Origin of the sequence: Alteromonas sp. BZK5 (genome assembly GCF_014349115.1) — a bacterium.
In the GTDB taxonomy this organism is placed as follows: Bacteria; Pseudomonadota; Gammaproteobacteria; order Enterobacterales; family Alteromonadaceae; genus Alteromonas; species Alteromonas macleodii.
On sequence record NZ_JACSOE010000039.1, the window covers coordinates 1 to 41,201 of the forward strand.

General features: G+C 45.0%; 34 protein-coding genes. 17 read left to right on the plus strand and 17 right to left on the minus strand.

All coding sequences use genetic code 11. The features are described from left to right. Positions 1–136 precede the first annotated feature (136 nt). Positions 137–979 carry an S-formylglutathione hydrolase gene (gene fghA / locus BIZ39_RS12305; protein WP_187447110.1) on the minus strand — a complete coding sequence of 281 codons (843 nt, stop codon included), beginning with the start codon at positions 977–979 and terminating at the stop codon, positions 137–139. Positions 980–1,092: 113 nt separating this feature from the next. Here fghA and BIZ39_RS12310 point away from each other — a divergent pair, with 113 nt between their 5' ends. Genes BIZ39_RS12310 through BIZ39_RS12320 form a run of 3 tightly spaced genes read left to right on the plus strand, consistent with a single transcriptional unit; the run spans position 1,093 to position 4,238 of the window. Further along, entirely contained in the window at positions 1,093–2,007 is a 915-nt protein-coding gene (locus tag BIZ39_RS12310; RefSeq protein ID WP_039231212.1) for an acyltransferase, read from the plus strand. Beyond that, positions 2,004–2,897: an acyltransferase gene (locus BIZ39_RS12315; RefSeq protein WP_014950733.1), complete on the plus strand. Its 894-nt coding sequence runs from the start codon at positions 2,004–2,006 to the stop codon at positions 2,895–2,897. The genes BIZ39_RS12310 and BIZ39_RS12315 overlap by 4 nt, the downstream gene beginning before the upstream one ends. A 3-nt stretch (positions 2,898–2,900) precedes the next feature. Then, positions 2,901–4,238: a mechanosensitive ion channel family protein gene (locus BIZ39_RS12320; protein WP_187447111.1), complete on the plus strand. Its 1,338-nt coding sequence runs from the start codon at positions 2,901–2,903 to the stop codon at positions 4,236–4,238. 75 nt (positions 4,239–4,313) lie between these two features. On the opposite strand, the gene BIZ39_RS12325 is transcribed toward BIZ39_RS12320, so the two are convergent. Continuing rightward, complete coding sequence (locus BIZ39_RS12325; protein ID WP_014950735.1) at positions 4,314–4,505, minus strand: hypothetical protein; 192 nt, start codon at positions 4,503–4,505, stop codon at positions 4,314–4,316. Positions 4,506–4,851: 346 nt separating this feature from the next. Here BIZ39_RS12325 and BIZ39_RS12330 point away from each other — a divergent pair, with 346 nt between their 5' ends. Next, positions 4,852–5,682: a DUF2884 family protein gene (locus tag BIZ39_RS12330; RefSeq protein WP_049588733.1), complete on the plus strand. Its 831-nt coding sequence runs from the start codon at positions 4,852–4,854 to the stop codon at positions 5,680–5,682. Positions 5,683–5,849: 167 nt separating this feature from the next. Further along, entirely contained in the window at positions 5,850–6,662 is an 813-nt protein-coding gene (locus BIZ39_RS12335) for an NAD-dependent epimerase/dehydratase family protein (RefSeq protein WP_014977425.1), read from the plus strand. A 113-nt stretch (positions 6,663–6,775) separates the two neighbouring features. Here BIZ39_RS12335 and BIZ39_RS12340 read toward each other — a convergent pair whose 3' ends face one another. From BIZ39_RS12340 to BIZ39_RS12350, 3 genes are all read right to left on the minus strand, one after another. Then, positions 6,776–8,197, minus strand: a complete 1,422-nt coding sequence (locus BIZ39_RS12340; RefSeq protein WP_187447112.1) for a sodium-dependent transporter — start codon at positions 8,195–8,197, stop codon at positions 6,776–6,778. Positions 8,198–8,508: 311 nt separating this feature from the next. Continuing rightward, positions 8,509–9,234, minus strand: coding sequence for an SDR family NAD(P)-dependent oxidoreductase (locus BIZ39_RS12345; RefSeq protein WP_187447113.1), 726 nt, complete (start codon positions 9,232–9,234; stop codon positions 8,509–8,511). Next, complete coding sequence (locus tag BIZ39_RS12350) at positions 9,224–9,619, minus strand: thiol-disulfide oxidoreductase DCC family protein (RefSeq protein ID WP_014977428.1); 396 nt, start codon at positions 9,617–9,619, stop codon at positions 9,224–9,226. The genes BIZ39_RS12345 and BIZ39_RS12350 overlap by 11 nt, the downstream gene beginning before the upstream one ends. Positions 9,620–9,843: 224 nt before the next feature. On the opposite strand from BIZ39_RS12350, the gene msrA reads away from it, so the two are divergent. Beyond that, positions 9,844–10,389, plus strand: coding sequence for a peptide-methionine (S)-S-oxide reductase MsrA (gene msrA / locus BIZ39_RS12355; protein WP_014950741.1), 546 nt, complete (start codon positions 9,844–9,846; stop codon positions 10,387–10,389). 101 nt (positions 10,390–10,490) lie between these two features. Here the strand turns inward: msrA and BIZ39_RS12360 are convergent, their stop codons facing one another. After that, on the minus strand, positions 10,491–11,612 hold the full coding sequence (locus BIZ39_RS12360; protein ID WP_049588730.1) for a hypothetical protein: 1,122 nt from the start codon (positions 11,610–11,612) through the stop codon (positions 10,491–10,493). A gap of 271 nt (positions 11,613–11,883) precedes the next feature. On the opposite strand from BIZ39_RS12360, the gene BIZ39_RS12365 reads away from it, so the two are divergent. The 5 genes from BIZ39_RS12365 (at position 11,884) to BIZ39_RS12385 (ending at position 17,264) form a co-directional block, all read left to right on the plus strand. Then, complete coding sequence (locus BIZ39_RS12365) at positions 11,884–13,749, plus strand: isoleucyl-tRNA synthetase (protein ID WP_049588729.1); 1,866 nt, start codon at positions 11,884–11,886, stop codon at positions 13,747–13,749. Between the two features lie 17 nt (positions 13,750–13,766). Then, entirely contained in the window at positions 13,767–14,303 is a 537-nt protein-coding gene (gene fldB / locus BIZ39_RS12370; protein ID WP_014950744.1) for a flavodoxin FldB, read from the plus strand. A 25-nt stretch (positions 14,304–14,328) separates the two neighbouring features. After that, positions 14,329–15,117 carry a CLCA_X family protein gene (locus BIZ39_RS12375; protein WP_014950745.1) on the plus strand — a complete coding sequence of 263 codons (789 nt, stop codon included), beginning with the start codon at positions 14,329–14,331 and terminating at the stop codon, positions 15,115–15,117. A gap of 142 nt (positions 15,118–15,259) precedes the next feature. Beyond that, positions 15,260–15,670: an ExbD/TolR family protein gene (locus tag BIZ39_RS12380; protein WP_049588728.1), complete on the plus strand. Its 411-nt coding sequence runs from the start codon at positions 15,260–15,262 to the stop codon at positions 15,668–15,670. Between the two features lie 181 nt (positions 15,671–15,851). Further along, positions 15,852–17,264: a collagen-binding domain-containing protein gene (locus tag BIZ39_RS12385; RefSeq protein ID WP_049588727.1), complete on the plus strand. Its 1,413-nt coding sequence runs from the start codon at positions 15,852–15,854 to the stop codon at positions 17,262–17,264. A 39-nt stretch (positions 17,265–17,303) separates the two neighbouring features. Here BIZ39_RS12385 and BIZ39_RS12390 read toward each other — a convergent pair whose 3' ends face one another. The 8 genes from BIZ39_RS12390 to BIZ39_RS12425 form a co-directional block, all read right to left on the minus strand. Beyond that, positions 17,304–19,727, minus strand: a complete 2,424-nt coding sequence (locus BIZ39_RS12390; protein ID WP_187447114.1) for a cellulose synthase subunit BcsC-related outer membrane protein — start codon at positions 19,725–19,727, stop codon at positions 17,304–17,306. Continuing rightward, positions 19,724–20,830, minus strand: a complete 1,107-nt coding sequence (locus BIZ39_RS12395) for a glycosyl hydrolase family 8 (RefSeq protein ID WP_168533818.1) — start codon at positions 20,828–20,830, stop codon at positions 19,724–19,726. Before BIZ39_RS12395 ends, BIZ39_RS12390 begins: the two co-directional genes overlap by 4 nt. Then, positions 20,824–23,100 (minus strand): cellulose biosynthesis cyclic di-GMP-binding regulatory protein BcsB, encoded by a 2,277-nt coding sequence (locus BIZ39_RS12400; RefSeq protein ID WP_168533816.1) that lies wholly within the window; start codon positions 23,098–23,100, stop codon positions 20,824–20,826. The genes BIZ39_RS12395 and BIZ39_RS12400 overlap by 7 nt, the downstream gene beginning before the upstream one ends. Continuing rightward, positions 23,097–25,322, minus strand: coding sequence for a UDP-forming cellulose synthase catalytic subunit (gene bcsA / locus BIZ39_RS12405; RefSeq protein WP_168533814.1), 2,226 nt, complete (start codon positions 25,320–25,322; stop codon positions 23,097–23,099). The genes BIZ39_RS12400 and bcsA overlap by 4 nt, the downstream gene beginning before the upstream one ends. Then, on the minus strand, positions 25,300–25,872 hold the full coding sequence (locus tag BIZ39_RS12410; protein ID WP_049588722.1) for a hypothetical protein: 573 nt from the start codon (positions 25,870–25,872) through the stop codon (positions 25,300–25,302). The genes bcsA and BIZ39_RS12410 overlap by 23 nt, the downstream gene beginning before the upstream one ends. 294 nt (positions 25,873–26,166) lie before the next feature. Then, the gene (locus tag BIZ39_RS12415) at positions 26,167–26,655 is read right to left on the minus strand and encodes a YgjV family protein (protein WP_168533812.1); all 489 of its coding nucleotides are present in this window, start codon (positions 26,653–26,655) and stop codon (positions 26,167–26,169) included. Between the two features lie 13 nt (positions 26,656–26,668). Further along, positions 26,669–27,487, minus strand: a complete 819-nt coding sequence (locus BIZ39_RS12420; protein WP_049588720.1) for a tRNA1(Val) (adenine(37)-N6)-methyltransferase — start codon at positions 27,485–27,487, stop codon at positions 26,669–26,671. 140 nt (positions 27,488–27,627) lie between these two features. Further along, positions 27,628–28,251: an NAD(P)H-binding protein gene (locus BIZ39_RS12425; RefSeq protein WP_014950755.1), complete on the minus strand. Its 624-nt coding sequence runs from the start codon at positions 28,249–28,251 to the stop codon at positions 27,628–27,630. 70 nt (positions 28,252–28,321) lie between these two features. Here BIZ39_RS12425 and BIZ39_RS12430 point away from each other — a divergent pair, with 70 nt between their 5' ends. After that, a complete protein-coding gene (locus BIZ39_RS12430) occupies positions 28,322–30,535 on the plus strand; it encodes a S9 family peptidase (protein ID WP_187447115.1) in 2,214 nt (737 codons plus the stop codon). A 230-nt stretch (positions 30,536–30,765) separates the two neighbouring features. On the opposite strand, the gene BIZ39_RS12435 is transcribed toward BIZ39_RS12430, so the two are convergent. Both BIZ39_RS12435 and BIZ39_RS12440 read right to left on the minus strand, forming a co-directional pair. After that, complete coding sequence (locus BIZ39_RS12435) at positions 30,766–31,140, minus strand: PH domain-containing protein (RefSeq protein WP_014950757.1); 375 nt, start codon at positions 31,138–31,140, stop codon at positions 30,766–30,768. A gap of 11 nt (positions 31,141–31,151) precedes the next feature. Then, positions 31,152–34,130 (minus strand): putative bifunctional diguanylate cyclase/phosphodiesterase, encoded by a 2,979-nt coding sequence (locus BIZ39_RS12440; RefSeq protein ID WP_187447116.1) that lies wholly within the window; start codon positions 34,128–34,130, stop codon positions 31,152–31,154. A gap of 195 nt (positions 34,131–34,325) precedes the next feature. On the opposite strand from BIZ39_RS12440, the gene BIZ39_RS12445 reads away from it, so the two are divergent. The 4 genes from BIZ39_RS12445 to BIZ39_RS12460 all read left to right on the plus strand — a co-directional run bounded on the left by BIZ39_RS12445 (position 34,326) and on the right by BIZ39_RS12460 (position 39,217). Further along, positions 34,326–35,366, plus strand: coding sequence for a serine/threonine dehydratase (locus BIZ39_RS12445; RefSeq protein WP_168533806.1), 1,041 nt, complete (start codon positions 34,326–34,328; stop codon positions 35,364–35,366). Between the two features lie 96 nt (positions 35,367–35,462). Continuing rightward, entirely contained in the window at positions 35,463–37,163 is a 1,701-nt protein-coding gene (locus BIZ39_RS12450; RefSeq protein ID WP_168533804.1) for an amidohydrolase, read from the plus strand. Next, positions 37,160–38,572 (plus strand): APC family permease, encoded by a 1,413-nt coding sequence (locus BIZ39_RS12455; RefSeq protein WP_168533802.1) that lies wholly within the window; start codon positions 37,160–37,162, stop codon positions 38,570–38,572. The genes BIZ39_RS12450 and BIZ39_RS12455 overlap by 4 nt, the downstream gene beginning before the upstream one ends. A gap of 3 nt (positions 38,573–38,575) precedes the next feature. After that, positions 38,576–39,217, plus strand: a complete 642-nt coding sequence (locus tag BIZ39_RS12460) for an MBL fold metallo-hydrolase (RefSeq protein WP_187447117.1) — start codon at positions 38,576–38,578, stop codon at positions 39,215–39,217. A 146-nt stretch (positions 39,218–39,363) separates the two neighbouring features. Here the strand turns inward: BIZ39_RS12460 and BIZ39_RS12465 are convergent, their stop codons facing one another. Beyond that, positions 39,364–39,879: a lactoylglutathione lyase family protein gene (locus BIZ39_RS12465; protein ID WP_014950763.1), complete on the minus strand. Its 516-nt coding sequence runs from the start codon at positions 39,877–39,879 to the stop codon at positions 39,364–39,366. A 166-nt stretch (positions 39,880–40,045) separates the two neighbouring features. On the opposite strand from BIZ39_RS12465, the gene BIZ39_RS12470 reads away from it, so the two are divergent. Then, on the plus strand, positions 40,046–41,098 hold the full coding sequence (locus tag BIZ39_RS12470; RefSeq protein ID WP_187447118.1) for a LysR family transcriptional regulator: 1,053 nt from the start codon (positions 40,046–40,048) through the stop codon (positions 41,096–41,098). Positions 41,099–41,201 lie beyond the last annotated feature (103 nt).

Here is a 41,201-nt window from a genome sequence, read left to right on the forward strand (position 1 = left end):
CATTAAAAAATCCGATACCAGAGACTGATATCGGATTTTGAAGCCTTAAAAAGATCGGTCAACCGATCATGAAAATTTTCTTAACTGATCGGCATTAGGAGTACGATCCGGCTTTTTTACAGCTTGTATTTTACGCTTAAATTAGCCCCATGTGTCCTGCATGGAACTCCAGGTGTTCTTCAATAAATGATGCAATAAAGAAGTAACTATGATCGTAACCTTCATGCATGTTAAGCGTAAGTTGCGTATCTGACTGTTGCGCAGCATGAACAAGTGACTGAGGTTTCAGCTGCTCGTGCAAGAACTCATCTTTTGTCCCTTGCTCTACTAGCATAGGTACGCTGTGTGTTTTGCTTGCTAATAGCAACGAGGCGTCGTAATCCTGCCATGCTGCCTTGTCATCGCCTAAGTATCGACCTAAGGCTTTCTCGCCCCACGGACAATCTGAAGGGTTTGAGATAGGGCTAAAGGCCGATACCGATACAAACTTATTAGGATTACGCATGCCAATAACTAAAGCACCGTGTCCGCCCATAGAGTGACCGCTAATAGCGCGCTCTTTGCTTACAGGGAACTCGCTTTCAATAAGCGCAGGTAGCTCGTTCACAATATAGCTATACATTTTGTAATGCTTATCCCACGGCGCCTGCGTAGCGTCAACGTAGAAGCCTGCCCCAAGGCCAAAGTCATAAGATCCTTCTTCGTCGTCTGGAACGTTCTCGCCACGGGGGGATGTATCGGGCGCTACAATAGCCATACCTAGCTCCGCCGCTAGCTTCATTGCACCGGCTTTTTGCATAAAGTTCTGGTCGGTACATGTTAGCCCTGACAGCCAGTAAAGCACGGGCACTGGCTTTTCTTTCGAGGCGAAAGGGGGAAGAAAAATTGCGAAGGTCATATCGCATTGTGTTGTTTCAGCTTTATGGGTATAGCGTAAATGCCGTCCCCCGAATGCTCTATTTTCGCCAATAAGCTCCATTTCAGCTCCTTAAATACGTAAATTTGCACCTTTATTGTGGAATCAGTAAAGGCTCTATCGGATTTTAGATCAAGTTCGTTTACACTAAGCGCCTAATTTTTGAGGTAAGTACAATGGTAAAAGCACTGTTGCATCATATTGTTGGCACTATTTCGGTCATCTGCTATTTCGTCAATACGGTAGTGTGGTCAACGCCTATTTTTATATTGGCTATTTTTAAACTTATACCTATTGCGCCGTGGCGACGATTCATTTCTTATTTACTCGACGCATGCGCGACTGCGTGGATCGGCGTTAATAACCTGAATCAGCGCATCAGCGGACGCACCAAATGGCAAATAAACGGACTAGAAAAACTCACTCGAGATGATTGGTATCTCGTTGTTGCTAACCATCAATCTTGGGTCGATATCTTAGTTCTTCAACGTGTATTTAACCGAAGAATCCCATTTTTGAAATTTTTCCTCAAAAAAGAGCTTATCTATGTTCCCATTTTAGGTCTGGCTTGGTGGGCACTCGATTTTCCATTTATGCGCCGGTATTCCAAATCATTTTTGGCTAAAAACCCGCATTTGAAAGGAAAGGATATGGAAACCACGCGCCAAGCGTGTGAGAAATTTAGAAATAAGCCTGTAAGTATTATGAATTTTGTTGAAGGCACGCGCTTTACGCAAGCCAAGCACGACAAGCAGGCCTCGCCTTTCACTCATTTACTTAAGCCTAAAGCAGGCGGCATAGCATTCGTTTTGTCTGCGATGGGCGATCATTTGCATAAGCTTATTGATGTCACAATTGATTATCCGAACGGCGTACCGTCTTTCTGGGACTTCGTTAGTGGTAAGGTTCGTGATATTCGAGTGAATATCAACGTAATGCCCATCAAAGACATTATGGAAAACGGCATTTTCAGCGACAATTATTTTGATGATCCGCAAGTTCGAGCCCGTTTTCAGACGTGGTTGAATGAACGCTGGCATGCCAAAGATCAACTTTTAGATTCACTAAACGCAACACAGAAACCATTATGATTCGCGCAGTACTCGCTCCTTTTATTTTCGTATTACATACTTCACTACAAATCCTCAATCTTGCGTTGTGGGGAGGCTTAATTATCTTACTGGGCTTGGTAAAACTTATTATGCCCAACGGAAAGATAAGAACAGCATGGAATAAAGTGATGCACGGGCTAATGTTTAGCTTCGGACGGGTCAGCGTTCTCATGATACGCTTGTTCAACCGCGTCGATATTGAGTGTTCGGTACACGGCGAACTGTCAAAAGACCGTTGGTATCTGATTATTGCCAATCATTTAAGCTACCTCGACATTATTCTGCTCATTGAATTCGCAACGAACCGCATTCCTGCACCCAAATTTTTCCTTAAGAAAGAGCTTATTTGGCTGCCATTTGTCGGACTGGGTGCCTGGGCACTTGATATGCCGTTTATGCACAGATACACCCGTGCGTATTTGGAAAAGCACCCAGAGAAAAAAGGAAAGGATCTCGAAACCACCAAAGCGTATTGTGAGAAGTTTAGAACGGTGCCCACCACGGTCATTAACTTCGTAGAGGGGACTCGATTTACTTCATTGAAGCATCTGTCAAAGCAAAGTCCCTATGAAAACCTCCTGCCCCCCAAAGCCGGCGGCGTTTCCTTTACGCTCTCAGCTATGGGCGAATTATTTACCAACGTGTTAGATATCTCGCTGCTTTACCCGGAAAATAAGCGTCATCCTATGATGGCAATGCTTAGCGGTCAGATGACAAAAATCGTGATCGATGTGAACGTTACGCCGGTACCTGAATTACAACAGCATTCAGAACGCACTGAGTCTGAGTTTCGTCTTTATTTCCAAAACTGGTTGAACGGTCTATGGGAAAATAAAGACAACCGTATAAAGAAAATGTTGGAGTCGTAATTAATGGAAGTCAGTGCTTCAGTACGCGATAACTTTATTTACATAGTTAATGATATTTTCCCGAATCTTACTACTGAAGATCCGCTGTATAACGTCATCGCACTAAGTAGTATTTTAGTGGTGTCGGCGGTAATCTATATTATCGCAAGGCTATTGGTGCGCCCCCAGATAGCCAGTTGGGTATACAAATCCAATAACCTCTGGGACAACGCCTTGCAGCAGCACGGATTTTTCCGTCGCTTAATGCACCTGTTTCCTGCCCTGTTTATTTACTTAACCACACCGGTACTTATTAGCGATGAAGCCGTGATGCACGGTATGGTGATAAAGAGCGCTCAGCTATACATGCTATATAGCGGCCTTCTTGCCTTATATGCCATGTTGAGCACAGTGGAAGACGTTTATAACGCCTCAGCGCTTGCTAAACGCGCACCTATCACTGGCTTTATTCAAGTTACCAAATTGGCATTTGCTATTGTCACCATACTATTAAGTATTTCATTAATTGTAGACAGAAGCCCGCTACTTATTGTGTCTGGCTTAACCGCCATTGCCGCTGTTTTACTATTGATATTCAGAGACACCATTCTGGGCTTTGTTGCCGGCATTCAAATAGCCGCTAACCGCATGTTTAATACGGGCGACTGGATTGCCATGCCTAAGTATGAAGTAGATGGTGAGATACTCGAGATAGGTCTTACCAACGTCAAAGTACAAAACTGGGATAAAACCATTTCTACGCTGCCGACTTACAGCCTTACTACAGAAGCAGTTAAGAACTGGCGCGGTATGCAAGAGTCTGGCGGACGCAGAATTAAGCGCGCCATTTATATTGATGTGCACTCTATTAAGCTCTGTGACAACGATATGCTAGAGCGCTTTTCGAAAATTCGCTATATCAACGAATATATCGATAAGAAGAAAAATGAGCTCCGCGCTTATCACCGAGATTACTCCATTGATGAGTCGGATCTGCTAAACAGCCGTCGCCTTACCAACATCGGCACTTTTAGAGCTTATTTAGAGGCATACTTGCGCAAGCACCCGGATATAAACCAAGAACTGACCCTAATGGTTAGGCAGCTACCGCCTAATGAGCTTGGTTTACCTTTAGAAATTTACTGCTTCAGTGCACAAAAGGAATGGGTGAGGTACGAAAAAGTACAGGCGGATATTTTCGACCACGTTATGGCTATGCTGGATTTGTTCGATTTACGCGCTTATCAACGTGATGGACATTTGTCGCTGCTTGCCCATCGCGAACAAAGCGCTTATAGAAATAGTCCCGAAAGCGACAATGCGCCTGAGGATGCTCAGGAGAAGAGCGAAACTAATCGATAAGGCAGTGATGAATAAAGACTTGTTCAAGACGAAAAAAAACCGGCTGAGATAGCCGGTTTTTTTAATGCTTATCGCTTAAGCCAATGCGTAGGCCATCAGTAAGCAAAGTACTAAACCAGTAACGCCAAAAAAACCGTACTCGATTTTTTCCTGCATACCTTCAGCACCTGCTTTAGCAGTCATAAAGCCCATAACGATGCTGCTTAGCCCTAGCGTAAAGGCAATTAGCGCAACACCAAACATAATTGCATTAATCCAATCAGCCATTGTGATAACCCCTTAAAAATATTGGCGGTATTATGCACCAATAAATAAGATTTAACCATGCTTGGATTGGCTTAAATGTACCGCTATCGGTATTAATTGATCTTAGTCAAAACTACTAATTAGTTGGTAATCTCACTAAATAGTGTATTTAGCAGAGCATAAAGAAATCATCAAATATCACTAACCATTTGAAAGATATAGACTTTAAATATTGGCAAGGCCATTGCTCTACCTTAGGTATAACAGCGAGTATCGTTAGCGTCTATTTGACAGTGACACTACAACGCATTGCAGTTTGCTTCGAGCACTTTCGTTAACGCGTCACACGTAAATTAAGGAATGAACAATGTCTAAGAAACTATTACTTTCAGTTGCCCTTACCAGTACTTTAATGAGCGGCCACGCATTGGCGCATGACAGCAGCTTTCAAAACAACAGTTGTGACATGGAGCTTGATGGTCATATTCAATATTACCAAGGTGATCTAACGGTACAGATGGACAATGGCTCAGTGATGACGATTGACTCCCATCACAATATGACCATTAACGGCGAACCAGTATCGCTTGACAGCGAACAACAGCGCTGGGTAAGTGAATATTACAACAACATTGATATCGCCATCCCTATGACCTTGAATATCGCCAGTGAAGGGCTGCAAATTGCCAACGTGGCAGTAACTGAAGTCTTTACTGAACTGTTAGGCGGCGATCAAATGGGTGACGATTTTCGTGAACTGTTCGACTCACTTGAAACCAAACTAAACACTTCATTCTATGATGACGCAGGGAATATTCGCGTTGATTCAACTAAATTCGATGAGCCAGGTTGGTTTGACGAAAGCTGGGAGCAAGAATTCGAAGCGCAAATTGAGTCTTTAATCAGTGAGTCTATGGGTAGAATACTTATTGCCGTAGGAACACAAATGTTGTGGGAAGGCGGTGATATGTCTGAGTTTGAGCAAAAGATGGAGCGCTGGGGTGAAGATTTAGAATATCGCTTAGAAAGCCAAGCGGCTGCGCTGGAAGAAAAAGGCGATGCATTGTGTAAGGTACTGAAGAAAGCGGATTATGCCGAAGGCAAGATGCAGGCATCCATATCGGGGCTAGATGACTTGAACCTGCTAGATATTGATCAAGACAACCACCATGACCACAACGACGAAATGAAAATGTAGTTGGAACATTTAGCGAACTAAACGCGCAAAGCGAAACGACTTGCAACTCTAACCACTCACCTTTGAAAAACCGACTGTAACCCAGTCGGTTTTTCATTTTTACAGTTAACGACAACCGCCCTCCAATTAATGTACTCTTAAGCCCTAAACAAAGGGGTATTTAATCGATGACTCAAAATGTAGTAATTAGTGGCTACGGCTGGTTAGCCAGCTATGTGGGCAACGCACTTTCAGGCAAGGTCAATATTGTTGGCACCACTCGAAGCCAACAGAAACGTCTCGCGTTAAAAGACCAAGGTATCACCGCAATTGAATATGCCCTGGGCGAAGATACATCAGCGCTTTGTAACCACTTGCCAAACGCTACCTTGTTGCTAAATATTCCCCCTGGCAGGAGAAACACAGATCTCTCGTCATACACCAACAATATGCTGCAGTTGATAGACGCAGCCATCAGCGTAAAGGTGGCGCATATCGTGTTTATCAGCACCACGTCGGTTTACGGCGATGCAACAAATGAGGTAGTGTCCGAAGTCAGCACTACACAGCCGCAAACAGCCTCGGCCAAAGCCCACGTGACTATTGAAGACTATTTATTGTCTAAACGAGGTCAGGTTGATATCAGTATTGTTCGCCTAGCCGGTTTAGTAGGCCCAGACCGTCACCCCGCCCGCTCGTTAAGTGGAAAACAGTTAGATGCAGGAAATAAGCGAATAAACCTTGTACATGTGTACGACATTGTATCTGCGCTGACGACCATCATTTGTGGCAAGCCGCTTAACGATGTTATTCACCTTTGCAGCTTGTCTCATCCTAAGCGCGGTATTTATTACGTGGATGCAGCGAAGGCGATGGATATTGATGCTCCTCGCTTTTCTGATACTGAAGCGGAACCTGCTGGCAAAGTGATTGACGCCGCACAAAGCTGGGCAAGGCTAAATATTACACCAGAGTATAGCGACCCCTATCGCATGTTTTAGGCTTTCACTTAGTGAAAATACATACTCTGACACAAACAAAAACGGCAAGCTTTAGGCTTGCCGTTTTTAAGTTGAGCTCACTGCTAGCTCACGTCATTTCTTATAAAACCTGACTATCCGAATAGGCTCAACCCGAAGTATTTTACCGCTACCGTGTTTACAAAAATCACGAGTAAAATAAGCGGAATAAAGGTTTTAAGCGAAATATCCACGTACTTTTCAAACCAGCTGCCTTTGTAACCACTGCTGCCCTCTTCCAAAGAAGCATTGAAGTTTGCACTCTTCCAACGATAAATAACAAACAAACAAATTAGCAAGCCGTTTAAAGGCAAAATCGTGTCGTAGAACACATCGTAAATGACATCAAATAGTGATTTATCTGCGCCAGCGTAGTGCATAAACGACGTAAGCATATCAACTTTACCGAATGACAACGCACTTAGGATGGCTAGCAAAATCATAATGCTTCCTAGCGACCCAAGCGCCCATTTACGGCTTACACCTTTTTCATCCATAAGCGCCGCAACAGGTACTTCAAAAATAGACACTAGCGACGTAATTGCCGCAAAGAACACTAATAAGAAGAACAAGCTAGCGACAATCGATGCGCCCATATATCCAATCGAATCTTGTAACGCTAGAAAGATACTAGGTAGATAAGTAAAAATCATACCCACTGACGATTCACTTAAATCATCAGGGTTAATGTCTGGGTTAAAAGAGAAGATGGCAGGAAGGATCATCAAACCCGCAGTGAACGCCACGGCCGTGTCTGTTAACGCCACCAGCTTGGCAGCGCTCGGTACATCTGCACGCTTATCAATGTAGCTACCATAGGTAATAAGAATACCCATACCCAACGATAGAGAGAAAAAGGCCTGCGATAGCGCACCATTCACCACTTCAGCAGTGATTTTTGAAAACTCAGGAACGATGTAGAACTCAACGCCAGCCATCGCATTTTCGCGGGTTAATACGAAGATAACGAGACCGATAAGCATCACGAAAAGCGCAGGCATGAGCAGCTTTGCCGCTTTTTCTATCCCTTCTTTTACACCGCCTTGAAGGATGAGGTAGACCACACCAACAACGGCCGCCATATATAAAAAGATGGCTTCTGAATTAATAAACAGCCCAAAGGTTTCTGGGTTAGCTAACTTGTCTAGATTTCCGCTTACTGCTTCGAACAAATAGCCGAAAAGCCACACAGTAATAACCATGTAGAAAACGGCAATCATGAACGGCGTAGCAATAGCTAGCCACCCCGCGACTTTCCATTTCTTTTCATTACCGCTTATATCACTGTATGCACCAAGCGGGTCTTTTTTAGCATGGCGACCAACTGACATTTCCGCCAGCATTACCGGTAAACAAATGGCAAAAACGAAAATACCGTACATTAAAAGAAATGCACCACCGCCATTTTTAGCTGCACCGACAGGAAACCCTACCAAATTACCTATGCCTACCGCAGAACCTGCAGCAGCCAAAATAAAACCTATGCGCGATCCGAACTGTTCTCTGGCCCCGCTCATATCCCTTCCTCTTGTTGAGTTATTGTTATAGCAGTTCGCCGTATCACGCCTTGTGATGCACAAACACGTCGTGAGCTCACAATTTATGCTGGTTGTCGGTACTTACTATTCGTAAGAATCAAGCCGAGCGAACTGGTATTATTTATTATCAGGATGGCGTTTGTTGTTATGACTCACGTGTGGCGTCAACGCGTTGTATTGCTACCTCTATGGGCTTATCAATACGCTGCACCATTCCCAAAAATAGCATGGTAACAGCAGTGAAATAAAAAGTCTTGATGTTGGACTTGCTGAAATGATGTTAGACCGTATCACCAAGTTACCACTTCGCCATTCCAGTCGATAAAATGACAAGCTTGGTCTCGATTAAGCGCCGAAAGGTGATGAATAAGCTGTTTAGCGGTAAACTCAGGCGTGAACAGTTTCTTGGCGGCAACGTTCTTTTGAAAAGGCTTAGAAAGCCCCGTATCAACCGTCCCAGGGTGATAACAAACAAGCATCACGTCTTTCAATCTGCGCTTGTATTCTACCGACGCCGTTTTAACCAACATGTTGAGCGCTGCTTTCGACGCGCGGTAGCCGTACCACCCGCCAAGTCCATTATCTGAAATACTCCCTACTCTCGCGCTTAAGCAAACAAGGGTTGAGCCTTCTTTACTCATAATATTCACCAAATGCTTGAGCCACATTGCGGGAATAATGCTGTTAGTCGAAAAATAAGCCGCTAAGGCCTGCTCGCTGACATCTTCCAAACGTTTCTCAGGATGAATGCCATCGCTTTCGCGGTGTAGAAAACCTGTTGTGATAACTACCGTAGTTAACACAACCTGCCGTTCAGCCAGCTGTTCAACAAATTCGCTTATGTGCCTATCGTCCTGTTCGGCCAGCTGATGATAGGTAACATCCCCAGAATGATTGGTGTCAGATATAGGGGCGCGACTAACCGCGAACACCCTAGCACCTTCACTGCTATATTGCTCAATAAGCGCAGACGCAATACCGCCCGACGCGCCCACTATAAGGACGTTATTTTTCACTGGCTTCTCCTGGTATGCAGCGATCGCACTGGCGTTTTTTACCTGTTAACAGGTATGAAATGGTGTATCTATGCTTTGCGAATACATTGTAGAAAGCATCGGCTACATGACGAATAACAGGCCAGCGAAGCGGTGCATATAGCCAACCCATGCCCACGGCTTTCCATGCTTCATGAGTGACATCAAGGCCAGTTATCAACGTCCCGTCTTCACGAAGTCCGTGAATTCTTGCATTGAGTGCATGCCAATCCATGGTTGGATAACGGTTCGAAAAATCGGGGGCCTGAATATCTACCAATGTTAATTTGTTGTGCTTGTCTCTTTTTCTTAAATGACGCATTTCAGCGATACACAACGGACAATACCCGTCATAGAAAATAATCACGACTGAATACCTCTGCCAAATTTTGAACACGTTTATACGCATTCTTACCAGTTGCAAACTGCTTGAAAGAAAGCAGCTAGCCTCACATGTTAAAACCTTTCACTCAGCTCGCACATTATTCTTATTTAATATTCGTTTATACGATAAAAAAACACGCTTGGATGACTTGTGTTGTGACCTACCCGCACCCACACTACAGACAAAGATTAAGAGAGGTTTTTACTATGGCAAATTTACAAGTCGCCACGTTGGCAGGCGGATGCTTTTGGTGTATCGAATCAGCGTTTAATAGCGTTGAAGGCGTGGAAAAAGCAATTTCTGGCTATGCTGGAGGCGAAAAGGCCGATCCAACCTATGAAGAGGTATGCAAAGGAAATACTGGCCATGCTGAAGTGGTACAAGTGACGTTTGATGCCGACAGCATTAGCTACCGAGAGATACTAGAAATTTTCTTTGCGCTGCACAACCCTACACAGCTTAACAGACAGGGCAATGATGTAGGCACACAGTATCGCAGCGCGGTTTTCTATCACGACGATACACAAAAAGCTGAAGCAGAAAAAATTATCGCAGAAATCACAGAAGAAGAGATTTGGCCCGATCCCGTAGTGACTGAAATAGTAGCAGTAAATAACTACTACGACGCCGAAGACTACCACCAAGATTACTTCAAAAATAATCCACAAAACCAATATTGCTCTATGGTGGTGGCGCCTAAACTTGCGAAGTTCAAAAAAACCTTCGCTTCTCGACTTCGCAGCGACGCATAAATAAAACAGCGATATTAAGCGCGCTATCAATAGCGTTAGCCAACAATAAAAAGGGTTGCTTAAAAGCAACCCTTTTGTTTTTCAATCTATTCGTTTTCTTATTATTCAAACCAAACGCTGTTAATTTCTAATGGAAACAATAAAGGCGCTAAGTCTTCATAACGCTTCTTATGAGCTTCGCACGTCGCGTTTTTAAGGTAGTTTTTCTCCCAAGGATCGTTAATGATCCACAAGGTATTTTCAATGGTCACTAGTCCTTCCATCGACGAATTATCCATTGTGTATTGTTCGCAACTCTGATCGCCGGCAACGTCGAAAGTAATAGGGATACGCTTTGTTGGCTTACTGCCACTCACATCAATTACCCACAGTTCATTGTCGTTTCTTGCTGCGCCAAACAAATAGGATGCGCCCGCTGAATGAGTATATAACGCCAGTCCATTGATAGGATGATTACCTGAAGTAAACGAAGGAAGTTGAAGGTTAGGCTCGCTCACTGTGGCAAAATCATTCGACGAGAAAAAGTCTTCATCAACAGCCAATGTAAAAATTCTTGGCTGTCCTGCTTTATCTTTCTCTAGCGCCAGATATAACGTGCCGTCTTCAGCCATCGTCAACCCTTCAATGCCGTCGTTAGGAAAATTACCTACTTCAAAATCGTTGGGAAACTGAAGAGGTCGCACATCCGACATTTCAACCGAGCCATTATCTTTTCGTGTCAATTTTACCAACAAGGTAGGGTAATCTGTTGACCCTGTTTCCTCGTATTTGGTTTCACAGCGAGGGCTTAACGCGCCGGTACGGGTAGCATCTTCGGTAACCGTATAAATTACGTTAGTGTCTCTGGGGTCTACGGCTAGCGCTTCTAAATCAGGTTGCTCGCTCAAATAGCTATAAAAGCAGCTTCGGCGCACGGTATTGGAAAATGAAAAGCGTTCGCTCGATGCGCTCAGCGTTGCGGTATCTGGTGAAATGCTATGAAGTTTCAACTGTTGAGTGGTATCAGCGCTAGCATCTGCGATAGTGACAAGTTGACCGTCTAGCACCACTAACCCTGAGGTTTGAGGATCAAACATAACGTTGCCTTTTTCATCAAGGATCCATTTACCCACAGTGACTTCTGTTAAGTCTTGAGGTTCAGGAGTGATAACAACGTCTTTCGGCTCGCTACAGGCGCTTATCAGTAAAGTGGTTAGCACAGCACTGGTTAAATATTTTAGCATAGTGTGAAGTCCTCTCTCCGTTTATTAAGACGAGAGCAAAAGGTAAAACTGAAAAAATTGTAAGGGAGTATATCGAGCATACCGTTTATTCACAAAAAAGAGTAAGGTTATGCGATAGACATCAGGTTTGCTGAGTACATATATGATTTGGCAACGTTAAATAGTCGTGCTGTCATCATGTTTTCGATTAATGTGCAGCATATTTAGTTAACACGCTTACGTGTATTAATATTGACGAAAATTAAAGGAGAGCGTCATTTCTACGCAGCACTTGCCCCAAGTTATTGCAGGTCCGATAGTAAGAAAGGTGACATCTACAGAATGTCATATTTGGGTAGTAACCAGTAACGCCGATTCACCTACGCTAAATCTATCTGCAAATGAAGTCGTCGTCAGCGGCAATTGTCAACGCGAAACCATACGCGTAGGTAAGTACGCATTTATACACTTGCTCTCTTTCACTTCGTCAGAGCCCTTCGAAGATACTGCGCGGATAGGTTACTCGCTATCTTTTAGCGACGATGCTCAGCAGGCTTCATGGGAAAATGAACAACGCGGGCTTCTTTACGATGGGCAGTCTTCCTTATGTTTCCACTACACCGAGACTCCCGAGACCATATTGCACGGCTCATGCCGTAAGCCTCACTTTCACAGTGATGATGCCCTAGCACAAGTAGATGTACTCCATAAAAATGCGTTCAAAAAGCAAAATGATTTTCCCGATCTCCTGTTGATGACGGGCGATCAAATTTACGCTGATGATGTCGCAGGTCCTATGCTTAAAGCCATACACAGCGTGATTGACCGTTTAGGTCTTTATCATGAAGCACTGGAAGGGGCAGTAGTAACCAACACTAATGAACTTGCCACACATGAACATGGGTATTACGAACGAGAGCAGCTTCTGCCACAAATTGCGACCAATACGGTACTGTCTTCAATATTCTTTGGTGCTAAGAAAAAACCGGTATTCACATCAGTAAACGCGCAAAACCATTTGATTGGCAGTGCGGAGATCATCGCTATGTATTTACTGGTGTGGTCCGACACGCTTTGGGCTGATATCAATATAGATAAAGATGGGATCCCCCCAAAATACCACGCTATTTTCGACAAAGAACACGAATCGCTTAACGGCTTTGTAAAACAGCTACCGCAGGTACGTAGGGCCCTGGCACACATTCCTACCTATATGATCTTTGACGATCACGATGTTACCGACGATTGGAACTTAACCCGGGGCTGGGAACAAGAAGTCTATGGAAACCCTCTATCAAAACGCATGATCGGCAATGCGCTTATCGGCTACTTGCTTTGCCAAGGCTGGGGAAATGCACCAAAAAAAGTAGCGCCATTAATTGCTAAAGTACAAGAATCAATGGGAGAAAGCGGTTTAAACTCGCACGATGAAATCATTGATGAGCTGTTGGATTTTGATCAGTGGCATTACCGTTTAGATACCACACCACCTATTGAGGTTTTAGACACCCGCACGCAGCGTTGGCGCAGTGAATCTAATATGAATAAGCCCTCGGGGCTAATGGACTGGGAAGCACTGTGTGATTTTCAACATTCCATAATCGGCAAAGAATCTGTCATCGTTGTCTCTGCCGCTCCCATTTATGGCGTAAAGGTTATCGAAGCCATTCAAAAGGTGTTTACGTTTTTTGGCAAGGCGCTTACTGTTGATGCTGAGAACTGGATGGCCCACAAAGGCACCGCGAACGTTATATTAAACATATTCAGGCATTACAAAACGCCCCCCGATTTCATCATTCTATCTGGCGATGTGCACTATTCCTTTGTATACGATGTACGCCTGCGCTTTAGGCGCAACAGCCCTCACATCACCCAGTTCACCTGCAGTGGATTAAAAAACGCCTTTCCGGATGGATTGATCAAATGGCTAGATAGATTAAACCGCGTGCTTTATCGCTCTAAATCGCCTCTAAACCTTTTCACAAGACGTCGAAATATGTCAGTAAAAGCGAGAGAGCCAAGTTTGGGCTATGGCGAATTATTCAACGGTTGCGCCATTGGTGTATTAAAAATTTCACAGAAAAACACCGATGTTCAGTGCAAAGCTTTGTTGAGCAACGGTAAAGAGGTAGAATTCCCAGCTTCTAAAGACGATTAGTTCAAAAGAGGTATCTAATGAGTGATAGCGCACTGTCCATCGGATTATTTTACGGCTCAACAACCTGCTATACCGAAATGGCAGCAGAAAAAATCCAAGCGCAGCTCAATAGCCTTTTCGACGAAGATATTGTTGACCTTCACAACATTAAAGACGTTAACCTAACGCGCACGGCCGAATACGACATTATCATTTTTGGTATTTCAACGTGGGACTTTGGCGAGCTCCAGGAAGATTGGGAGTCTCATTGGGAAGAAGTGCACGGTTTGGATTTATCAGGGAAAACCATCGCCTTATTCGGACTTGGCGACCAACTTGGTTACGGTGAATGGTTTCAAGATGCATTAGGCATGCTTCACGATGCAATATTGCCATCAGGCTGTAAGATCGTGGGTTATTGGCCAAACGAAGGCTACGAATTTACCGCCTCAAAAGCGTTAACCGAAGACAAAACTCAGTTTGTTGGCCTGTCTCTTGACGATGAAAACCAATACGACAAAACAGACGCGCGCATCGAAGCATGGTGCGAACAGTTATTGGTCTCGATGGCTTAACGCCTATAAATTTCGGATGTCAGTGTTGGAAAGTAAAGGCCGTATTCATCAGCAGTTTTATCGCAACGGCCCAAGCCACAGGGACGGCGCTGATGTTTCATTTCAAGATATTCGCAAACTGTTTAATTTCGCTACGATCACTGTGGGTAGATGGGTAACAGCAGAAGAACAACAGATCGCTGCCAACCTCTTTTTCGATGCGCTTTACGATCTGGTCGCGATCTTAAATATCAATGAACAGGTGTTATCGTTAAACGGATCCCTGTCACTGGCTTTTGGCAGTGGCGGTCAAAAACACAGCAGTGCCCACTACAACAGTGCGAAAAGACAGCTTGCGCTAGCAAAAAATGCAGGAGCCGGAGCGCTAGCCCACGAATGGTTTCACGCTTTCGATCATTATATTGCGCCGCGCATGTTCGACGGTATTGCCGCCGGCAGCTTTGCTACACAGGCCTGGCTCGACAATGCCCCGATGAATCCTCATCCGTTGAATCAAAAATTGAGCGATTGTTTCTCGCTATTGTTCCTAAATGATCAAAAAAGACCAAATGAGTACTTTGTGCGATCCGTAGAAGCTGATCGCGCGTTAAAAATGTATTATTATGCTATGCCTCAGGAGATGGCTGCCCGCGCATTTGAAGCCTGTATTCAAGATCACGAGATCAAAAACGCATTTTTGGTGCAGGGGACAAAAAAATCAACGGAAGCTAGACTTGGCATTTATCCTCATGGTAACTTGCGTACATCACTCAATCAGGCATTGATGTTGTATTTTTACCAATTAGGTGTCGCTATTTCACATAAACAAACCTAGTTTGTTGTTTTATTACTGTGAAACTGAGTATTTTTTCAACAACAAGTGTTAATGAGCACGCTGTTTTTGTACAAAACCCTGTATATTTTTGTAACAAGCAGTATACTAAAGCGCTCGAACGTAACAGAAGAAAGAAGACGAGATGAAAAGAAAGAAGCATACCTCGGCTGAAGACGAGGCTCAGATTGATATGACCCCCATGTTGGACATCGTGTTCATCATGTTGATTTTCTTCATCGTAACGACCTCGTTCGTGAAAGAGAAAGGTTTGGACGTAAACCGTCCTGAAGATAATCAAGCGAAAAACGATAAGCCTTCAAAAGCGCTTTCTATCCGTATTGATGCTGATGGCACAATTATGATGGGCGGCCGCGAAGTTGATATTCGTCGTGTGGTTGCAAACGCGCAAACATACCTAGCGGAAAACAACACGGATTCAGCTGCTATCCAGGCTCACGAAGACAGTGAGCACGGTACTGTGGTAGAAGTTATGAACCAAGTTAAAATTGCAGGTATTGATAAAGTATCTGTTTTGGTTAAAAAGAGCAGCTAAAACGCCTTTCTGACCACGCAAAATAAAGAAAGCCACCTTCGGGTGGCTTTTTTCGTATAAGACCTTATACCAAAGTATCTCTTGTGCTATCGCATGAATTTTGTTCAGATCGTACCATTCGGTGTGTCTGGAAAATCCATGTTGAAACTCGGTTCCAGACTCTGATGTCACTGGAGCCATTATGCACAAAAAAATACTCTACACTGCTGTACTTGCAGCGGTTATGTCAGCACCACAAGTGTCTGCCGCCAAAATTGAATTGAGTGAAGCGTTTGAATACAACGCATTCATCTTCGATAGCTTTACTGGCCAATCTTCCGATGTTGAAGGAAGACTAGCTGTCGGTGGCGAAATGAACGTAACCGATTTCAATGTTGGCTTACTGTTATCGCCAGATATGTCTGAGTCTGCTCTTGCCGTAGGCGGTAACCTTCATTTCACGCGCGGTGATGTTCACGGTGGTTCAACTACCGTGTCAGGTATGGTGTTTGGATCTGAACTCACATTCGATAAAGCGGTTAACGCTCAGCAGACTGTAAATCTCATTAATTCTACGGTGAAGTCTGGCGGTATCTCATCCAAAGGTGATGTCAAACTAGGTAACTCAAATGTTGTATCAGGTGATGTGCACGCCAATACTGTGAAACTTGGTGGGCCTAATAGTGTTTACGACAGTGTGAGCAACCCTGCTTTATATGGCTCCCAAGTTGAAAACGGAAACGTATTTGCTGAGTCTAGCGTTGAACTTGATAGCAGCGAAGTTAACGGTACCGTAACGCTTAACGACGTTAACAATTACACCGCTATCAATGGTTCGACAGCAACATCTGTTGAACAGGGCAGCGTGAGTAAGGCTAACGTTAACAATATCGACTTTAATGCTATTGCTGCCGAAGTAACAGCGCAGTCTCAGGAGTTTGCGTCAATGTCGGTGAATGGCACAACAACATTGTCGTGCACTGACGCTAACGATTCGGATCAAGCGGTTGCTTGTACCGACGCTAGCAAGGATGTATTAAATACCATTACCTTCTCTGGCTCTGATGATATCAATATCTACAATATTGACGCTAGTTGGTTCAGCGCTGCTGATAAAGGCATTGTTTACGATTTCTCAACCACCAGCTACAACATCATCAATGTCTACGGTGAATCAGTTGAGTTATTTAACACTGGCTTCTTTAATACGGCCTTTACGCAGGAAAATGAATATTTCAGAGAAAATGGCCAGTACAGAGACAATGACAACAATGTAGGTCAGCGTCATGATGGCCTTTATACCAACAACATCTTGTTTAACTTTGTTGATGCTGATTTTCTTACACTACATAGTGTGGGTGTTAAAGGTAGTGTACTGGCGCCATATGCAGAGCTAAGTTTCTACAATGGCCATGTAGACGGTAATGTCATTGCTAATAGTTTGGTCACTCCGTTGGTGCAACTGATTAATGACGACGGCGAAACCTACAATGCGCCGACAGGCCAAGTAAATAACTATCAGTTCGGCGCTATCAACGTAAGTGAACCTGCATCAATCGCCCTTTTATTTGGCGCTGGATGTTTCATGCTAGCTAGACGTAGAAAAGCGAATTAACGCTTTAAAAAGAGAGTGAATCTTCAGGCAAAAGCGGCTTTATAGTGCAAAGCCGCTTAATCTTGGCGAAGACAGCAAAAGCTCATCGCTTGTTACACCAGCACCTCGCCCTTCTCGCCACCTTATCTGAATACCCGCTTCAAATGCTTGGTACTCAACCGCAAATGCTTTTCCTATATACCCAGCCACAATCCAGTTGTGATTGATTCGATACTGACCTTCAGCCATAAAATTTCCGCTTAAACCCGTATCTGAGCTTTCACCAAGGGTCGCGTTCTCGTCTGCCGTAGGAAATGCACCTCCAATCGGAAAGCGCAGATCATCGTCTTGTTCAACACGTGAAAGCGCAAGTGAACTTCGAAGTTTAACTTGCCAGTTTAGCGCCTCAAGCGTTAACAGCTCTGAATAGCCCCCGATGCTGACAAACTGACTGGGGCTAAAGTAGCCACCATTGCCGACCGTAAAGCCGCTTAAATTTTTATCGTAGCTTGTATAGCTCAAGAATGGCCCTACGCGCCAATAATCAAGCATGGGAGATATCATGGTAGCAATATCGTAACTCACATCACCCCGTAGAGAGAGTGCGCTATTATCGTCAACCTGCTCGCCTTCTAAGCGACTAACCTGAGCAGTACCTGCAACAGACCAGTTGTCGGCCACTGCATGCGCTACTAACCCTCTTATGCCACTTTCTATCACGTAGCCCCAAGGTTTCGCGTGATCAGCATTGAAGGTTCCGGTTTGGCTTAATAAGCTGTCTTCTTTTGCCTTTCTAAATAAGGTTGCAGCTACCGTTGTACTGGTAAGAAATTTGGTTGCAGATATCTGCCCCGTTACTTTAGCGCCAACGGGTTGATCGAACATGGCATATTCAAGGTTAGCGTAAAAATTGAAATCAGGTGCCTGATAATGCGCTTCGGCGCGAAGCCCCTTATCTTCAAAGCCGCTTATTCCCGAAAATGCTCCACTCAATTGGTCGTTACCAAACCAGTCACCAACTTGAGGACTACCGCTGTAGAATTGCTTATAGTCGAGTGATACTTGCCACAGCCAGTTTTCATAACCGCTGCCAATACCAATATATTGCGACAGAACATCGAAATTACCGAGTCCCTCGCTCCCGCTTCGACTGCGAGTATTAATACTGTAGACTGCACTTAGGCCATCTTTAGTTTGTGCTGTAACTCCCCGCGCATCGCGATTTTGATAGGCTAGCCAAAACTGTTTTCTGGGCCAGGCGTTACGTGTGGTGCGTTCTTGCAATATGCTTTTTACCGCACTGTATCTCAGCGACAATCGGTTCAGTGTGGCTTCGTCGTCTTGATTAATTGTAACCAATTCATTGGCAATTACCGCATCGGTTGGCGTCTTCGCGAGCACTCGCTCGAACGCCGCGGTGGCGGTTGTGGTGTCTTGTATCTCTTTAGCAGCCCACCCAATTAGTGCTTGCTCATCTACACTTAACGGTCTCAAACGGGCGAGTGCTTCGCCTGACTCAATACTTTGCTTGTAGCGCCGTGTATCGTAAAACTGAGCCTGTCGGCTAGCCAGACCATCAGCACAGCGTCGAATGAAAACCTCAGTATTGACACTACATGCTAGGTCGAACGCGCTTTGCTTGGCCGTGTCGCTGCTTTGCGCGCTAAGTGACAAATACCTGCCTTCATTACCGTTCACCAAACTAAATAGCGCGTCGGCAAAGTCGTAATTTTTCAAGTCGTATTGTTGCCATGCCGCGCCCTGCAGCACTTCTTTCACGTAGCCGCTGTTATCAGATTTGAGAAATTGCTCCAGCGTTGTCGTATCACGCAAAGACAATGCCTGCTGTAGCTTAATACCAGTGACACTGTTAAGGCCTTGTTGAGCGGATTGTTTATCGATATCACGAACTGCCGATTGTTGGGCCTGAGAGAACTGCTGCGTTGCCATTTCTAACATGCCTTTATCAATGGCGGTCCACCCCATAAGCAAGTAAAAATCAGTTCGCTTAATTTGATTGCTCAATGCAATAAGCGTTTCTACTTTTTGCTTCGACGTATTTGCTCTGGCTTTCGGCGTTAACTGAGCAAATTGTTCGAGCGGGAGGGCTTTAGAAGCGGGCTTATCTGGCTGCTTTTTTAAAGCCTGAAGCGATTCTCTTGGCGCTGAAACTACAGGCTTGATAGTACCTTTTAAGCGGCCGTTTATTCTGTTTAGTTCGGTTTCGACTTCTTGTGGCACCTGCCACGTAGGGTAACGAGCTTTTAAGCGCGTAAACTCTTCATTGGCTTGCTGAATCTGTCGCTCATTAATATGGTACCAAAGCCCTGTTAAATCCGGCTGATCTTGTTGTGCAGGTAATATACCCAGATCTTTTTCTTTGTACGTTGTTTTAGCTTGTCCGTATGCCTGCACCGACACAAGTGACGTGGCCAAAGCGCCTAGTGCCAGATACAAAGAGGTGCGAGTAAACCGAGTTTTCACGATGCGTTATCCAAAACTGCTAGCATAGAAAGCAGCGTTAAACTTGCCGAGTAATAATCCATGTTTCGATTTATCTCAGGCCACTCTGGCCTTTGCTTTTCTTCTGATTTCATCAAGCTGTTTACCGCAATCTGCACTGAACGCATTCCCTTAGACATTTCGTACTCAGCTGTTTCCTCGTTTAACAGGTTGATGGTAGCTGGCGTAGGCGTTATCGCCCACCATGCATAGTAGGGAGAAAGTAGCTTCTCAGTTAACCTAGCGTTTTGGCGAAAACGTGGGGACCATGCAAGCTGAAGCGGTATACGGATCGCATTAAAACCAAACTCAGGCGATATCACATTATCTAAACTTAACGCACCAATCTTACTGTTATCGGACTCAGTACTATTAGGGGTGAAACGCACCCAATCACTGGGCAATTGGTAGGTAGAAAACTGCATATTCGACAGCAAGATCAAGCCCGACTCGAACAGGCTTTCCCAACGTGACGGAGTATCCGACAGCGAAGACAGGTCAGTTATGGCGGGAAAAACCCAATAGGACAGATTTAGCTGAAGGCTGCTATTTCCTGTTTGGTCAGATGCAAATCCGTATTCCCCTGGCAAGAGCACTACACTGTTATTATTCACCACCAGAAGTTTCTGCTCTACAGCACGTACAATATTCCTGGCGTCCTCCTCATACTTACTAACGCCCCACTTTTCACTTGCACGCAATAATGCCCAGGCAATAAGAATCTCACCATCAGAGGCATTATTAGGGTCATCAATACAAGAAGATGAATTATCCACACAAGGTCGGTAGCGCCAGCTAAAGAGCCCGTCTTCGCGCATGAGCGTACGTTGGGTCCAGTTCCATAATGCACCAAAGGTGTCTTTGTCGTTGGCGGCCACGGCAAAGAGCATACCGTAGCCTTGCCCTTCGCTGTGAGACACATCATCATTTCCTGTGTCTACCACGCGCCCGCCGTCAACAAACAATGCCTTATATGCTATGTACTGAGACTTGAATTCGCTATCTTCCTTGGTAGAGCACGACGCCAACAGGAACAAAAAGCCTATCACTAGCGTCGCTTTTGTTGCGTAATGCAGCTTTACCATGAGTCTTGCACTTGTTTATTTCTGCGTTTAAGCAACAGGTAAATAAGTAGGCTTACAACAAATACAACCAATATAAAGCCTATTAACCAATACCACGGGTTGTTAGACAGCCATAGTCGTAAATGCAGCCAGCTGTCGTCGGCTTCACCCACTTCATATTTATCGCTTACCTGCATGATGAGTGATGGCGAAAGACCATCTTTCCATGCGAAGAAATCCCCTGCCATCTGCCCCCACATCGACAAACTAACCAGATCCTCGACTCTAGCTTGAAGAAGTTCCGGCGTCTGCGCTGCAACAATGAACAAGGTATCGGTTTGTGATGAAACAGGGTGTGCCTGTGCAGTAAGTACTGCTTGCTCACCTAAGTCACTTTCTTGAACGGTATGACCGTCTATGCGCATTTCTTTGAAAGACTGATCGTCAGTCAGGTTTCTTACGCGATTGTACAGATTGTTCTGTAACCGATAAGACCAGCGTTTCGTTGCCTCAATGGCCGTACTGAATTCAGACTGCTCAATATTCGTTAAGCTTTCAGGGGTACCTAGAACAATCACAGAACCTTCGGTTGTAATGTCGTTTCCAGTTGCTATTTTCACGTTCAATAAAGGCACTTGGGCTACTTGCGCTAATTTCGCTGAAAGAGTTAACGCTGTATCTAAATAGTCATCTGACGGAATAGCAATGGTTGACGATGGTGCTGACTTAAAGCGCGCAAACGGGTAAGCCGTTTCTGAAAGCAAGACGAGATTAGGTTGAACTGCCACGTTTCCTGCATCAGGTAGTTTTATAGCCGAAGAATCATCAAGCTGGAACACGAGGTGGGAACCTGGAATATCATCACAAGGCACACCTGCTAACGGCGCTCTCATGGTTACCGCAAAGTCTAAATTATTCGTCCCGCCTTTGAAGAACCGTGCAGGTATTCTTAGCTGATAGTCTCGGTAGGATTGTCCGTTAATATTATTAAGAGACAAACCGTGTACAAGTTCGTCATTCACGCTTACATTCATAACCGAACCTGGCCCAAAACCTGCGCCATACCCGAAGTCTAAGAGCAAGCTCACGCTCGCGTTTTCAGGTACATAAAAATCTGCAGGCAATCTGAATGACACCCGTTTTGTGAAGTTCCCCTCATCCCTAAACTGCGTGGTCGCCACACCAAAGTCTTGGAATGTGTAGTGATTGTCAGGGTTCAGAATGCGATGACGCTGCAGCGTTTCCGCCTGCATTTGTGACTGTGAAAGTACGGTGACTTGTGAAATAGGGTTAATCGCATCGTCCATTACCGCCAAGGCTTTCGCTGCCTCAAGTACTTCTTCTTGCGTAGTACCGCTGACAATAAGGCGGTAGCTAGCCGGTACAATCACGTTGCTGTCCTTAACGAACGCTGGTGTGCGCTGTGCTTTTAGAAACGCGCCATCAATGTCGTTAATCACTTCGTCAGATAATACCGGTGATAACGCGTCGACTGTACCAACTAGAATATGAACAGGCTGTTTTTGCTTGGCTTTGAGATACCATGCAGCACGCTCGTAGCGAGCAACATTTTGGTCGTTCCAAAAACTATTTTCTGTGTCTTCTAGCTGGGGCAAAACGTAACCATCATCAAAGCTGTCATGCTCGATAATAAGCGGCTGATATTGATTCCTAAGAGACAGTGCTTGAGCAACAATGGGAAGTGTCTGATATTTAATTTGATCATCAGCTTCTCGCGCCGTGTAAAGCTGAACGTTTCGCTGTCCGCCAATTCCTGGACTAAAGAATCCGCTCAGCTCATCTAACGTGAAGCGCTTTTCATTCACCGACGTCGCAATTTTTAGCGTTGAGTTGTATGCATTAATTTCGCTCCACAATTCAGGCGCACTGCCGTCAACACATTGCTCGGCATAGTGCTGACTTACCGCTAGTGTCAGAGAGTTAAACCCGGCTCGCCACAATGAAGTAGGGATCGCAATTTCAGATACAAGAGAAGGTCTGTCTGGGTCGAACGCAATCTGTCCAATGGTCGCATTATTGAATCTCACATACAGCTGAGAACGTTTTTTGATTAACGCCTGCGAGCTGACCACTTCTAATGTAAGTAGCGCGCTGTCCACATCAGTTACTGAACTAAGGGGAATTGGAATATCAATGGAGGCAGATTTTCCCTGCAAGCGCACGGTACTTTCACCGCCAAAAAAGTCGGTTAACCGATACGTGTCAGTTTGCGCCGCTAGGGTAAAAGGCATGCACAAACATATGATGAACATAAGAAATTTTTTTATCATTGATTTTCCTTTGCCGGTTTAGCAAGCAAACCTAATTTCTCGGCGAATTTCCCCATTAATACAAGCATATGCAATAAAACAGGCTTTAACCCAACTTTCAACACATGTTTTGCGCCGAACCAATATGAGATAGCCCTTGTTCTTCTTCGTTGAAACGACATCCAGCGCAAACTATCACACAGTGAATAGGCGACGACTTCGTTTTCTTGTTCTTCGGTTTGAGGCATAAAGCGTACTCGAAGAATTTTTGACCTATTGTCGTAATGCAGAACGCTAATTGGCAAATGAACGTTCTTATTCAGTGCGTGACTCCACGATGTGAGCGTGGCATTTTCAGGTACTAACGCTCCCTCACCTTTCAAGCGTAACCGAGCTCCACCTAGCGAAAGATCGACCAAATCTCCAACCCAAGCTTCATTGCTTGTAGTCTTAATAACGACACTGTTGGTAGCTGGTAGACGTGCCTGGCTACGCACCTGTTTCCGCTCTAATAACACACTAAGAACAGACAACAATAGAATCAAATTAAATACATTCCACAACATGACCACCACAGTAAGTTCGCGTGTAAGAGGCTCTGTTATGAACTTATAGACGCCGCTCCCTAATGCGAATGTGATTACCAATATTAGCCAGTAAAACACGCTCGATAGTGGCGATACAAAGGTTCTGTCAAGACTCTCTCCTTTTGGTGTTACAACAAATGAAGGTGCCCGCGGCTTTAAGAAAACCTTGATTAATGCGTTTAGCGTAAATGCGCACTGTAGTATTTCATATAACTCTGACACTAAGGGCCATCGGGTTCGCCCAAAGAGCATGGTGGATATCATGTATGTGGCAATAACGTGAGGCAGGGTGAAGGCAAAAATTTCCAGCATCGATGCATGGTAAACCTGAAGCCCAAAGACCAAATACGCCAGTGGCATAAGCAAAAAGATGATGCGAGCAAACGGGAACAGCCAAAACATGATTGAACTCATGTAGCCCACTCGCTGATACCATTTTAGTCCTTGCGCTTTAAAAGGCTTTTTGAGTAGTAAAATTTGCGTCATGCCTTGTGCCCAGCGCATACGCTGCTTAATAAACGCATCAAACGTTTCTGGCGCAAGGCCGCTTACCATAGGTCTGTCCACATATACAGACTCGTAGCCCATTTTGTGAAGATCTAACGCGGTTTCTGCATCTTCAGTGATAGAGTCGCCGGAAATGCCCCCCACCAAATCGAGGTGCTTTCTTCTCATCAATGCGGCTGATCCACAGAAGAAGGAACTCCCCCAGTAGTCTAAGCCTTTCTGTATAGTGCCGTAAAACATGTCGTTTTCTGAAGGCATGCGAGTAAACGCAGAGAAGTAGTTACGCTCAACAGGATCTGGGTTAGCCATAAAATGAGGGGTTTGAACGAGAAAGACCTTCTCGTTTTTAAGCATCCACGGCACGGTTCTATCAAGAAAATCCGAAGTAGGAACATGGTCAGCATCCAAGATAACAATCAAATCACCCGTGGTATTTTGTATTGCACTGTTCACATTACCCGCCTTGGCAAACTCATTTTTTGCTCGAGTGTGATAGGTAATATCCAAACGTTTGCACAGTGCTTGCAAATCTTGTCGCCGCTGTTTTGCAGTGGCCGCTGACACAGGGTTTTCAGCGTTAATTTTCTGGTCGGTTCCGCCATCGTCAAGCAAATGAATACGAAGCTTTTCTTTAGGGTAATCGAGCATTTTTGCAGCGCGGATAGTGACTTCTAATATCCCTTCATCTTCGTTATAACTCGGGATCATGACGTCTACGCTGGGCAGAGTTGATTTATCTACCCCTTCTAGGGACAAAAGCGGTCGACTGAGCGGAAACGCGTTAACGATCGCCCCTAACACTGAAGTGATCCCCGCATAAATTTCAGCGCCAAATAATAGCCAGACGGCAATCATTGAAAGAAAATCTGAGTAGGTTAGCGTGTAAATACCACGCCACAGCAAATACCTGACGCTAAGCGCAATGGCTAGCACCAGAGCTAAAATGCGGAATAAATGCTGGTATTTTTGCGTGTGCCGCGCTTCTTTGCTGCACAAGGATATTGCGATGAGGATAACGATTGAAGAGAGAAGCTGCCCCAATGCATCCATGGGTGCCAGCAGTAGCCCCCCAAGAATAAAGGATGCTACTAACAGGACAATAATGAACTGAGAGGTGTAGTGTTGCCTACGAGTCTGCGAATAGTCCAAGTTTGCGATCCAATACGTGTATTTGCGTTACACTTGCATAGTTCGCCCTGTTAATTAACGTAATTTTACCGTCCGACATTTCAATCTCGTGATTACTTTTATAAAACAAACGAGAAATGTCATCTCTCTGCTTTTTATTGCTTTTAGACGCTAACAACCACGCCGGATACGTTGCCATTCCAAATGCAGCTACAACAATAAGGCCATAGAACAATACTGGCGACATTGTTGGCGCTATGTACAGGGAAAATAAAAACATAGCCATACTTGCAACGGTAAATATACCAGTAATTTTGCGAAAACGTATAACTTTCATAAGTTTATTTTCTGCATCAAGCAGCATCGAAAGACGCTTCTTCCACAGCTGCTCTGTCTCTAAACTCGTGCGTTCTTCAACCAGTTGAGGTTTTTTAAAAGCAGGATTGGTATTTTTAAACTGTTGAGCAAGCGCAAACACGTTTACCGCAGCGCCTTCATTAATAGCGCTCTGAAACGATTGTTCAAGCGTAGGTGATTGGTCAAATTGTTGTGAGTTATCTACTAATTTCACTGCGCACACTCCCCTCATTACTACACACTGAGTCTACTTCCGTACATTCAGAGGAAAAATTGCTGAAACCATACTTACTGATTAATAACGATACGCTTACATACGCAAATTGATATTGAACTTTAGCTCATTGAACTTTGGTATAAGTCATGTAGGGCAAGGCCTACAAGGGTGTGAAGACTATATGAAAAGCCATATAGCAGGTAACGTAAGTCGCAGAAAAGCAGCCCGACTAAACGGGATTAACGTGGGCAAATTAGACTAATTGATAAGGTGAGTTTTATTGCTAAAGCGTTAGGGCTTGCGCAGCTTACTTAAAATACTGATCAAGTTACTTACATTAAATACCGTTCCAAAAATACTGCCCACGGAAATGGCATATAACAGCCCCAAAGTTTCAGCAACAAGAAAAACCTTTCTAATAGTGTGCGTATTGCGGATAACCAAAGATCCCACTGTAAAAATAAGTGAAGACGCATAGGCAATGAAGATTATCCAGCTGTGCTCTAGCACAAACCACTCATAAGCGAGGAAGCCTAGATTCAGCGCAACAAAGAAAAATAAAATGGCATTGCTTCTATGTTTAATGGCAATAAAGTTACGAACGCTGGCAAGCAGTGTTCCAATGCCTGCGGCCATGGCATCTAGCATAAAAAAATGCATGCTAAGTGCACTTAAGGCAAACGCAGAAATAAGCAAATACTTGTCTACGTTAGTTTGGCGATACCCAATAAAATTTAAAACAACGGCTATTGCGCCAAAGCCTTCTGCAACTATGTTCATTAATATAAGCTCATTAAAATTTAAGGTAGAAAGGCTGACAAAGGGCTTTGTATTCACTGGTATATTCGCCCTTTTGATCCCTAATTATCAGCTCATTTTTGATTGCATTTTTCGCTATTAAGCTCGGCCATTCCCGATGTGCAGTAACGTTTTTAAGATTATCACTTGCGCCCTCCATTACTTTTTTAAAGTGGAACGCGCAAAGATAAGGCGATTTGTTAGATGTATGCTTTACATAAAGAATATCTGCCAGCGATAGGCCATAACCTTCAGCCGTTTCGATAACCGAGGCTTCCATCGACGCTGGGTACACACAGTACATTTGCCCTTGTTCTATTAACAACTTGCTGCTTGCACTAAAAAGTTCATCTGGGCCCAATGCAGACGTTTGCCTTGCCACCGAGCGAGATTGGCTTTGCTTGCTGTACGCATTTGAAAGTGTAGCTGGCGTGTTAAAGTAAGGTGGATTAGAAATCACTAGGTCATACAAGTGGGGGGAGGTGTAGCCAGTTACATCACAGCAGTAAATAAACAGCTGTTTGGCCCATTTTGCATTTTTAAAGTTGGTAGCGGCCTGCGCTGCGGCTTGCTCATCTATTTCTATCGCGTCAATTCTGGCTGCGCCATTATCGAACGAGCTGATGTCAATTGAACTGCTTTGAACATTCTGCTCTTCACCGTTCGGATTGCAAAAGTGCGCTGCTTTTTGGGCCATCATCAACGCTAAAATGCCACTGCCGGTGCCGATATCCAAGATGCGTGGGGCATGGCTGAGGTTTGCGCGAAACTGTGCCCAACTTCCTAAAATCAGACTGTCGGTATTCACTTTCATCGCGCATTTGTCCTGTGCTACGGTGAATTGTTTACAGCGGAACATAAGGAAGTCGTATTACCTAGTGCGTTAAAAGGCGCGCATTCTATATCAAGTCGGGTTGTGCTTCACGTTAAGGTTGTGACATTTACTGTGAGCGCTTATTTCCAGCGCTGCAGCGACATCATATTTCTGGCAACGTCAACGGCATGAACGGGTCGGTATTTCTTTAACGGGCCTTTCATTATGCTTTGCCATATGGGCGCCGTTTTCTGCGCTATATCTTCTAGCGTCCGCGACTCGTCGCGATTGCCTAACAATAACGAAGGGCGTACGGCAGAGGCATGGGGTAACTGAGGCATTCGCATAATCGCGTTTTCTAGCTCGCCTTTTACTCGTAAATAAAAGTTACTGCTTTTAGCATCAGCGCCTACCGATGATATCCATACAAAACTGTCCGCGCGCTGAGCTCGGGTCAGCTGTGCTGCAACATGAACATATTCAAAATCAACGCGGCGAAACGCTTGTTTCGATCCCGCCTTTTTAAGCGTGGTGCCCAGACAACAGTACACATGATTTACGCTAAAGTAGCCTTGATAGTCCTGTAGATTGTCGAAGTCGATAACCACGGGCTTTAGGCGATTGTGAGGGTCGTTAAACATACTGGAGGAGAGCGGTTTTCTGACTAAGCAGGTTACCTCATTGTACCGTCTATCCTGTAACAGCATATTTACAAGCGTTCGTCCCACTAAACCTGTCGCTCCTAGCACCATTGCGGATTTCATATGTCGCACCTTGTATCATAAATTGATATAACTACAATCAAACCTTCGACAGTCAAATATGCAGATAAAAATGAAAAAAGCCCTTTTAATTGGAGCCGCTATGCTCTCTACTGCTTTAAACGCTGAAACGCTCACTATTGAGCGTATTTTCTCTTCTCCTTCACTCGATGGCAACGCACCCCGTTCGTTAAAAGTATCACCTGACGGTCAACGGGTAACATTTCTTAAAGGTAAGCAAACCGACTACGAGCGCCTAGATCTATGGGAATACCATATTGAAAGTGGCCAAACTCGCATGCTTTTCGACTCAAACGACCTACAAAGCGGCGAAGAAGTGCTTTCTGATGAAGAGAAAGCGCGACGCGAGCGTATGCGTTTATCTGGCAGCGGTATTGTAAGCTACCAGTGGTCGGACGATGGTAAAGCATTACTTTTCCCATTAGGTGGCGATGTGTTTTATCACAAGCTGGGCGAAAAAGGGGCGAAGCAACTTTTAGATACTGACGCTTTTGAAACTGATATTAAATTATCACCAAAAGGTAACTACATTTCCTTCATTCGCGACCAGAACCTTTATGTAAAACACATTGAATCGGGTAAAGAAACGGCAATTACCAAAGAAGGTGGCGACAACATTAAATTTGGTATGGCCGAATTTGTGGCGCAAGAAGAAATGGGCCGTATGACCGGATACTGGTGGTCGCCAGATGAGACTAAAATTGCCTTTACCAAGGTTGATGAAAGCCCGGTAGATGTGATCACGCGTTCTGAAATCTATGCTGACGACATCAAGCTTATCGAACAAAAATACCCGAAAGCGGGCACGCCAAACGTCTTGGTGGAACTTGCTATTCAAGACATCAACTCTGGCGATCGCACTTGGGTTGATTTAGGTGAAGATAAAGACATTTATTTTGCTCGCGGTAAGTGGATGCCAAACAACACCACCTTCACATACCAATGGCAGACACGGGATCAGCAGACGTTAGAGCTGCGTGCGTTCGACCTTAACAGCAAAAAAGAAAACGTGCTGCTTACAGAATCAAGCAACACGTGGGTAAACCTGCACAACGACCTTTACTTCCTAAAAGACAAAGGCCAATTTATTTGGGCGTCTGAGCGCGACGGTTTTAAACACCTTTACCTATTCGACAACAGCGGCAAGCTGGTTAAGCAATTAACCAAAGGTGATTGGGTTGTAGACAGTGTTGAAGCTATTGATACAGCGAACAACCGTTTGTACTTCTCTGGCCGCAAAGACACTCCACTAGAAAGCCATGTTTACAGCGTGCCTTTAGATGGCGGCGAGATTTCACGTATCACTGAACTAGGCGCGTATCACAGCGCGGCATTTAGCAAAGATGCCTCTATCTTTATTGACCGTTTCTCAACGATTAACTCTCCTGCACAAGTTAGCCTAAATAGCGCCACCGGCGAGCGAATTACCTGGCTTGAAGAAAATAAAGTTGAAGAAGGCCACCCTCTGCACGCTTACATGGATAGCTGGACGGCACCTGAGTTTGGTGACATCTCCACAAAAGATGGCGCAACTCTTAAATATCGAATTTACACGCCTGACAGTGCCAAGCAAAACCCTAAACAGAAGCACCCTGTTATTGTTTACCTTTACGGCGGCCCGCACGCACAGGTTGTAACAAACAGCTGGGCGGGTAACCGTGGCTTGCTTTTCCAACACTGGGTTGATCAAGGCTATGTGGTATTTACGCTAGATAACCGTGGTTCTAACTATCGCGGTAAAGGCTTTGAAGATCCTATTTATAAAAAAATGGGCTTTATTGAAGTGGACGATCAGGTTGCAGGCGTAGAGTTCTTGCGTACGCTTGACTACGTTGACGCTGAGCGTATTGGTGTTCATGGCCACAGCTATGGCGGCTACATGACGCTGATGACCATGTTCAAAGCGGGCGATTACTTTGCAGCGGGCGTGTCAGGTGCTCCGGTAACTGACTGGCGCTTATACGATACCCACTACACTGAACGCTACATGGGCAACCCAAATACAGATGATGATGCTTACACTGCGTCTTCAGTATTCCCTTACGCAAAAGATCTGAAGGGTGACCTTTTGATTTACCACGGCATGGCAGATGACAACGTGTTGTTTACCCACTCGACCATGCTATACAAGCATCTTCAAGACTTGGCAATTCCATTTGAAACTATGGATTACCCGGGCAAGAAGCACAGCATCCGTGGTAAGCAAACGGGCATTCATTTATACAAAACTATTACTAACTTCTTTAACCGTAACTTGAAAGACTAATACGGTTAGAGCCTGGAGCATGTTGATCTCTGTACATCTAAGCTCAACAAGCCAAAGAAAGCAGTAAAAAGCAAAAAGCGATGCTTATGAAGCATCGCTTTTTTTTGGTCAGTTTAATTAACGCTTATTTTGTGCATGTTCGCGTTGTAGCGCTTTGTGCACTTGTAGGGTGATTAGACTTTCTTTACTTGCTACTTCAAAGCATCTATCAAGTATTACAAATGCAGAAACTAGCTAAACATCTGGGTTGCTAGGTTTTGCTGTACCGCCTGAGCAGACGATGCACTTAGTTCAATCTCAATAGGATCGGCTTTGCCCGACAGCCAAATTTTAAGCTCGGCGTCAGTATCAAAATGCCCTGCCGTCTCAACGATAAACTGAGTAATAGATTTGTAAGGAATGGAGTGATAGTTGACTTTTCGCCCGGTAAGGCCTTGCTTATCAATTAGAATTAGGCGCTTGTTCGTGAATACACTTAAATCGCGCACTAGCTTAAACGCAGAGGTAACAGTTTCGTTAGCAGCAAGTATAGGCGTAAGCTCTTCTTGAACATCTGAAGCGCTAGTCTCGCTTGCATTACCCATGATGGTATCAAATAAACCCATGACATTTCCTTTTAGGCAGAGGCAAGTTTAACTCGCCATTGAACTCTATGCGCCAGCGGCTTGGGTTTATCTAAAGCAAAACCTTGACCGAAATCTACTTTAAGATCTCGTAAAACCTCGGCGGTCGCGTTATCGACCACAAACTCGGCCACGGTCTGTTTACCCATACTGTGCGCGATATTATTTATCGCAGTTACTGTAGCATGATCGATAGGATCGTGAACGATATTTCGCACAAATGAGCCGTCGATCTTAACGTAATCAACATCTAGGTTTTTCAGGTAGGTGAACGAGGACATACCAGCACCAAAGTCGTCTAAGGCAAAGCTACACCCCAAATCTCGTAGTGTAGAAATGAAATGTTTAGCAGCGCTTAAGTTAGTTACCGCTGTTGTTTCTGTAATCTCAAAACAAATTTTCTCAGCAGGTACAGAAGTACTTTGCATACGCTTGGCAATCTTATGCAGCGCCATTTCATCCCCCAATGTAATACCCGATAAATTAATCGCGACTTTGCCCACGTTATCGATGTGAGCGGGGTTACGTTCAAGGGTTTTAAGGGTGTTATCTACCACCCACATATCCACTTTGTTCATTAAACCGTGACGTTCTGCCAACGGGATGAAAAGCCCTGGGCTTATAAGACCACTGTCTTTTGCATTTAGACGAAGCAAAATCTCGTAATGCTGAAGTTGGGCGGCCTTTTCTTGGTTGGGCACGTTAAGCGGCATGATAGCTTGGCTATACAACTCAAACCCGTCGTTTTGTAATGCGTGATGCAAGGCATGTAACACCTGGTTTTCACTGTCATCAATGGCCATTTGCGAGTCATTATCATGAAACACAAAGTAACGGTTTCGACCCAAGTGTTTGGCTTTGTAACACGCGTTGTCAGCAGCTTTAATTAACGCTTCTGCACTTTGTGTACTCTCGTTTATTTCAATAACGCCAATGCTTGCCCCTACAAAGAACAACTTGTCGTCATAAACAAAACGATAATTTGAAATCGCCAATAAAAGCTTATCTAGGCGCTTGGTCACCTCGTCCAAACTTTGATTGCGAAATATAATGCAGAACTCGTCTCCCCCTATTCGGGCAAGCAGATCTTGCCCATTCACGTATTGCCTAAATATGGTGGAGATTTCTTTTAGTAGCTTATCGCCGGCTGGATGACCACAGCTGTCGTTTACTAACTTGAATCGATCCATATCGATAAAGCACATCACGCTTTGTTTGTGGTAAGCGCGAGGCGAATTGATGCTCGCCACTTTTTCAAAATCAACGTGGTTTAAAGCCTTGCTCTCGCCCTGCTGACCAGCCGCTTTATGCGTTTCATCAAGGATCGCTCGCAGTTTCTCATCAAATGCATAGCGATTAAACAGCCCGGTTAACTGGTCATGGTTAGCTTGAAAATACACTTCTTCCTGCAGCGCCAGCTCTTTCGTCACATCGCGAGCTATGCCTTCGACGGCAACCAGTAATCCTTGCTCGTCGACAATGGGCGTGTCTGAAAATTCAATCGCTAACGGTTCGCCGACCTTGCCTTGATAATGCACAATATAAGGCTCGGGCTTTTCGCCACGGGCAATGGTTTGACGTATCTCAAACGTCTCGTCAGGTACTTGGCGAACGTACTTCGACTCGTTTGCACAGAAGTCTTCTGCGCTAAACCCTAAAATCTTTTCAATACCTGCGCTCACATACATAAAGTTGTGCTCAACGGTCTTGGTATAAACAAAGTGGCGGTGCATGCCGTCAACTAAGCGGCGATACTTTTCTTCGCTACGCTTTAAATCATGCTGGGCGCGAAAACGTTCGGTCACGTCCCTTACGGTCACCGCAATATTGTCACCAGCTTTTACCACCTGAACTTTTATCCATTGAGGCGCAATCTTATCACTATGAATGGCAAGGTGAGCTTCATAAGGCACGCCAAGTTCAGCAACGTTTTTGGCGTTTTTAAATTCATTGCTTAAGCCTAAATATCGCGTTTGCTCGGCTAAGCTCATGGACCGCAATACATCACATGCACCGCGAAATAGATAGCGACTGTATGAGTTTGCTTCTACTAGAGAAAAGTCATCATCTGTTGGCTGATAAATAAGAAGCGCATCAAGGGAGGCTTCGCTAGCGGTGAGGTAACGCTGTTGACTTACTGATAAATTAACTGCACCTTTAAGCTGCTTGTGCAGTACATAGCTCACCAAAGCCGACATCAGTAGCCCAATTATGATTATCAACAAACCCGCATTATAGGGGCTAAGTTGAGACTGCATAGTAAGATAGAACTCTCGCTCTAAAAACGTGAATGGCTCAAGCCTTACTATGGAACCATCGTTCAGTAACTCACCGCTTTGAAATAATATTTCGTTGTCACCCTGAAGCTGAAAGTTAAACTGCGGCCCCACTAACTCGCCTAACATCACGGTTAATATAGTCTGTACGTCGAACCCCGCCACCAAAAATCCGTGCTCAGGCTCTTGAGGGCTTATGGCCCTGCCTACAAGGATAAAGTGATGTTGAGCGGCATCTGAATACAAAAGTGTGCTTTCCAAATCCTCGGACAAACGCGATATGTTTAAGCCCAATGCATCCATAGGATTGCCAATTAAGCTGTTGTCTATACGGGTTTTAATGCCGGAGGATGGCGTTGCCACCCACGCTATCTCACCGCTAGCATCAATAAATACCAGCGATGAAAAGCCTCTCTGCATAGCCATTAATGACAAAGCTTGCGCATTAAACCAGTCTACTTGGTTTGGCTCAAAGGTGGGCCAGTTTCGCATCAGGTTGTGCAGCGCTTGAATACGTTCGCTTGAGAAAACTTCAAGACTAATTTTTACCTGCTCGGCAACCGACTGCGCCTTAGAAATACGTGCTGCGCGTTCATCGTTTTGAATAAAAACACCAGCAGAAACAAATAAAAAGGTGAGAAAAAGAAACAAAACCGTAGGTAAGGCGTAAATACGATGGTTGTGTTTGCTTAACATGTGCCTGTCTCCGGTAACTAGCGCCGGTATACTAAAGTAGAATTATTAAATAAATATGAATTGTCTTATGTGGTATAGGCTCTGGCGTTATCTAATAGTATCTGGCACTGTAAGGCTTTCGATTTCCTTTTAGTGCGTAAAGGCCCTTGTCGGCGCTACCCCACAAAAAAACCAAAATGAAAAGAGCGTTACTTAATGAGTATTTCTCCAAATTTCGAAGATATAAAACAAGCCTATGAACGTATAAAAGGCGACGTAAAGAAAACGCCAATTGTTGAATCTTCGTTGCTCAACAAGTGGATGGGCAACCGCATTTTGTTCAAAGCAGAGTGCTTACAGACCATCGGGGCATTCAAAATTCGTGGTGCGATGAATTTTTTAGCACGGTTAAAAGAGGAAGGAAGATTACCACAACATGTGGTAGCCAATAGCTCTGGAAATCATGCACAAGCGGTTGCTTATGCGGCAGCACATTTCGGCTGTAGCGCCACAATTTTCGCAAGCGAAACTATATCGCCAATTAAAGCTGCCGCTACGCAAAGCTATGGTGCTGAATTAAAACTATTCCCTACCCGTCCAGAAGCAGACGCGGCTGTCGAGCAAGCATCAAAAGCGCCAGACACAGTCTGGATACCGCCGTTTAACCACAAAGATATTGTGGCAGGACAAGGCACGGCAACGTTAGAAGCGCTTAACGAAATTGGTGAGGTAGATGCTGTCTTTGCGCCGTGTGGTGGCGGAGGGTTATTGTCGGGCTCATTACTAGCAACTCGCGCACTACAGCCAAATGCATTGGTCATTGGCGCTGAGCCTGCCGAAGCCAATGATGCCTCTATGTCGTTGCAAGCTGGTGAGATCATTGCTTTAGACTATGCTCCAAATACCTTAGCAGACGGTGCAGCCACGCCTTCTGTTGGCGATGTAACGTTTCCTATACTGCAAGAAATAGATGATTTCTACGAAGTGGATGAGCTGCAAATTGCTTATTGGACCCAATGGCTACATCATTTACTAAAGCTTCATATTGAGCCCACGAGCGCGATGACCATGGCTGCAGTAGCGGCTTGGGCTGCCAACACTCCACCTGGGCAAACCGCTCTTGTTATATTGAGTGGTGGCAACATTAGCCAGTCGAGTATGGCTAAGATTTGGGAGAGAGATTTTTTGCTGCAGCCTCCCATTCTTGAACTTGATGACGAAGACGAATTTGAAGACACCGAGCGTGCCGAGGCATAGCGTTGCGTTAGTGCGCAGCTATTGAAACTTGAGCAGCTCGGTATAAAAACTAAAAAACAAAGAATAAAACAGAAATAAAAAAGGCAGAAACTCACTATGAACTCTACATTGTCGGCACTGACATTTAAAAAGCACTCGCTTTCAAAATTGCTAACCGCAACGTTTGCAACAGCGGCAACGTTAGGCGCTATGACCACCTCGCTTACGGTGGATGCTGCAACGCTAGTCGAGAACGTAAAAGGCTATACCTTAAATGAAAAGGGTGAACTCACTACTTTTAAAAATCTTCTTTTGGACGAAGGTAAGGTAGTAGCACTAGACATAGAGAAAGGCAAAACCTCTGTTGATGACACCATAGACGGCGAAGGCAAAGTCATGCTTCCCGGCCTTATCGACGCTCACGGTCACCTTCTCGGTCTAGGGGCAAACTTACTAGAAGTTGACTTACGTGAAAGTAAAAGTGCGAAAGACGCTGCCAAGATGGTTGCCGAATACGCTTTTGCGAATGGACAACAAGCTTGGATTACCGGGCGCGGTTGGAACCAGGAATTGTGGTCTGACAGAGCGTTTCCAACAGCGGCTGATCTAGATAAAGTCATTTCTGACCGACCTGTGGCGCTAGCTCGTGTAGACAGCCACGCTACCTGGGTGAACAGTAAAGCGATGGAAATCGCGGGTATAACTAAAAACACCCAATCGCCCGCAGGGGGCGAAATCATTAAGGACGCTGACGGTAATCCTACCGGTGTTTTCATTGATAATGCATCTCAATTAATTGAAGCGTATTTGCCTAAAGCAAGCAGCGCTATTTACGAGCAACAATTACATGCAGCAGGTGAGCACTTACTAGCAAATGGCGTTACGTCAATGCACGATGCTGGCGTAGGCAGAGACGTTTACGATTTCTATTTAAAAGAATCGGTAGAAGGTGACTTGCCCGTGCGTATTTATGCCATGGTGAGTGCTACAGATCCTGATCTCAGCACCATGCTGGGCAATGGTACTATTCGCGACCAAGACGACTTTTTATATATTCGTTCGGTAAAAGCCTATGGCGACGGTGCACTAGGTAGCCGAGGCGCAGCATTGCTTGAACCTTATTCAGATGCACCGCATCAACATGGTTTGCTGTTAACTCAACCAGAAGATATGACCCAACTGTTTACTACGGTAATTGGTGCGGGCTTCCAGCTTAACTACCATGCCATTGGTGATAAGGCTAACCATGTTGCACTGAACGAGTTTGAAACCACGTTTAAGAGTATTGGCGGCAGCGAACTGCGCAACCGCATTGAGCATGCACAGGTGATTGCGCCTGACGACCTAGCCCGCTTTGCTTCGCTGAAGGTCTTACCTTCCATGCAGCCTACTCACGCCACCAGCGATAAGAACATGGCGGAAGATCGCCTTGGCAAAGATCGTATGAAAGGCGCTTACGCGTGGAAAACGCTACTCGATTCGGGCATTGCACTGCCCTTAGGCTCTGATTTCCCTGTTGAGCTTGCTAACCCATTTTACGGGCTTCACGCTGCGGTTACGCGACAAGACAGAAACAATCAACCCGTAAAAGGTTGGTATGCCCACGAAGCGTTAACCATTGAACAAGCCTTTAAAGGGTTTACATTAGATGCTGCCTACGCAGGGCACATGGAAGATACCTTGGGCACACTGACGCCAGGAAAATGGGCAGACTTTATCTTGGTCGACCAAGATATTTTTACCATTGATGCCAAAGACATTTGGAAAACCGAAGTACACGCAACTTATGTGGCTGGAGAAGAAGTTTTTTCTAAATGAGTAGCGAAAACAAAAGCCTGTTAACCAAAGGGATTGGCGGCATTGGCGCTGCCCTTTTGGTGTTAAATGGCCTTATTGGGGCGGGCATTTTTGCTCTGCCCGCTAAAATGGCCGCTGAGCTCGGCGCTTTCAGCCCTTACATCTTTTTGATTTTTGGCACGCTAATGCTGGCCATAGTGTGGTGTTTTGGGCAGCTAGCGGCGCTGTACCAAGAAACCGGTGGACCTGTGGTGTACGCCCAGAAAGGCTTCGGCGACGCAGCGGCGTTTCAAACTGGCTTTATTTACTATTTAGCTCGCGCAACCGCGATTGCCGCCAACATGCACGTGTTATTGCTGTACGCCGGCTATGTGTGGCCCGAACTGAATGCGGGAATAGGCAAGTCATTCGCTATTATTGCGCTTACCACAGCACTAATCGTAGTGAATATTGTTGGCCTTAAGGCCGCCATGCGTTCACTTGATACTATCTCGGTGCTAAAACTGCTGCCTTTCGTGGCGCTTATTGCGGTTGGTTACTGGCAGCTCGATTTTTCTACTGCGCTAACACGTTCTTCGGAAACCGTTGTACCTGCGTTTGACACCTTTTCTGCCGGTGCCCTACTTACGCTTTACGCCTTTATTGGTTTTGAAACGGTAGTGGTCACGAGCGGCGAGACCAGTTCACCAAAAAAGACCATACCTCGGGCTTTAATGCTTACAGTTTCAGGTATCGCCATATTTTACTTTTGCGTGCAGTGGCTTTATTGGCACACTGTAGGGCCTGCAAAGCCGGATAGCGCACCACTTATTGCACTCGCCAATATGATATTTGGCGAAACTGGGGCGCTTATAATGACGCTAACCGCCGTGGTGTCGGTTGCCGGTAACTTACTGGCAAATATGATTTCTACGTCTCGGCTGACGTTTTCTATGGCCCAGCAGTCACTTATTCCAGGTAAACTGGGACAGAAGTTAGGCGAGATTCATGCGCCCTTTGCTACCCCAGCAGTTTCCATATTAATACTGGGAATGTTTGCCGGTACTATGGCACTTAGCGGTAGCTTTGTGTGGTTAGCTATTTCCAGTGTGCTTGCCCGGCTTGTGGTTTACGCCGTGTGTGTAGTGGTGTTGATGAAAGCACAGCGGGCTTCATTGCAAGGTGCTACCTTGCAGAGCGCTTCTTCACAAAGCAGCATGCAGCAAGATAATTCTGAGAATGACGCTTATTTTAACGGCTCTGCAGGCGCATTTGCCAGCCCTGTAAACCTGTTTCGACGTCTGATACCCTTTGTCGCACTAGCGGTTTGCGCATGGTCTATTGCACAGTCGTCAACCAACGCGTGGCTATTTTTACTGGGTGAATTAGTGGTTGGCGCACTGCTTTATTTTTTTTATTTCGCTCCAAGCAACAAAGAATCAAAAGGTTAAACCGTGGAAATTCAAGTTATACCCGTTACGCCCTTTGCCCAAAACTGTTCATTAATTTGGGATTCATCCACTAACAAAGGCGCGTTTGTCGACCCAGGCGGCGACGTTGAAAAGTTGATTGTAGCTGCATCGAATAAAGGCGTGAGTATAGAGAAAATTATACTCACTCATGGGCACTTAGATCATGTGGGCGGCACTGTCGCCATTGCTGAACATTACGGTGTCCCCATTGTAGGGCCGCATATTGGCGATAAATTCTGGCTAGATGCACTTATGCAGCAAAGCCAGATGTTTGGCTTTCCACCCGCCCAGCCTTTTGCTCCCAACGAGTGGTTAAACGACAACGATACCATTTCAGTGGGCAATTTAACGCTAGAAGTGCTGCATTGCCCGGGTCATACACCTGGTCATGTGGTGCTGGTAGAACGCTCAAGTAATCGCGTTATTGTGGGTGATGTAATTTTCGCAGGCTCTATTGGCAGAACTGATTTCCCACAAGGTAATCATCAGCAATTAATCGACTCGATTAAACAGAAAATTATGGTGCTGCCGGATAATATGACGATTTACCCGGGTCATGGGCCAACCACTACGGTTGCAACCGAAAAGGCCACGAATCCTTATGTTTCGAGTCAATTCGGATAAAACCTCACGTTTTATAAGCAGTGAAAGAACAAAAAGGCGAGGTGCGTTGAACAAGCTTTTGCTTGTTTCGCCCTCGCCTTTCGCTTATTTAAAGCTTGCTATGCATTCGCTTAGCGCAATGTCTATAAAGCGTTATTAACTAACGCTTATTCGTATGCACCGCTAGCATAATGCAACTCATAGCTGTGGCTATAAATTTCAAGGATGTTGCCAAACGGGTCTTCCATGTAAATCATGCGGTAAGGCTTTTCACCCGGATAGTAATAACGCGGCGCCTTCATTCGCTTTTTACCACCAGCAGCGACAATTTTTTCAGCCAAGCCTTCTACATCTGGGTCTTGAACACAGAAATGAAAGATACCGGTTTTCCAATATTCAAAGTTGTTTTCTGGGTTCTCTTGGTTGCTGAACTCAAAAATTTCAACGCCGACACGATCACCTGTTGAAAGGTGCGCAATGCGGAATTTCCCCCAACCTGGACCAAATACATCGGTACACATTTCGCCAATGGCCGAGTCATCTTCAACAATCTCGGTTGGCTTCATGATGAGGTACCAGCCAAGTACTTCAGTATAAAATTTCACGGCAGCTTCTAAGTCAGGTACCGAAATTCCAATATGAGAAAACGTACGTGGATATGGTGTTTTTACTGCTTCAGTCATCACTTACTCCTATGTAGTGCAAGTTATCGAAATGGCTTAAGCGGCCGCCTCGTCAAGAAGGCCAACTCGAACACCGCTTAAGTGAATGTGCATACATAGTAGCTAGACAAAGATGAAACATGAAATTATGATATTTTCTAAATTTAATAATTTTAAATTATAGAAAATGATAAACCCTACTTGGCTAGACACCTTCATCACGTTAGTAGAAACGGGGAACTTTACGCGCACCGCAGAGCAACGGTTTATGACGCAGCCGGGCGTAAGTCAGCACCTTAAGAAACTGGAAGAGGCATGTCAGTGTGAACTAGTCATCCGTTTAGGCAAGGGGATTCAGCTAACTGAACAGGGCCAGCGTGTGTACCACTATGCCAAGGAGCAGCAGGAAAAAGAGCAAGATTTTATTGCCAGCTTAAAGTTTGACGCCCCTTTTGAAGGTAAGTGTGTAGTGGCCTGCTCGGGTGCGATTGCTCAGCGTATTTACCCTGCTCTGCTGGCACTGCAAAAACAGCATAGCGCGCTTAATATTCACGTGGAAGTCGCACCTCGTCGTACTATTTTGTCAGGCATTGCGAACAATACGCTGGAGCTTGGCATTGTGACAAACCAGCCAGAGAGCGAAGATATACATAGTGAGTATTTAGGCGAAGAAGCATTGGGGCTTATTCTACCGCGTAGCCTACCTGACGCGCTTGCTGCGCAGATTCCTGAGTTATCTGATAATACGCAGGGTTGTATCTCTAATTCGGGTTCGGGTTCGGGTTCGGGTTCGGGTTCGGGTTCGGGTTCGGGTTCGGGTTCGGTAGCAAAAGTAGCAAGCGTATCTGGAAAAGCAAAGAGTAAAACTGTTGATGCTAGTTCATTAAAAGCCGTCATCAAGCATCTAGGGCTTATTAATCACCCTGATGCTATGCACTACTTGCAGCGCTATTTTAACGATTGCGGAGAAGCTGAGTTAGCCAACATTAATCCGAATAAGTTGCCTCATGCCGGCTACATAAACCAGCTTTCGCAAATTCTACTGCCGGTAAGCGAAGGGTTGGGTTACACCGTGCTGCCCACCAGCACACTAGACTTTGTGTCTTTTGCCGACAAACTTACCGTCTACAAAGCTAAAAATGAAGTAACCGAGCCCCTATACAGTGTTCAAACACCCCACAGCGCTCTACCCGCCCGCTACCAAGTAGTAAAACAAGCCATCACCCAAGTATTGGGTTAAAAATTGGGGTCAGAGTCTGAGGTATCCCCACAAATAATATAACGATATCAGCGAGATAAAAAAGATAGGAACATTCATGACGTTTGGTGATCAGATCAATCGC

What these genes read in the sequence shown, in the direction of transcription:
- fghA (WP_187447110.1), bottom strand. Translation starts at nt 979, where the DNA reads ATGGAGCTTATTGGCGAAAATAGAGCATTCGGGGGACGGCATTTACGC.
- BIZ39_RS12310 (WP_039231212.1), top strand. Translation starts at nt 1,093, where the DNA reads ATGGTAAAAGCACTGTTGCATCATATTGTTGGCACTATTTCGGTCATC.
- BIZ39_RS12315 (WP_014950733.1), top strand. Translation starts at nt 2,004, where the DNA reads ATGATTCGCGCAGTACTCGCTCCTTTTATTTTCGTATTACATACTTCA.
- BIZ39_RS12320 (WP_187447111.1), top strand. Translation starts at nt 2,901, where the DNA reads ATGGAAGTCAGTGCTTCAGTACGCGATAACTTTATTTACATAGTTAAT.
- BIZ39_RS12325 (WP_014950735.1), bottom strand. Translation starts at nt 4,505, where the DNA reads ATGGCTGATTGGATTAATGCAATTATGTTTGGTGTTGCGCTAATTGCC.
- BIZ39_RS12330 (WP_049588733.1), top strand. Translation starts at nt 4,852, where the DNA reads ATGTCTAAGAAACTATTACTTTCAGTTGCCCTTACCAGTACTTTAATG.
- BIZ39_RS12335 (WP_014977425.1), top strand. Translation starts at nt 5,850, where the DNA reads ATGACTCAAAATGTAGTAATTAGTGGCTACGGCTGGTTAGCCAGCTAT.
- BIZ39_RS12340 (WP_187447112.1), bottom strand. Translation starts at nt 8,197, where the DNA reads ATGAGCGGGGCCAGAGAACAGTTCGGATCGCGCATAGGTTTTATTTTG.
- msrA (WP_014950741.1), top strand. Translation starts at nt 9,844, where the DNA reads ATGGCAAATTTACAAGTCGCCACGTTGGCAGGCGGATGCTTTTGGTGT.
- BIZ39_RS12360 (WP_049588730.1), bottom strand. Translation starts at nt 11,612, where the DNA reads ATGCTAAAATATTTAACCAGTGCTGTGCTAACCACTTTACTGATAAGC.
- fldB (WP_014950744.1), top strand. Translation starts at nt 13,767, where the DNA reads ATGAGTGATAGCGCACTGTCCATCGGATTATTTTACGGCTCAACAACC.
- BIZ39_RS12380 (WP_049588728.1), top strand. Translation starts at nt 15,260, where the DNA reads ATGAAAAGAAAGAAGCATACCTCGGCTGAAGACGAGGCTCAGATTGAT.
- BIZ39_RS12385 (WP_049588727.1), top strand. Translation starts at nt 15,852, where the DNA reads ATGCACAAAAAAATACTCTACACTGCTGTACTTGCAGCGGTTATGTCA.
- BIZ39_RS12395 (WP_168533818.1), bottom strand. Translation starts at nt 20,830, where the DNA reads ATGGTAAAGCTGCATTACGCAACAAAAGCGACGCTAGTGATAGGCTTT.
- BIZ39_RS12400 (WP_168533816.1), bottom strand. Translation starts at nt 23,100, where the DNA reads ATGATAAAAAAATTTCTTATGTTCATCATATGTTTGTGCATGCCTTTT.
- BIZ39_RS12415 (WP_168533812.1), bottom strand. Translation starts at nt 26,655, where the DNA reads ATGAACATAGTTGCAGAAGGCTTTGGCGCAATAGCCGTTGTTTTAAAT.
- BIZ39_RS12420 (WP_049588720.1), bottom strand. Translation starts at nt 27,487, where the DNA reads ATGAAAGTGAATACCGACAGTCTGATTTTAGGAAGTTGGGCACAGTTT.
- BIZ39_RS12425 (WP_014950755.1), bottom strand. Translation starts at nt 28,251, where the DNA reads ATGAAATCCGCAATGGTGCTAGGAGCGACAGGTTTAGTGGGACGAACG.
- BIZ39_RS12430 (WP_187447115.1), top strand. Translation starts at nt 28,322, where the DNA reads ATGAAAAAAGCCCTTTTAATTGGAGCCGCTATGCTCTCTACTGCTTTA.
- BIZ39_RS12435 (WP_014950757.1), bottom strand. Translation starts at nt 31,140, where the DNA reads ATGGGTTTATTTGATACCATCATGGGTAATGCAAGCGAGACTAGCGCT.
- BIZ39_RS12440 (WP_187447116.1), bottom strand. Translation starts at nt 34,130, where the DNA reads ATGTTAAGCAAACACAACCATCGTATTTACGCCTTACCTACGGTTTTG.
- BIZ39_RS12445 (WP_168533806.1), top strand. Translation starts at nt 34,326, where the DNA reads ATGAGTATTTCTCCAAATTTCGAAGATATAAAACAAGCCTATGAACGT.
- BIZ39_RS12450 (WP_168533804.1), top strand. Translation starts at nt 35,463, where the DNA reads ATGAACTCTACATTGTCGGCACTGACATTTAAAAAGCACTCGCTTTCA.
- BIZ39_RS12455 (WP_168533802.1), top strand. Translation starts at nt 37,160, where the DNA reads ATGAGTAGCGAAAACAAAAGCCTGTTAACCAAAGGGATTGGCGGCATT.
- BIZ39_RS12465 (WP_014950763.1), bottom strand. Translation starts at nt 39,879, where the DNA reads ATGACTGAAGCAGTAAAAACACCATATCCACGTACGTTTTCTCATATT.
- BIZ39_RS12470 (WP_187447118.1), top strand. Translation starts at nt 40,046, where the DNA reads ATGATAAACCCTACTTGGCTAGACACCTTCATCACGTTAGTAGAAACG.